The organism is Photobacterium frigidiphilum, from assembly GCF_003025615.1.
GTDB lineage: Bacteria > Pseudomonadota > Gammaproteobacteria > Enterobacterales > Vibrionaceae > Photobacterium > Photobacterium frigidiphilum.
Genome location: NZ_PYMJ01000019.1, coordinates 57,672 through 107,122 on the forward strand (window position 1 = coordinate 57,672; position 49,451 = coordinate 107,122).

Consider the following 49,451-nt stretch of genomic DNA (forward strand, 5'->3'; position numbering starts at 1 on the left):
TGGAATACGGTAAGTCATTCCTGTAATTCAGGTTAATGATTACGCATTTTGCTATTTCACTGATTAAGAGGCTATTTATACTTGCCCCTTAGTGAAATAGCAGCTATTAGTAATGACAGAAAACGCGACTTAGTGTTTATAAAAACGAAATAAGGACACAACTATGGCTACTCCACATATTAATGCTGAAATGGGTGATTTTGCTGACGTAGTACTGATGCCGGGTGATCCATTACGCGCGAAGTACATTGCAGAAACTTTTCTACAAGACGTAAAAGAAGTATGTAACGTACGTAGTATGTTTGGTTATACCGGTACTTATAAAGGTCGTAAGATCTCTGTTATGGGTCATGGTATGGGTATCCCTTCTTGTTCTATCTACGCGACAGAGTTAATTAAAGACTTTGGCGTTAAGAAAATTATCCGTGTGGGTAGCTGTGGTGCAGTACGTGATGACGTGAAACTACGTGATGTAGTTATCGGCATGGGCGCATCAACAGACTCTAAAGTAAACCGTATCCGTTTTGGCGGCCACGATTTTGCTGCGATTGCTGATTTCGGTATGGTACAAAATGCCGTTGATGCAGCAAAAGCAAAAGGTATCCCTGTTAAAGTGGGTAACATTTTCTCTGCTGATCTGTTCTACAATCCTGACTTTGAATTTTTCAAAACAATGGATAAGTACGGTATCGTAGGCGTAGAAATGGAAGCGGCTGGTATCTACGGTGTTGCTGCTGAGTTTGGTGCTAAAGCACTGACTATCTGTACTGTTTCAGACCACATTCTACGTGGTGAAGCGACAACATCTGAAGAGCGTCAACTAACGTTCAATGAGATGATGGAAATCGCACTTGAATCTGTATTGCTAGGTGATGCAGACGAAGCATAATTTATCGATGATTCGATAACATTAAGCCAGATATAAAAAAGACGACCACAAGGTCGTCTTTTTTTATGGCTGTAAACCGATTACTTGATCATCAATCTTTAGCATTGGCTGTCAGTAAGAATGGGAAGTGCCAGATGTCTTTACGACGCCCGAAGGTGTAAGCCAGCAAGAAGCCGATAAGTAATGCGGCGATAATGAGCCCTCGAACAATGCTGGTCATTTCTTCTATCTGGTTATTGGCATTCTCGAGTAGCTTACCGTGTTCCAGTGTAATGCGCATAAAACCAATAATGTTATCGCCAGAAAAAATGGGTTCCACAATTTGTTGGCGTCCAAAGCTTGCTATTGCTAAGGGTGTCGATAGCCCAGTGACTTGTTCAAGTGGCATAGCCTCTTCAGTTTTCGCAAGGGTAACGCCCTCTAAATCATAGATACTGGCATCTAAAATTAAGGCTTCTTGCGAGACTTGCTGAACAAGGGCTTTTAATTTGTCTTGGTTATTATCGACAACATCTTTTGAAGCACTCTCGGCGGCTTGACGAACAACTAGGCGAGACAATGACTGTGTTTGTTCACTGAGCACCTCGTAGTTACGTATATTCACATCAGAGCCATACTCCAGCATGGCAACTAAACCGCCCAGACTGAAAACTAAGACAAATAATTGCCATACTCGCTGTAATCGTGTTTTCTTTATTTTCATAATAACCAACGTAATTCAGTTATAAGCTTGGTAGAGTAGATGCATATTGTCTTATTCTACACTGCAAAATCAAACGATTGCCATATTGGGGCTTGCCCAAACAAATTGCAATAGGGTACTTTGATAGTAACAGCAAAGAGTAACTTGGGCGTGAAAGTGCCATCAATGGCTATAATAGAATGTAATTGCGCATAGCGTGTCATTATAAATAGCTTGGATTATGAATAAATAACAATCACGCCCAAGCTGTTTTTGAATTAAATGGATAGAAACAAACATGGATGAGCAACAACTACTTAAAATCAAAAAGCACACTTCGCTTAACAAGCGTTTCCCTCAAATATTAGCGGTACCTAATTCAACCAAGCAGAAAGCATCATGGTTATTGTACGGTCGGCATATTACTGAGCTTGATGTCTATAAGATCGGAGACAGTGCAAGACAAGAGCTGGATATTGTCGCAGCATGGAAAGTGGGCTCATACGATGCATTGTTGATTGGGAATGAATTAACCGATGAATATGCAGCGGCTGTTATTAGCCAAAAGCTGGATTTTTCTCGTACCTCTGATTTGCCCGATTTGCTTGAACCTGGGCTGATAGTGATGGATATGGATTCCACCGCGATTCAAATCGAATGTATTGATGAAATTGCTGTTCTAGCAGGGGTTGGCGAGCAAGTTGCAGAAGTAACAGAACGTGCAATGCAGGGCGAATTAGATTTTGAGCAAAGCCTTCGTCAGCGTGTTGGGGCTTTAAAAGGTTCAGATGAATCGATTCTTGAAACCGTTCGTTCAACATTACCCATGATGCCTGAGCTGCGAGAGTTGGTGGCGACATTGCATGGATATGGTTGGAAAGTTGCCATTGCATCGGGTGGATTTACCTATTTCTCTGATTACCTAAAAGATGAGTTGCACTTAGTTCATGCTCAGTCGAATACGCTAGAAATTGTGGATGGCAAGCTAACGGGTAAAGTGTTAGGTGATGTTGTTGATGCGCAAGCAAAAGCCGATATTCTGTATGAGCTTGCTGATGAATATGATATTGAACCGCATAATACGGTTGCTGTTGGTGATGGCGCGAATGATTTGGTGATGATGGCGGCTGCAGGTTTAGGGATTGCCTATCATGCGAAACCAAAAGTCGAAGCCGATGCGTCTGTTGCTATTCGTCATGCGGATTTAGGTGGGGTACTGTGTATTTTATCCGCATCGTTAATGCCACAAAATGTGAGTTGGTAGCTATACCCATCTAGACAAACATCTGACCATTTACTTATTCTTATATGGCCATTACCGCTATCTTTGCGTATTACGGCATTAACTATTAAGTACGAGTAATAAAAAAGGACCATGATATGTCAACTCATGGTCCTATTTTATGCTCTATATAATACGGCTAAAGGCTTAATTAATTTCGAGTCTAACCAGCACTTCATCCGTAACATCGAACATTTCACCACTGCCAATTAATGACGTAAACTCGACTTCTAATGCGCGTGCACGGTGCATTGTTAAGCGTGCCAACTGCCCTAACTCTTCACCAATTAATGCCGTCATTGGATTCAGAACAGGTACCGCAGTGATACGAATTGCAATGAACTCACCTTGTTGGCGGGCTTTTTTGACAAAGTTGATTCGTTGCTCTAAATCATCAAACTCATCTAACAATTTACTCTCAATATGCTGGACAGAGTCACCTTGACGTTGCACCCAAAGGTAAAGTTCATGCACGAATGGTTGACGAATTTCAACCGGACGCATGGTTTCAGCCAGCATTCGTTGTACCCGATTTTTAAAAATAGGCTGTAACGAAAATCCCTTGCCGTCTGCTAACTGATTAAACAACTTCGCGAGGGCGGGTAATGGGAAATTACAGCCAATCGCTTTTACGGTGACTTTGTGATTAATCTTTTCAGCAAAATAAGGCACACAATTAAGGCGTGTTAGTAACATTTGGTGCATGGCTAATAATAGCGGGCCTTTGGGGAAAGTCTCTTTAGATAAAAGCAGTTTTTCTTCATTATGATTGATTAATCGTCGTAAGAATTGCTCGCCTTTTAGAGCGTCTTCACCACTGCCAGACGTTAATTGAATGTTAAGGCAGTCTGGACTGATTCTAATGATGCGGTAAGGCATTTTATCTAATGATGAATTTGTATCTAACTTGTGTAACTGGGTAAATTTAACAATGACACTGTCGTCTTTCTTCGCGGCTAGTGGCAGGGCAAGACTGAGGTTTAACCCGCGAGTGGAGAAGTCGATAGAGGCTCCGAGTACATTACCGAGTTCTGGGTGTTGGATCTCTACTGGGGTTTTAAATTTAAAACGATCTTCACTTCGCTGTGGTTTGGGATCGAAAAATACGCCTTTTGCTTGGCAAATTGGATCGCGCTGGTGTCTAAACACATGCAAGGCTTTTGACGGTAATTGCGATTTAATGCTTAATCTGTAATCTTGCTGTGCTTGGTCATTGGTTAGGTTTTGCATGACCCCGATATGCGTTAAATGCTGGAATTGTTCCACCATTTCAGGTGCAACATCTTGCAGACGTTCTAGATCATTCGATCCGATTGGGTATACCGTTATACGTGTGACTCGCCAGCTTTTACGCGTTGCCCCTATTTGCCAAAAGAGCTGTCGTTGTTCTTGGTTCATCTCTGGCAGTGCTGCAGAGTAGAAAAATTTCTTATGATTATGCTCGTGGTAAAAGCTGTAAATCAGAGTACTACATTGCTTCAACCCTGCTTTGCCAAGGGTTGCCATCCGTGCTTCTGACAGAAGGTGGTTGATAACGGGCTGGTTTCGTTCGTCGTGCCAATCTTCCCAAATATTTTGATTATGCTCGGTTAACAGGCTGTATTTTAGTTCCGCGCCAGAGAAAAATAATGGCAAGCTGGCGGTATGTTTTAAGAAGCAATGCTCATAGCCTTTGGTTCGGGCTTGAATCACTTTGTCTTCATGATTATTTCGAGAGCGGCTCGTGTTCAGATTTTGATTCAGCTTGATGGTGTCTTTCATTACTTGGTTATCACTCAGTAGCGTTAAGCGTAACCATTTGAAGCTGTCGTTATCTTTATTATCATCAATGCCAAGAATGCGGTATTCAATGTCTTTCGCAAGGCGAGCATCATGACATTTTTCTGCCAACACTGGAAAACTGGCTTTCACCGTTTGACCAAGATTATATTTAAAGGCCGATGGCACTTTAAATTTAGCCCCTGAATAGGAGAGGTCAGACGTCACCCCATGCACGGCTTGACCAAAAGGAAGACGCAGATTCACTTGCGTCGATATTTGTAAACGGTTTTCTTCACGTGTTAAATAATGACCAAAACGAATCAGATTTGCATCAAATTGAGTATCTTGTTTTGTTTTTTCGATGGTTTGTGGTTTGAGTTTTTCTTGATGATGCAGCACGCGAAAGTTATTACGAGTATTGATTAAAGCTTCATATAATCCGACCCGAAATTTGCCACCGTATATTTTTATACGTTTGTGATAAGTATTGATCGCGACATCATCTAACCAATGGGTGAGACCGTGAAGATCATACGGGCGGCATTCTCCTTTTACTCGACCGCGAAGATCAACGATTTGCTGGCAAGGTGCCATTATACGCTTTATTTCGAGTTTGAGCTGAAGGCGGGTTGGGCCTGTTTCCTCATACGTTAGCATTAAAAAGACATCGTCGAAGTCTTCACTATCGTAAACGGGGATGAGTTGCTCGATTAGTCCTTTATATTCGTCCAGTAACATCTTATTTTCTGATACATTACTTGTGCTTCTATTATCTGCATTTTGCAGCAAATCTTAAGTGTGTAGTGAGATTAATCGATTAAAAACGTCTTTTAGCCGTAATTTCGATAAATATTGAGTGTTTGATCAATAAATTAGGATACAAAATGGCAAAAGTGAAGCGCGCTTATGTGTGTAGTGACTGTGGGGCTGACTTTCCTCGTTGGCAAGGACAATGCAGCGCATGTGCCGCATGGAATACTATTACAGAGTTTACGGTCCCTAAAACAAAAGCAGCGATAGGCTCTGTGGGTGCTGCAACCAGCTATGCAGGTGCTTCAACCAAAGTACAGAAATTGTCTGAAGTCGAAAACAAAGATTTACCGCGTTTTAGTTCAGGTATTGGTGAGTTTGATCGCGTGTTAGGTGGCGGTATTGTACCGGGGTCAGTATTACTCTTGTGTGGTGATCCGGGGGCAGGTAAATCAACCTTACTATTGCAAAGTATTGGGGCGGTAGCAGCAATAAAATCGGCATTGTATGTGTCTGGTGAAGAATCTATTCATCAGATCTCTCAACGCGCAGAACGATTAAAAACCCAAAACATTGATAAAATTAATGTTGTCGCTGAAACGTCTGTTGAGCAAGTATTGCATTTAGTGACTCAACTGAAAGCTGAATTCGTTATTATTGATTCGATTCAAACCATGACGGTCGCACACAATGATTCAGCGGCTGGTAGCCCAAGCCAAGTCAAAGAATCTGCGGCAGCCTTAACGCGTTTTGCCAAGACGGAAGGCGTCACCTTCTTAATGATTGGCCATATTAATAAAGATTCGAATGTTGCAGGCCCTATGCAGTTAATCCACATTGTGGACGGATTGTTTGCTTTATCTTCGACATCGGATGAAAAGTTTCGCGTATTACGTACTTCTAAAAACCGTTTTGGTGCCGATTCAGAATCGTGTTTCTTTGCAATGACCGAACAAGGCATGAAGCAGGTTAAAAATCCTTCGGCTATTTTTTTGAGTCGTTCTGATAAGAACCATGCAGGTTCAGCCTGTACGACGTTGTGGGAAGGCTCACGGCCATTGTTGGTAGAAATCCAAGCATTGTGTAATAACTCGGTGACAGAGAACCCTCGTCGCTTATCGGTTGGTTATGACTCTAACCGTTTAGCCATGTCGATTGCCGTATTAGCCCGACACGGTGGTGTAATGTTGTCAGACATGGATATCTTCGTGAACTGTGTTGGCGGTATTAAGATTGAAGAAACGTCTGCTGACTTGGCAGTATTGTTGTCTATCTTCTCGAGTTTCAAGAATCAGCCTCTTCCACAGGATGTGCTGGTGTTTGGTGAAATCGGTTTGAATGCTGATATTCGCCCGGCAGCTAATGGCATGGAACGCATTCGGGAAGCGGCTAAGCAGGGCTTTACACGCGCGATTGTACCTAAGGCGAATGCGAGCCGGAAAATTAACGGTATTGAAATTATTGCGGTAGAAGATTTGCAAGAAGCGTTAGAAGCATTTGATCGCGTGTCTTAGGTTATCTGATGCCGCTGCGAGTAATATGGCTTGATAAAGGTTCGTCGATAATGACTTATTGATAATCGATGAGCAAAAAAACGAGAGCAAATGCTCTCGTTTTTTTATCTGTTTTTTTAGGTGGAAGGGCGATTATGATTAACCTGTTTGGCATTACCCTAGAGCTTTCGCTCATCACTTGAAACTGCTTGAGTGCTCGCAGTATCTATCGGGTCTGCGGGCTGGGGTACGTATGTTAGTTGCACTTGCATTGAAACAACGTTGTTAACCATCTCTAACAGTGCTGCCCATTGTACTGTTTTTTCTTTTTCAAACAGATTATCAAAATTATCTGGCGTCCAATCGACAAACGGACGGGGGTTAATGGCTCGCCCTAAGAAACGGATTTCGTAATGTAAATGTGGACCTGTCGACATGCCGGTATTACCCGTCCAGCCAATTAAATCCCCTTTACGGACAAACTGTCCTCGCTTTACATTGAACTTACTCATATGAGAATAAGAACTCGTAAAACCAAGGGAGTGACTCAATTTTAAATGATTGCCGTAGCCTTTGTTACTTGGGCGAACAAGTTCTATTACGGCATCGGCTGGTGCATAAATTGCCGCTCCCGTATTTGCGGCAAAATCTAAGCCGCGGTGACTTTTACGTTTCCCGGTTATTGGGTGAATACGGGTGCCAAAACCGGATGATAGGCGAACATCATCAGTAGGGTTACCGTTAGGTATCAAGCGAAACAGTGTGCCTCTAACGGCAGAGCTAATTGCCGCACTATCAATACGCTGATCGAGTGTAATGTCTTCAGGACTATCGCCTTGTAAGCCTAAAATCGTCTCTACATCATCCACGCGCTGGGTAAGGCGCAATAATTCTGCATTCTTATCTGCAAGCTGTTTGGTGAGGTCGTCATTTGTGGTGTTTTCAGCTGTCAGCGATTCAGACAGTTGTTCTGCTTGCACGTTTAATTGATTAAGTTGGTGATCAGATAACTGTGTCTGCTGATAGAGAAAATAAATACTGTAGCCGCCACCTATCAAAAGAGAGAGAAGTACGGTTGATAGCAATACGACATAACGTTTTTTAAAACGGTTAATACGGTAATGTGAGGTTCCTCGGTGATCGGAAACCGAGATACAAATATTGTCAGACATGATGAATAATTCGTTTCTACTGCTCGTTAATAGATCTTTCTAAGTCGGCAAGTTGTTCTAACTCGCGATGTAATAGTTCATCCGTTCCGATGTTCAATTCGACTAGGCGCTTTAAGTGGCTTGCGCTATCAATATCCATATGATGAATGCGCATGCGTAAATAATCATTACAGTGTCGAACTAATTGGGTGTCCATGACCAATTCGATATCGCATTCATGTAAGCAGAAGCGAACGGTGTAGTGCGTATCGTGATTAGGTTGCCAATCTGTTGGGCGGGTTAATAGTATCCCTTGCAACGAGAGATCACAGACAGCAGCAGTCCATTCATCATTTGCTTGAGAAAGCGTTGCTGATGACTGATAAATAATGCGCATGAAATGACGACGTTCAACCATAATCTTCTTATTTTTTGGATTATCGTCACATAAGTCTAAAGAGAAAAGAGATTTATCTCTAGGAATATGATCACAAATTTATTAAAACCAGTTGCTTATTAAGACAAACGTAAAGAAATTGGCATTATATCTACGATTGAGTGATGAGACGGAGTGTTTTATATCGGATGGTTATGAATGAAAAGCGATATCAAAGGTCTATATTTCGTCGTTAGAAGATTTTCACATAAAAAAAGAGCCGAAATGTCGGCTCTTTTTAGTGTTATTAACGGTGACTACATTACTTAGTCATACGCTTGTATTTAATGCGATGTGGTTCTGCAGCTTTTGCACCCAGTGTCTTCTTCAGCCAATCGGTGTATTCGGTGTAGTTACCTTCATGGAAGTTAACTTTGCCTTCATCACGGTAGTCTAGAATATGGGTCGCGATACGGTCGAGGAACCAACGGTCGTGCGAGATAACCATGGCACAACCTGGGAACTCAAGTAATGCTTCTTCTAGTGCTCGAAGTGTTTCAACATCCAAGTCATTGGTCGGTTCATCGAGTAGTAATACGTTACCACCCGCTTTTAGCAGTTTCGCTAAGTGAACACGGTTGCGCTCACCACCAGAAAGATCGCCAATGCGTTTTTGCTGATCACTGCCACGGAAGTTAAAGCGTGACACATAAGCGCGTGCTGGTACTTCGTAGTTGTTGATACGAATAATTTCAGCACCTTCAGAAATTTCCTGATAAACGGTGTTGCTATCGTTCATGCTATCGCGGAACTGATCAACAGATGCAAGGCTAACCGTTGTACCGAGTTCTACTGTACCTGAATCAGGTTGTTCAGCACCACTTAGCATTTTAAACAATGTTGATTTACCAGCACCATTGGCACCGATAATGCCGACGATGGCACCTTTTGGCATACTGAACGATAGATCATCAATCAATACACGATCACCGTATGATTTCGTTAGGTTGGTTACATCAATAACCTTGTCACCTAAACGCTCACCCGGTGGGATAAACAGTTCATTGGTTTCGTTACGCTTCTGGTGGTCGCTAGTATTAAGCTCTTCAAAGCGCGCCATACGTGCTTTTGACTTTGCTTGACGACCTTTAGGGTTTTGACGAACCCACTCAAGCTCTTTAGCAATCGTTTTTTGACGTGCATTTTCTTGAGATGATTCTTGTTGTAGACGTGCATCTTTCTGCTCAAGCCAAGATGTGTAGTTACCTTCCCATGGAATACCTTCACCACGGTCAAGCTCAAGAATCCAACCTGCTGCATTATCAAGGAAGTAACGGTCGTGGGTAATTGCCACAACAGTACCTGTGTACTCACATAGGAAGTGCTCAAGCCATGCAACCGATTCAGCATCTAAGTGGTTTGTTGGTTCATCAAGTAACAGCATGTCGGGCTTATCAAGCAATAAGCGACAAATTGCCACACGACGGCGTTCACCACCAGACAGTAATTTAATCGGAGCGTCCCATTCAGGAAGGCGCAATGCATCAGCCGCACGCTCTAGAGTATTCTCTAGATTATGACCATCTTTGGTTTCGATAAGGGCTTCAAGTTCACCTTGCTCTTTAGCAAGCACATCGAAATCTGCATCAGGTTCAGCATACGCTGCATAAACCGCATCAAGACGTGTTAAGGCATTTTTTACGTCAGAGACGGCTTCTTCAACAATTTCACGTACTGTTTTTTCTTCATCAAGAACAGGTTCTTGCGGCAGGTAGCCGATCTTCAGCCCTGCTTGTGGGCGTGCTTCACCCTCAATGTCATTATCAATACCAGCCATAATACGGAGCAGGCTTGATTTACCTGAACCATTCAAGCCTAAAACACCAATTTTGGCGCCGTGGAAAAAGCTTAATGAAATATCTTTAAGGATTTGACGCTTTGGTGGAACAATTTTGCCCACGCGCTGCATGGTATAAACGTATTCAGCCATAATCAGTTTATGATCTCTAATCTAAAATGAAGAAGGTATTTTACCCAATCTAGACATAAGATTAACAGCATTGTTCATAATTAGCGTTTACTATGAATAAATATCATCCTAAAACCGAAATGGAGTTTTCTTGTGCTTAGTTTTTCAGTCCATAAGGTAGTAACCGTAACCGTGGTGATATTCGGTTTAAGTTGTGTGCCAGCAAGTCACGCCTCTAAGCTTGAGCAGCAACGTGAGTGGTATGTACAAGCAGGTAAAGCGTTAGATAAGAGAGATGAAGATGGTTATCGTCAATTACGTGAAAAATTAGATGAATACCCTTTAACGCCATACTTAGATTATCATGATTTTTCTAAAGATCTCAGTAAGAAAACACCCAAGGAAGTGACTGGGTTTGTTGCTGATTATAAGGATCTCCCTTTTAATACGACAGTTAAGGGGAATTACTTAAGTTATCTAGCAAAAACACAACGCTGGAATGACTTTTTAACGGTTCAGCCAAATGAGCCGAACGGACAAACACTAAAGTGTTACTACTATTATGCGCAAAGCCAGAAGGGCAATAAGGACCTTGCTTGGCAGGGAGCCAATGCACTTTGGCTAACTGGCACTTCTATCAACGACGAGTGTGACCCTTTATTGTCTGATTGGACGAAAGCGGGTAAACGGACTAATCAGCGGATTCTCGATCGTATGTTATTAGCGTACGAGCAAGGCAACAGTGGCTTACTGAAATACCTCGATAAACAATTATCAGGTACGAGCCAAGCGATAGGTGACGATGTATTAGGCTTATTAGATAAACCACAGAACGTCGCTGATTTTGCCAAACGCAGTAAAGTCACCGAGTTTAATCAACAATTAGCGGAAACCGCTTATAAGCGTTTAGCCCGTAAAGATGTAAAAGAAGCGGTTAAACAATTTCAGCGTACTGTTGATGGGCAACACCTTACTCCATCACGTACCCAGCACATTGCGGATTACACAACGCTAAGGTTGATGTCGACAGATAAGCCCGATCTTATTCAGTGGCGTGACAACAAGCTAAAAACCAGCTCGAGCGTTAATGCGCTAGAACGTCGTATTCGATTAGCGTTACGCGAAGCTGATTATACGGAAGCTGAAAAGTGGGTGAATCGTTTACCACAAGAAGCAAAAGACACCACGCGTTGGACATTCTGGCAAGCCTACTTCCTTGCGCGTAACGGTAAACAATCAGAATCGAATAAGCTGTACAGCTCGATTTTAGGGCAACGTGATTTCTACAGCGCCGCGGCGGCCACCGTGTTAAACAAGCCGATCGTCTATCCAACCCAAACGGTGCCAGAGAGTATTGCGAAGCAAAGTAAGCAGTACACGACAACCTTGGTGCGTATTCAAGAGCTGATTGCGCTGGATAAGTCGCTTGATGCGAATCGTGAATGGTATTACTTATTAAGTGGAAAGACGGTTGAGCAAAAGCGTATGTTGGCCGCTTATGCGGGCAAACATAAATGGCACCATTTAGCGGTACAGGCAACCATTTCTGGCCAGTTGTGGGATCACGTTACATTGCGTTTTCCGATGGCTCATAAGTGGTGGTTTGATTTCTTCAGTAAGCAACGTGACCTGCCAACTCCGACGATGATGGCATTAGCCCGTCAGGAAAGTGCGTGGAACACACAAGCACAATCACCCGTTGGGGCACGAGGTTTGATGCAATTGATGCCAGCCACTGCCAAAGAAACGGCTAAAAAATTGGGGCGTAATTATACTGGGAAAAACAGTTTGTTTGATCCAGGTGTGAATATTCGCCTTGGTAGTGGTTACTTGAAAATGATGCTAGAACGCTACGATGATAACCGTGTCTATTCGTTTGCAGCGTATAACGCAGGTCCTGGTCGAGTGAATCGCTGGAAGGGCCAAAACAGCGGTTCTCGTGATGTTTATACCTTCATTGAAGCGATTCCATTTAATGAAACCCGTGGCTATGTACAGAACGTTTTAATGTTTGAAATTTACTACAGCGACTTGATGGGTAAAAAATCGGTATTACTTAAAAAGAATGAATTAACAACCCGTTACTAAAGGGTGTTTGACGGTGATTCTGCAAGGCTGAAATCTTGCAGAATTTATCAAATTAGTGTGCAACAGGATCAGAACAGGTTAACATTCCTTGAAGATTCAAAACGCCTTAATGAGGTTTACATGTCAACAACTCCGGAAACGGCTGATTTTACCGAGTGGCAACAGGTCGTAGATTTACTTCGTCAGGCAGCATTAGAGCAGAAAGATGACGTGATGCTGAAGCTATTACTTACCCCTGATGAAAGAGAAGCGTTATTGGCTCGCGTGAATATTCTTCATGAGCTAATGAATGGGCAGCGTAGCCAACGAAAAATTAGTGAATTGTTAGGGGTTGGGGTAGCAACGATTACCCGAGGATCTAATGAATTAAAGCATCAGAGTGACGATACAAAAGAATGGCTGGCTTCTTTATTAAAGAAGCAACAGCAATAAGTTCTCCAATAAGCCAGTCGCTCTGAATACATTAAATCCCGTCACGATACTCTTTTTTCAATAATGAGGATCGTAACGGGATTTTTTAATGCCTGACGTTTTACACCGGCGCTAGCTGCTAGGGAACCATTGTTCATTCATAAATGGAATTAATGCCAGAATCAGTGCTTGTTGATAGACCGAACTGCGGCTGAGCGTATGATTGGTTAACATTGCAATGGCCCCACCTTTTTGTTTAACGTTCTGTTGGTTAAACATATCGTCCATCACATCACCAAGTTCAATGCCTTGTTGGATTTTTTCTAGCGCAATAGGGGGCAAAGGCAAAGAAGCCGAGCGTGCTTCACCGCGTTGCTTATGGTTTTCAATCACCATCCACGCGAAGGTAAAATTCCCATCGATTCCCGCTTCCAGTCCGACGTAAAAATCAGCATCAGCCTGCAACTTTCGTGCATTCTTAACACGGTTTCTTGCACCGAGTAAGGTTTCGTCTGCACATAAAGGCTGATCTCTTACTTCGCTGGCGACACTAATGCCTTCGACAGTAAAAGATTGCTCAGGAAAGGCTTGTGAGAATGCTGAAGCAACAGCAGAAATTTTTGCAGGGTTGGCAGAGGCAACAATAATTTTTGACATGATTTACCACTAGCTAAAGAATAATATCGACGGTTTTTTACCCTCGCTATTCTACGTAGTCGTAAAGTGAATACCAACCTAAACAAGTATCAGACCTGTTGAAATAATCGAAGCAGCCTGTTTTGAAACTCTTTCTAGTTAAAATCATAGGTTGGTATATAAATCACATATCTATTACAAGCAGAGCTTAACGATCGTAAGCCCAATCTGATTGAATGATGTAACCGTGAACTTTAAATTCATCATTATTGACAAAGAGGTTAGGGAAATCGGGTTGGGATGTCGAAAAGATGACACCATCAGCCAATTGAGTCATGTGATAAAAATCAGGCTCACTGTTACGTACCGATGCAAATACTGGTTGTTTAGGGCGGTAAGTCGCTTGCTTGGTGGCTAATGCATAGCTGCCAATAGGTGCACATTGCGAAATATTTTCGTTATCAACAAATAAACCCAAGCAATCATTACGTTCAAGGTGTTGTGGTATTACGCGTTTACTGACCACATTTACTGATTCACCGTCGATGAAAGATCCAAAATCTTTACGGTGAATAATGGGGATGTAAGTACAGGTTGAACCTTGTGAAGACTCATGAGTAATGGCTGTCGTTGCTTGAGTGCTTGTATCAATTTGCCCTGTTAAAAGGTAACCGATAGACGTATTTAATGTCTCAGCGATTCTTTCTAGTTCGCGGACTTCAATACCGTATTTACCCGATAACTTACGGCTCATTGTTCCTTGCTGAAGACCCAAAGATTCGCCAAGTTGCTTTTGGCTAATTCCTTGGATTTTAGCTAACTGTTTAATTCTTTCTAAATATCCCATTATAAAGCTTCCCGCTACCGTTATACGAATGCAAAGGGCATTCTTAAAAGTCATACCTAATTCTACTGACATCCTTATCAAAGGAATCTATGAGGTATAAAAAGTGCGATTGATTTCGTTAAAGGAATATAGTTTACAATAAGAATGGGTAAAAAATGGAACAAAATTCACATCGTAAATTAAGTTTTTTATCAAGAACGTGTTTTTAACGAAGGTGATTTATAAAATAAAGAGAAGGTGCAGACCTATAACGGACTTCCTTTTTAACCGTCAGATTAAGGTGAGCTATACATTTTCTGTATGATTGGTGTCGCTATTTATCATTGTTATCATATGATTCTTATGGCGATTATCTGATTTCAGGTTGTTATTACTGTTTTAGTGATGGTTCTGTTGAGGGGCACTGATGTTTCTACTTGAAATTTTGCATGTAAAATAGCGTCTTAATTTACTGGTTTATCAAGAGGCGTCATGGCGAATTCTGCTCGGCGTTTAATGGGTAAAAACAGTGAATACCCCATAGGAATATAAACAGAGGGTTGGTGATACTATCGCGTTATATCTGGATGATGGTAAACCTATACACCTTGTGGGCTGATTCTCGTTAAAATATCTTATTTGTTAGGCTTTTTGTCGCGATTTTCTTTCGTTTTTATACTCATTTTTGGCTCTTCAAAAAGCTTAAATGACGTTATTTATTAGTAACAAATATGTTTGGGCTTGGTACGATTAATTACAGTTTATTGTTGGTTCAATCTATCAATCTAACTATTACATTCCTTTAAATAAACTCTGTGCTGTTCGGCTAACAGGCAGCTTTTGCCCATCAATGATAACTGACATTCTTCCTGCTAGATCTTTCTTCACTTTTTCAATGGTTGCGACATTAACGACGGTTGAACGATGTATTTGCCAAAATGAATCTGGATTGAGCTGTGCAAGCAATTCCTTCAGTGATGTGCGAATAATATATTCTTGAGCGGCGTTATTGGGTAATCGCTTAAACACCGATACATATTTGTCTTCCGCTTTAAAATAGATCACATCGGATATCGCAATTAAATGAATGTCATCACCCGCGCTGGCTTTTATCCAAGTGAGGTATTGTGGCTCAGACTGTGTCGATAACTGTTGAATTTGCTGGATCAATGCTGATATGTCGGGTTGCGATTGTGCATTTGATGGGTGTTTTTGTTCTGATTGCTGCATTGAAAGTTGGTGTTGTAATTTAGTGCAGGCAGTCTGTAAGCGTGATTCGGAAATAGGCTTTAATAAGTAATCAACCGCACTTTGTTCAAACGCTTTTACTGCATATTCATCATACGCGGTAATAAAAACAATCAAGGGTGGGGTAGGCATTTTTTTGAGTTTATTTGCCAGTGCCATACCGTCTAATTCTGGCATGCGAATATCAAGAAATACAACGTCTGGTTGATGCTCATTGATTTTCAACCACGCTTCTTTTCCGTTTTCAGCACTCGCCACTATCTCGAGTTCTGGCCATACTTCGGCTAAAGAACGATTTAAATGATGACGTAAAAGCGGTTCATCGTCGGCAATTATCGCGGTTGAAAATTGTGTCATCTTATCCGTCCTTAGATCGTTTAATTCGCTAATCATGTTTTTATATAGGTAGGGTTAAAGTTGAAATGACGCCAGCAGAACGGTGCTCTTTTATCGATATACTGGCTTTTCCGTCAAATAACATCTCTATGCGCTGGCGAATGTTTTCTAGCCCTAATCCATGCCCTACTGCATGCGGGGTGGGGCTGAAGCCTGCACCGTTATCCGTTACGCTGATCTGCATACTCTCACCAAGGTTGACTATATCGAGTGTGACCTTCCCACCTTTGGCTATTGGTTCAATACCATGTGTTAATGCATTTTCGATTAACGGTTGAATTAATAGCGGTGGTAATACTTGGGTTGATGAGATGCCGTCGATGTTGATGGCATACTCTAATCTATCCCCAAGCCGTATCTGTTGGATCTTCAAATATGCCTCAACCAATGAGACTTCTTGCTCTACCGTAGTTTGTTGGTGCCTCGTGTTATTGAGGGTTGCGCGCAGTAACTCTGTTAGTTTTTCTAGCATCAATTTAGCTTTATCACTGTCAGTTTCGATCAGCACACTGATTGTGGCTAGTGTATTGAATAAAAAATGCGGTTCGATCTGACTTTGCAGTTGCTTTAGTTGGCTGACTAATAGTACTTTTTCTTGCTCTATTTGCTTTCTTTTAAGGGTTTCGAGTTCTTTATCTGCAATGAGTTTTTGCTCTTTTGAATAAAAGTAGTAATAGCAAAAACTAGTAAAAATAAGCCCAAGTAATATAACGGGTTTTAGGTTGCTCCAACCATCTTCACCAAGAAAATCATTCACCCAATATTGCGCATTTAAGGTACCAAAGACCATCGAAAAACTCAGAGTACAGATGATTTCTCGGTGGCGTGAAACTGAAGGGAATACAAGATCGATAAGCTTGGCACTGAAAATAGCGCTATAGCCAAAGCCAAAGCTGATAATGAGGTGTTTAAAAAGCGAACTAGGCCAAACCGATTGAGTGGTTAACGCGATGATAAAACAAAAGATACTGGTGAATAGGAACGTTTTAGCCCATGAGTGATCCATGTCTTTTTTTTCGTCCATCTGTATATTGCTCATTAGAATCGCCCTTTCAGGTTTAGCAAAATCATATGCTTATCTGGCAAGTTAGCATAAGCTGAATTTGATTTTCCAGTCAAAAATCGTGCAGCAAGCTCTAAATCGAGAGATGCACTTCCAGTATCTATCCATTCATAGTTCAGCCACTGTGTCGCGATAATCCCATTATCTTGAGGGGAGTAAAGCAAATCAAAGGTTGGCGTTACGTGTTGAATCCAATTTATTTCTCGACTCCAATCCCATTGTGCCCATGCTGTTGAATTGAGTGACCAATGCAACATCACATTATGCTGAACAATATTGCTAAGCTGAAAACCTTGCGCATACGATGCACTCAATGCTGTGTTTTGCGATGTTCCAGTCTGAGTTGAATTCGTCGATGGTGTTGCTATTTTATTTAGGCTGGTGGCGGTATCGATAGCCTGCTGCCATTGCGATGAAGACCAAGCTCGGCTGTCATACCAGTATTCTAAAATAATACTATTGCCCACTTCATTAGCCCACGTTAACCCCAATAAGGTTTGAAAAGCGTTGCCTTGCTCACTTAAAACGACGGGTTGCTGGTTCGAACTTGGTAGTTCATAACCTAGGCTTTGATGTTGGTAAGTGGCAGAGCCATGAAATTCCCAAGCGAGATCTAATACAGACACCATGCTGCCACCGATTAATCCATGGCGTACATCGTCATAGTAAGCCAGCCATTGGTATTCTTGCTCGCCCTGCATACCATAGTGGCGAATGCCCACACCTTGTTGTTGAGATTGCCGCTCTAGGTCATTCAGTGATTGCGATGTCCATGATGAATCGGTGTAAAGCAGCGTCCATTCACCTGTCGCATCGAAAACAGACAATGCCACTACGCCAGCCCCTTCTTCTGCGACTATTCCAACGGGATTTCTGCGATATGGCTTAATGATATCAAGCGGGCGATATCCGTAACCCACGCCCCAATCTAATCGAATTTTACCCAATGTGACATCAATGTACTGTTCATCGAGAGCTTCATTCGCCAAGGAAAAACCGCCTTGCCAGTACAGCTCTCGAATAATGAATTCAGCGCTTGGATCACTGTTTGGCTCATTGCTTGAGAGAGTATTTTGCCTAGTGCTTGAAGTGCTGCCTTGATTCTCTGAATATAGATCCGTGGTTTTAAGTGAAATCAATCCTAGCCATTGTTTGTATCCCACTTCCACTTCTAATAATCCATCAATGGTTTGACGGCTATCAGGCTGCGGCGGAATAAATGGTGAGTTTCTTGATTGCACGCTTTCAGCACTGATCATCCAATCCCAGTGTAGCGATAAATCACTATTACTGGCGGCTGAACATGGCGTATTCAGTAACATCAGGATCATAAGAATCCCGATGTTATTGAATGCTTTAATCGCCTTATTTTTATTCATGATTATAGCTCTGACACACTATTGCGAGACAAATACGCTGGGTTGTAATATTTATCTTCCAGCGTCTGGCGTGAGATTGCTTGATATTCAATGATCGTCTTTTTATGGGGTTGGATCTTATCAAGTAGAGTCATGGCGACAACGCTGGTTACCCCTTCACGCAAACCTTGAGTAAACCACGCTTGTTTTGCCATTTTGCCCGAACGTAAATACAGATCCGCTTTGATTGGAAAATCATTATTGGCGGCTAACCACAGATCGATGGTTTGATAGCTGGCCCCTTTGGTTTTGGCGGTCAATTTTAATTGGTGGGTTGTTACTTCTGCACCATTAAGTGTTTTGATGATTGTCGATTTTACCCATTCACCTTGATAATCTTCACTCCAAGTGAGTGTTGAAATATCACCAACAGATGCTTCACCCAGTAATTTTTGCATGGGGGTAATACGAATAGGACGACGACTTTTGGGCATCAATAACCAATAGTTATCTTCAATCATCAGCATTTTTTGCCCAGCTTCCACTGCTGATTTAAATACCACCAGTGATTCGCGATCAGGGCGGGAATACACATTGTACAGACGCGTTTTATCTAACGTGTTTGACTCATAAAGCTTCACTAATGAAACCACTTTAGCTGCACCGGGATGAATGCGATAGCTGTCGGCTTTGGTTATCATTGTTGTTACGGCTTGCTGGTTTATGCCTTCAAGTTGATCGATGCTTTCATTGGCAAAAACCAACGACGATATCGGTAATGTAAGTGCCAGTAAAACAGCGCAAACCAGCGTTCGGTTGAATTGAAAACTACGTGCCGTATGAGGGCTAAAATATAAGTTAAACATAAATTAATGCCTCGGTAATGGGTTTGTTTACGCCTTTACGCGCAGAGAAAAATGCAGCCAATAAACAAATAAACATCACGCCGATAGTGGTCAATGTAACGAGCTCAAATGAGAAGTAGATATTCAGCGGATAGCCTTCACTTCTTCCTGGCGGCGGGGGCATTTGAACATCGACAAATAGTAACAACACGCACATTAAGGCGTTAGATACTGCGCCTAGCATGCTACCAATGAGTGCTAATAACCCTGCTTCGCATAAAAATCCTCGAACGATCTCTGATGGGTAACTACCAAGGGCCGACAAGGTGCCGATTTCTCGGGTTCTTTCCGTCACTGTCATGGTCATGGTGTTAAATAGGGAGACGAATACCACCAAGCCCATCACTGTTCCCATAATGCCGAAGATGCGGTCGTATAAATCTTTTACTTTGTTGTAGAAGAACGCGCGATCTTGCCAAGGGGTGATTTCAATCGGCTGAGACAGTTGATCTGATGTATTTGATAATTGCTCAGATGCTTTTGATAATAGGTAAGAAGAGCTGGACAGCTGATGAAGTTGTTTGCCAATACGTTGCTGTACGGCATTGGTTTGTGCGGTTTCAAATAAGAATACCGATAGAGTGCTGACTTTATCGCTCGCTAATAACTCTTGTGCACTTGTTATATGAATGTATAGCTGACGTTTATCGAGTTCTGGAACGCCAGTTGAATAGATGCCACGTACATTGAAATCGAATGCGTTAAGTGCCCCGTCGCTAGTGGTTGCGAGTAATGTTACCCAATCCCCTACATCGACTTTTAGGTTACGGGCTAAATCGACACCTAACATTACTTGTGGTTCGGCAGGGTCATAACGGCTAGAGGTTACATCAGATAGGCTTTGACCTGCTCTGATATCGAGGAACGGTCCTTTCATATCAAATTCACGCTCGTTGACACCAGTGCCCATGAATATGGTCGACTTACTGCCATTAGAGATTAAACCACTGAAGTATATACGAGGTTGAATACCGCGTATGGCATCATCGGTGATGATCTGTTTGATCAATGCTTGGCTATTATCTAAACCATTGCTGAGCGGCATGTCTTCATCTTGGGTGAAGTAACCGGGTTGGCTTAATGTTAGGTGTCCGGTATCTCTTGCGGTCGATTCTTTCAGCGATTCATAGGTGTATAAGCCAAAGCCACCAGCGCTGGTGAGGGCGAATACCGCGATGGCGATAATTAAAATCGACAACAAGCTGCGTCGCCCATTGCGCAATAGGTTCAACCAAGCAAACCGAAGTGATACCGGAAAATGCGGTAACCGTGCTGCTAACTTGCCCATGACATGCCCCTTATATCGCTAGCGTGATTAACAAGCCTTCCATCAAATAGCGCGATGCTTCTATCGCAACGGGTCGCCATGCGAGGATCATGAGTCGCGACGATAAATGTGGTGCCCATTTCATGCCCCAGCTGCTTCATTATATCGATCACTACGTTAGCGCTTTGGCTGTCTAGGCTCGCGGTCGGTTCGTCAGCAATAACCAAGGCTGGCTTATGAACCAATGCCCGAGCAATCGCGACACGCTGTTGTTGACCGCCAGAAAGGTTATCGGGTCGTTGTTGAGTAAAATCGGCCAATCCCACTTTTTCTAGCATCTGTAGCGCGAGCTCGTCTTGTTGCTGTTTACTGAATCCATTGAGGTGCAGCGGGTAAGAAACATTTTCTAATGCCGTCATGACTGGCACTAAGTTGAACCGTTGGAATACAAACCCAAGCTTCTGGCGACGCACTTTGGCAGCGGCTAATCGCTCTGTTGGGTAAGCTTTTCCATCAAGCGTGATCTCGCCTTGGTAATCCATGTCCAGTAATCCAAGAATATTCAGTAGGGTGCTTTTGCCTGAACCTGAAGGCCCACATAGAGCAATCATGTCACCTTTTTGAATATGCCCGTCGATACCTTGCAAAGCAGGCACTGATTGATTGCCTAGTTGGTAAGTTTTTTGTATTTGATTAAATCGGATCATCGTTTTCCCCTTTTCCTTAAGCTTCGCTGACCATGTTTATTACGAGTCATCTCTGGCACTAGATGCTAGGTGCTAGATACTAGGTATTACTGATTAATGCTTTTGCGGCGATGGTATCGGCATGTTGAGGATCTTTACTCTCCATGATCTGTAACCATTGTTTAGCTTGTTCAAGATCGTTAGCACGAAGAGAAGCTTGAATGGCGTAGTGATAAATCCACGCTGTTGCCGCAAAGTGCTGCTGTTCAAATTGAGGCTCAGACAGCAAACCGATAAACAGATCGTATCCACGTTCGAAGTGATTAAAGAGATCGGGCAGTTTAGAATAAGTCACCGCTGCCATAGCTTGGGTTAAGTAAGCCTCAGGTAAGCCTTGAACGATATCTTGTTGCTCGAGAGGCGTATTAAGATTGCCCAATAAGTTCAACGCTTTATCAATCGTTGCCAACCCTTTTTCGGTGAGCTTCATTTTGTTCCATGGCAGAAAAGCATCCCTTCCTTGCAACGCTTGTGTACTGCCGAGATAAACCAAGTTAAGTGGTGTGGCCCCTTGTTGATTTAAGTTGTCATTAAGCTGTTTATATACTTCATCAACTTTACTTTCGTCGCCCGAAGCGGCTTGGTTATACAGTGCCAATGTCTCTACGGAAGGGGTTGCCAGCACAGGGTTTATGGTTGTAATAACAATACTGCTTAATACGATGCCAACAATGGCCAGTGAATAGCGGGTTGTTTTACTGATGTAATAAAGAGCTGAATGCTGCGCTTGAATTATCATGGTTGCTGTCCTTTTCATATGTTGATGCTGAAAGGTTACTGACAAACATGCTTCTATTCTTATCAATGTGATGAACGGGCGGTATTGCAGATAAACGGTAAGTGGGGTAGATAGCAGGTAAAGTTGCATCTTGAATGTGATTTTACTGTCAAGATTGCCAATAACGAGTGCTGGTGTCTATAGCGAAATTTGAATTTAGGCTAGTCTTTACTCACGATAATAAAAGAGGGTGAGCAATGAAAAAAGCAGTAATCGTAGGTCTTGTGAGTGCGGCTTTGGCTGGTTGTGGTGGTTCAGACTCGTCAGATAGCAATGGTACAGGTACTTTTTCGTTAGCCTTTTCTGATGCACCTGTTGATGGTTTAGAGCAAGTCTGTGTTGCCTTTGATCAGATTTCAGTTCATCACGTTGATGGTGGCGAATCGAGCTGGGGCACAACATCTTTTGCTGCTGATCAAAGCTCGCCCGAATGTGTAGCAGGTATGAAAATACCTTCTGATAGCAACGGCAACCCTGATTTCATGGTGATTAACTTGATGGCATATCAAGGTAATGATTCGCTACAAGTATTAAGCGATGAACTGATGGAATCGGGTAAATACACTCAAATGCGATTATCAGTACTAGAAGATGGCAGTTATAGCGATGGCACACCGTATTCCCATGTAATAGAAACCGATACCCATAGTGTGGAAGGTATTCGAGTACCCAGTGGTGAGCTAAAATTAGACGGTTTCGATGTTGTTGCGGATGCAACACAAGCTTATACGCTCGAATTCGATTTACGTAAAAGTATGGTACAAAATGCCAATGGCTATCAGCTAAAACCACGTGGTGTACGCTTAGTTAATAATGAAAATGTCGCTGCTATCGATGGCACTGTGAGCAGTAGCGCCTGTAATGATTATATAAACAATATCGATGATGCCTTCGTTTACGTTTACCCAGCTTCAACACTAGCTCACGGCGACCTAGGATCTGAATTTGAACCGTATACTTCTGTTGCTGTTAATGTGAATCCGTCAACTCAGAATGGCACGTTTGATGTTGGTTATGTTCCATTCGGCACTTATGATCTGGCACTGGTGTGTAATGGCAGCGAAGATCATCCTGAAGACGGCGGTGATCTATTAAAGATTGCAGAGCCTATCAAACAAGATTTGGCACTGTCTACAACAGGCTTAACGGTTAGCTTTTAAGCCTGCAATTGAAAGCGAGAGAATATCACTCTCTCGCTGTTTATCTTGCCTTTGATGTGTAAGTTAATGACTTATAATAATTTTATATACAGTTGGCGGTCATCTTCAGATGGCTTAAAGCCCACCGTTTCAAGATAGGAACGATGTTCTACATTACTTGTACGCACATGAAGCGTGTTAATACCTCGGCTTTTTATAACTTCAGGATTCGTCTCGAAATAATAAGTCCCAATTTTAAAGTCTCGATACTCTTCAGTGACATAATCTAATAAAACGTTTAGCACACCATTTTCATCTTTAGAACCCACTAACACCCCCGCAATATTATTATTACGCAGCATATAAAAAGCCGTATTCGATAATCTCAGTTCTTCACTCGATACTTGCAGTTCGATGTCTTTTTTATTCATTTCTATAAAATGTAAAAAGTACTCTGAATCTGTAGAGGCTGTAATTAACTTAAAGCGTTCTTTAACACTGTAAATTTTATATAGGAAGTAAACATTAATCCCCGCGATACCAAGATTCATTAACATGGTAGGAAGAGAATCGATAAAGTACGCAAAAGCAGCGAAAAGTAAGCAGCCTGTAAAGTTGATAACTCTTAGCTTTACGATAGAGGTCATCGTTAAAGACACTAACACGACCAGTGACGCGAGATAGCCGAACCATTCCACCCAATCAAATTCCATTTTGATCTCCTTATGTTTTTATTATTCGTTAAAGATAGCATAAGAAAAAGAGGTTTTTCTGTAGTGGTGCCAATCAGTATGACATCTATCAAAATGAGTTAGGTTAATACCAATGTCGGGATCATAACCTGAGATATTTACAAAAATTCCTTTAGCTGCTGGTCAACTGGTCGCTTTGACTGATAGGAATCTTTAATTATGTATAACAATGAAAGATCAACTCATTATATCAATATCTAATATCCATGGTTCGCGGCACTTTCAACTGGGTAAATTTTTCAAACGTAATTTGGTTGCAGCCTCAATCTTTGTTGCAGTCTCCGTTATTGTTACCGCAATCGTTATCAATTACCTTGTTGGCGAGGTCGATCAATCCCGGCAGAGCCAGCAACAATTAAATGTTCATTCAGAGCAGTTAACATCAGAAATCGAACAGCTAGAAAGGTTCCGCTATACATTAGAGCAAGATTTAGCAGAACGAAACGATGAACTTGAACAGGTCACCGGGCGGATGGGGGAACTTGAACACGTACTTGGTATAGAGTCGGAAATTGAATTATCGCTCAATAATCGGTTAGATACTGCCGCGGTTAACTCAGCCGTGCGCTTGTCCATGTTACAGCTTATTCCAAATGGCAGCCCGATTGAGTACCGACGAATGTCCTCTGGCTTTGGTAATCGCATCCATCCGATAAAAGGTAAGAAACGTCGCCACCTTGGAATCGATCTCGTCGCTAAAACAGGCACACTGGTACGCGCTCCGGCTGATGGTGTCGTTGAATTGGTTCGCCCAAGTAAAAAAGGCTATGGTAATTTGCTTAAAATAAACCATGCCTATGGTTTTATGACCTTGTACGCACATTTGCACTCATTTAATGTCAAAAACGGTGATTTTATCCGTAAAGGCGACATTATTGCCCAAACTGGCAATAGTGGCATATCCACTGGACCTCATTTGCATTATGAAGTTCGTTTTCTTGGCCGAGCCTTAAATCCAAAGTCGTTTTTGGACTGGAACTCGACCAATTTTGAAATACTATTTGACCATGAAAGGAGTATCAGATGGGACTCTTTAGTAAAAATCCTGCAAGCTCAAGCCAGCAGGCATCTTCAACTATCATTGCACAAGGTTGTTCCATCAGAGGAAATATCGAACTGACGTGTAATATTCAAATTGATGGCTATGTTGAAGGTAAAATTCGTACCGACCAAACGCTCGTGATCAGTAATAAAGGACGGGTGAAAGGTGAAATCATCGCCAATCATATCGTGATTAACGGTATGCATGATGGCACGTGTTACGCGAATAGCATCGAAATACTGCAAGACGGTAAGGCGAGCGGTACGATTCATTGTGATGATTTAAGTATCGAGCGTGGGGGAAGCTTCCTTGGTGAGACGCAGCCAACCAGTGAAGAAACAGTCACTGTGATTAACAGCCAACAAAAAGAAGACAAGGCTGTTAATAAAAACGAAAAGCCCAAAAAAGTCGCCAACGTAGCTAAATAGTACAAATACGAATTAATTGTGTAAGTGCAGTAAACAGTAAAACCCGATCATAGGTCGGGTTTTTTATTGGTATTAGATTAATGCCTTTATTTATTTGGTATTTTAACTCTCGCCGAATGACCACAGATATATGAGAATAAGTATTACTTATGCAAACAGCCGATGAATTCATTCAACTATTAGAACTGGAACAGCATATTGAAGGGGGATACTATCGCTCCTCTTATAGCTCACAGAGCAATTTCGATCAGACTCGTTCACTATGGAGCAGCATCTATTTTCTGCTTCGTACTGGTGAGGTTTCACATTTCCACCGCTTAACCGCCGACGAAATGTGGTACTTCCATGCGGGAGAATCGCTAACCATCTATATGATCTCTGAACAAGGTGAGTTGACGACGGCGCAACTGGGTCTCAATATTGCGGCAGGTGAACGACCGCAATTTCTGGTGCCTAAAGGATGTATTTTTGGTTCCGCAATGAATCAACCTGGGTTCTCTTTAGTGGGGTGCATGGTGTCACCTGGGTTTACCTTTAATGATTTTGAGCTGTTTAACCAAGAAACATTAATGGCAATGTATCCACAACATGAAGATATTATTCGTCGCCTGAGTCGTAATGAAGGGTAAGAAACAAACTTTACATTTATTGCATTACTCCAGCCCATTTTAGTGGAGGGTTATAATGTCCATTTATGATCGTGAACGTGCTTTTTCAACTAAGTTAAATTGATGTGTGGCTTTTTTCATTGCATTACGTGCGGCGCTTTGCTTTCTCTTTTTTTGCCATTTTTCTGAAAAATCGAGGTACTGATTAGCACTTGCTAAGCGCAAGGTAATGAGTGATGAAAAATCAGCGGGTAACTCTTTGGCGATTTCATCTACCTGCTTGAGTAACTTGTCTAACTTCGATTCGCTGTTCACGCGTTTAAGCTGGTGGTTAAATTTATCAAATTTATTTGCATATAAAAGTTCTGCAGATTCATATGGGAAGGGGGCGGGTTTATCGCCTTCTCTAGCGGCTTTGAACTGATCCAGTTGAAGAGTGGCTTTGTGTAGAATTTTTGTATGCTGTAATTGAGCGATATGTTCATCTGTTGTTGAGAAGAAAGTTTCTCCCACCTGAATTAAGGTTGCTAATGTTTCAGTATCTTGCTGGTTAGCAGCTTTTTTATACTGGGTTGCATAGGTCTTTTCAGCCAATGACGTCGGTTTAAATTGAATATCATGACGTAAATTTTTAAGGTTAGTTAATAGCTCATAGATATTACTATCGGCAGATATTTGATAATGCGCCTTTTCTAGAGCGGTATTGAGCTGATTGGATAAAATATCGATAGTTGATTGCCAGCTGGTTGAAATGTCGGTGCTCAGTACATTGATAGCATGTGAGTCAGGGTATAGTTGACTCACTTCGGCTAATTCAGCTTCTATTGCGTAATAATTTGGGTAATAGTTCTCTCGTGTATTAAAGATAAGGTCAATATTGTGTTCGTATAATGCAATAACGTCACGTTGCTTACTTTTGAGTAGACCGCTGGCAATAATGGGGGCATTAATTGATAATTCAGGGAGCTGTTTAATTATTTCACGTGCACTGAGATTTGCGAGTTTTGCTCTTTCTTCAATGTGTTGGTGCAAATTTCGATTGTCGGTTGCTAGCTCTAAGATGGCTTCTTTTTGTTGATACAATACATACCCGACCACAGAGTTTAAGCTCAAAATAGCCGTGATCATTATGGCTGTTGATTTGTATTGGCGATGTAATTGGGAGCTGATTAAAGCAGCATCACCGATACGCTCTTTCGCGGATAATGATAGCCCTTGTTGAATAATACGCCATTTAGATGAATTTAAATGCTTAGGTTTTATTGGTTGAATTTTTTCCTTTTGGGCTACATCAGCAGGCTTGCGATTAAAAGGATGCTTACTTGAACAGAGCTCATAACTAATGCAGCTAAACGCAAAAATATCATCCTTAATTTCAGGGTCGTTGCCCTCTAACAGATTGATTGAGGCGTAATTAGGCGTATAACCACCGAGTTCGGCTTTGTTGAAGCGCTCAGATAACATCCAATTATTCCATTAACACTGAGTTCAGTTATCATAACCAGCCCTTCATTCCGGTTAGCTGTTTAACACATGCCTTACAAACACAATGACAGAAAACGCCAATTACGGATATCGAGCACGTAAGTGCCGACAAAATGTATGATACCAATGTGGTGTACCAGACATTAGAGGACCATTTCCCGGATGCTGAGATTGTTATCCCGCCGAAAGACAATACGTTTGCCGATGAGGTTCATCACCCAAAGCGGATGAGCAACCTGATAGGTTGCTTCGCCCTAGGCATTATCGGTTGGCAGAGCGTGCGGCAATATGGAAAAAGGAATATCTCAGAAACTGCCATGCAACGTTACAAGAAGATAATAGGTAACACATTACACAGCAGAGAGTTTGAAAACCAGTCAACGGAAATGTTACTCGGTTGTTCTATTTTAAATCGCTTTACTCACATCGGGATGCCCAAGAGCTACCGAGTCGCTTAACCGTATCAAAAAACCACATAGCTTTAGTGTTGCAACAAAGCCATTTATGATGGTACTTCAAAAGAGCCGAAGCATTTGATGTTACATATTTTATAGATGGTAAAAAGAAATCGGTCACACTATTAAACCAAGCTGGGGGTTAAAACAATTGAAAACTATTGACGAAATATACATGGGGATTGCTGAACATCTAATCAGTCAGTTAAATGAAAACTGGAAAGAATGCAAAATCGAAGTGGAATTTCTTGAAGATGCAGCCGAATTCGATGTGACATATATTAATACGAAGGGGCAACTACTTGATCTAAATGGTGGTTATAGCTTATTTAAACTATTTAAAGAACTTCATTCTACCACTACTGAAAATTCAGAAAATAAATGGAATAGAGCCAAATTCACACTGGAACCTACAGGTAAATTCAATATGGAATTTGAGTGGGATCAGGAATTATTCGATGAGATAGAACGTTTAAATAACGAGTAAACAAAAATCAACGATAAGCTGAGCCATATCACCTGAGCGCACCGTGGCACAGCACGATCATATTAACGGGCAACTCAGCGTGTAGCACTGATTCCAACAACAACTAGTAACAAATACTACGTATTGGAGTTAAGTTACAACAGTGTTGGGCGACTAACAACACAGCAACGACATTACACTTGAACAATTGTTTGATGTGCACTCACGCTTAATCAGCCAGACATGGCAAGGAGATAGCGGTCTCAACCTAGGTCTCTCAATAATACTCACCAAATCATCCATAACCAATTTATCTGATGGGCGGCAGTTAAGCTACGATAAGTTGAATCAGCTGCAAGAGCATCACCAAAACAACACAACGACAAATTACCAGTTTGACAGCTTTGGTAACCCGAGCCTTGGTACGACAAAACGTGGAAGCCTGGATGCATTGAACTGATCAAATATTCTAGCCAATCCAATTTATTTTAAAGCCCCGTATCTACTGTAAAAAGTCCATGATATGGGGCTTTTTTGTACCTTACTCATGAGCTCACACGCACTATTTGCTACCTATGAAGACGAAGCGTTTATCTGCGGTATTACTTTCATTGACGATCTTGAAGTCGTTACCATAGCACTAGGTGCCGAGGTTGTTCCCAATATCAATTGGCCTATTGGCTATAGTCGCTCAGTGGGGGAGTCGATTACTGACGATGAAGTCACTTTAAATGAAACACGAAAACTATCTTTGGGGCTTTACACTGCGCTGGGGTATGAGATGCCGCAATCTCTTTAAATGAGCTAGGCATACGGTAGAGGTTTTGGCTTTAGTGTTGCCAATGTTGCCGAGTTTCATAGCATATTATACTAATACCATAGTTAATGAATAATTATGGTCTGTGATGTTGTGGCAAACGGACAAACAACAGGCCAGTATTTCATGAAATTCCTGATCGAATGTTGATTATGTATACATAGTTATACGCAAAGCGTATCGATGGTATCGATAGAGAACAGTATATGGGATTATTAAAAGAATTAAGCAAGACGAATGGAAAGCGTTATGACACCGACAAGTTGCTCTTATTCAAAAGAAAAAAAACATAATGTCTTTGCGATGTTTTTGAAACATCTACGCCAAAGTAACGAATTATCTCAAGAACAGCTTTGTTTGTATTTACGCCAACATAGTAGCCTATTCTACAATCTCGATACCATAACCGTGAGCCGCTGGGAGCGAAGCATTAATATTCCATCATTGGCAAAACAAGCTGAAATTGTTGAGCTGTATGATAATGAACTGACCAGTATTTATCGCCATGATCCTCAATTTTTGGAGGAGTGCAGTACATTAGTTTCAATTCCGAATCAGAGTCGGTTCAAATCCTCTCATCCCTATTACACCAATGATAATTACGATATCCAAGTCATTGATATTAATGACGACAGCTTCTACATAATGCTGAAAATGATTCTGCGTTATGAAAATAATCCAAGCCTTGTCCTTAAGTTACCTCTAGCAGAGTTTGATGGGCTTAAAGATCTAAAAATCCATGTCGCCAATGCATTCAATGATCAGATCGTTGGGCACGCTCTCTATATCGAAACGTCTTCTCAATATGTATTGGAATTGGTGAACATCAAGAGTGATTTAAACGAGATCGTTACTCGAAGCTCTAAAAAACTGCCCGATACCATGTTAGTACTGTCGTCAGCAGGTGCAACGAAAGAGGTAGAGAACAGCATTATGTCTACCTATATTAATCGTTTCGTTAACCAAAAAAACTTACGTTATCTTTGTTTCAGTGTGTGTGATGAAGGGTTCATCAAGAAGCTTAATGCAGCAAAATTAGATGCCTTTAAGGTGCGAACCATACAGCTAGAAGACAAAACGGTTGCTGTACACTCTTTCTTGCTGAGTCGCTCAGAATTGATGGCGAACCGTTTTCTACTGAAACTTGCCGTAATATCGCCAAAACAACTAGTAGACTTTCTCAATATCAAAGGTAAGGGATAACCACATTGAAAATATTGATTGTTGACGACCAAACTTTTATTAGGGAAGCAATTAAAAGTGAATTGGTAGGTGTGGATCCGTTACAAAGTTTTATCTTTTTTGAGGCAGATTGCGGTAATTCAGCCATCGCGTTACTTGAACAATCGACATTAAATACTGAACCTGAATTTGATCTTATCATCACCGATCTTAAAATGGAAAATGGTGATGGCCTTGCGATCATCAATTATATGGCAACAACCAAAAGTAAAAATATTCCTTTGGTTATCGTTAGCTCGTCTGATCAACGTACCTTAGATCTGATCGGTAATATCACGAACAGCTTTAACCTTAACCTTGTTGGCGTATTTCAAAAGCCGTTAAATGTTAATGAAGTACTCACTTTAGTGAATACTAAACAGTTTTTAGCCCATGAGGTGCCGGAATCTAAAGCGGAGCAGACTAACTGTAACAGCGCCAATATTGCTTCTTTGCTCAATGAAGATAATTTATTTCTCTGTTATCAACCTAAGGTCGATATTAAATCTAACAAGCTCATCGGTTTTGAAGTGCTATCGCGGTTAACGATTCAAGGCGATGGCTTTATCTATCCTGATAAATTCATCCCTCTGATCGAGCAAGCTGGACTTAATTGTCAATTTACTAAATTGGTGCTTGATCAGGCTATTTCTCATTGGCAACTATTTCCGGCTTTAAAACAGTATGGTCTGTCTATTAATATCAGCGCTAGCGATCTTTTGTCAGAAGAACTCATTAATCACTTGATTGCTAAACATTTAGCCGCAAGTGATATTCAGCTTATGTTGGAGCTAACAGAGTCACAACACACCATTAATCAAGAGCGTTCTTTGCAGGCGATTGCTAAATTGATCATTAATGATATTCCGATCTCGCTTGATGATTTTGGTAAAAGCTACTCCACTTTCGATAGGCTTGATAGCATTCCGTTTGAAGAAATCAAAATAGACAAAGACTTTGTTTCAGATCTCGACTCCAATCTTCAGCACCAAGCTATTGTTGAATCGACCATTGCTTTAGCGAAAAAACTCAACGTTAAAGTGGTTGCAGAAGGGGTAGAAACGTTAGGTGTACTGAATCGATTACAGCTATTAGGTTGCCATACTGCGCAAGGATATTACTTTAGTCCGCCAATAGAAGGGCGTTATTTAATGACATGGGTAAATGACTATAACCATCAAGGTGAGGTTAAAAATGCTAACCACTAGCCAATGTACCCATACAAAAGTAATGTCGTTCTTTAATGATTACTCTGAAGAGAACAAACGACGCCTGTATAACGTGTTAACAGAAGAGATTGATATGCTGTTAACTCAAGCTATGGCATTAGATAGTACTCAACGTGATGAGGTTGCGGCTCTGCAGCACAAATTCAAAGGGATTTGTCGTTATTTGAACATTGAAAGTGACATGATTAAGTTAGCAAAAGAGACCAAGAGTGAATTGGTTGCTAATACCCTTACTTTACAACAACTATTAAATGACATTGAAAGTGAGATTTAGTCGTGTTGCTTGCATTGTGCTGTTAATAGGCTTAGTCGTTACGACGCTGATTAATACCGCATTATGGAATTATGCCCAGAATGAGCTTAATAAACAGTATCAATATAAGTCTGATCTTGTATTGGACTCTTCAAGAGAGATGTTGATACAGCACCGTATTATGACCGATGCATTACGCGCATTCTTTAACGCCTCTAACGAAGTCACTGAAGTGGAGTTTGCGTTATTTGCCCAAAATTTATTAAAGATCAAATCGGCGGTGGCTTTCACGCTGAGTCCGGTTTTAACGCCAGTACTTATATCTGATCCCGTATTTAAATCTGCGATAGAAAAAGGCAAAGCGGAAACAGATGAGAAGGGTAATATTACCTACCTAATCGATAACTTTTCATCAATAGTGATTAAAATTGATGAACCGAAGATGCCCTATATCGTTTATGCGATATCCCATCAAAAGATCCAACAGCGTATCGATCAGCATAGCGATGTATGTGCCCGCCTTACATTTGGTGGTATTACGCTATTTAACCGTGGTTGCGACAAAGAACAAGACTGGACTGCGATGTTTGGTTTTCATTCCGAGCAATTTGTTGATTTGCCTGAATATGGTACGAGCTTTAACTTGGCCGTTGATTATGTACCGACGAAAAAAGAGTTATTAGGTATAAGCTTGCTCATTTTAGCGATTACATTGCTTGGCGTTGGCTTGTCGGTCTTATTTTTTATTCTTGTGCAACATCGGATCAATATAAATAAACAGCGCATTGAAACAAATTTAAAATTTGCCTTACTGTCTACCCTCAATCATGAGATCAGAACACCCATTAATGCCGTATTGGGTTATGCCAACATGCTCAACAATATGGCTTGCGATGATGCGCAAAGGCAAAATACGGTAGAGAAAATTATCTGGTCGGCGAACCTGCTGAATAGTGTCGCGCAAAATACCCTCACTTATACCAAAGCGTCTTCAGGTAGCTTGACGCTCTATTATGAGAAGGTCGATTTGATTGAGTACTTGTATAAAATTGATGATTATTACCGAGCATTCGGTAGCACTCATAAAAAACAGCTGATGCTAAACCTTAGGGATGCGACGCCACCCCACATTTTGTTAGACACAACCAAGTTTTTTCAATTGACCACCAACCTTGTTAACAACGCCTTTAAATACAGTAGCGGTGATACTGTTATTTTAGATATTAAAGTTAAGGCGATTAAAGACATTGCTAATCGGCGTAATGCCGTGTTGTGCACGCAAGTGGATGGCTTCATTCGGGTTGCAGTAAGAGACTTTGGTAAGGGAATGTCAGCGGCATCTCAGCAAGCGTTAAGTAAGCCATTTACCACTGACGATAGTTCGCCAACAGCGTTAAAATCAGGCGTTGGCATCGGTTTATATACGTGTAAAACAGTGATCGAAAGTGTGGGTGGCGCAATCAAAATCCGCAGCCGAAAAGGAAAGGGCACCTTAGTGATATTTCATTTTCCATACCGCGTTTGTTCGGAAACCGAAGAGCGCGTTCTTGTGCCGCAAGATAATGTGGCACCCGCGCGGCAACATGGTAGGCCGTTACAAGTACATACTGCTCAGTTTATTGAGCAACAAAGCACTGTAACTAAACGGCAAGGGCGCGTGTTGCTGGTGGATGATAATCGCTTTAACTTAGAAGTGTGTAAGGCGATGCTTGAAGACGAAGGCTTTGATGTTACCACAGCAGAAAACGAACGTGAGGTTTTCTCTGCAATGGCTGCACTGAGTGACAGTAGCGTCGCGTATAATGACGTTACGCATAATGACGGTGCGGTATACAATGAGCTAATCATCTTAATGGACTACATGCTAGCAGAAACCGATGGCTTCACGCTGATTGAATCGATGAAAGCTAAGGGCTACCGCCAACAGCATTATTTTATTTTATCAGCCCATACTGAAGATGAAATCCAGAAGGTTAAAACATTTACGGATATAGCATTTCTACAAAAGCCGCTAGACATTACATTGCTTAAGCAAAAATTACCTACAGGCACAATGGTTTAAATAGAAATCATACGTCATCCCATTTATGATGAAATCAGTTTAATTAATAAGTCTTCCTCATGTCAGCGACTACCTCTTTTTACGACCAAAATACGACAATGCTCTGTGAGCAATACAACTCTCTAGCATTTGAAACGGTACACCAAAGCTGGAAGGCATTCTGGCCGCATAAAGGCGACAGAGTTCTCGATGTTGGTGCTGGCAGTGGGCGTGATACTAAGTGGATGGCTGAGCAAGGCTGTGAAATCATTGCGCTTGAACCTTGTGACTCTTTTCGTCAGGTTGGTAGTGCGTATACAGGGGCCGCTGTCACTTGGTTAGACGACGCACTGCCCGCATTAAGCAAAACTGAAAATCTTGGAATGCGTTTTGATCTTATATTGGTTAGTGCCGTTTGGATGCATCTTGCCCCTAGTCACAGAGAACGCGCCTTTCGTAAACTCTCTAATTTGTTAGCCTCGAATGGCAGACTCGTTATCACTCTCCGTCATGGTGAATTTAAAGATTCGCGCCAAAATTATGGTGTGTCTGTCGAAGAATTAGAGCAGTTCGCTAAAAACAGCGCTTTGTTGGTTAGGCATATCAGTAGTAGTGATGACTCACTTAACCGCGATGATGTGCATTGGCAAACCGTTGTCATGAGTTTACCCGATGACGGATCTGGTGATCTTAAACGAGTACGGCACATTATTGTGAACGACAACAAAGTCGCAACGTACAAATTGGCGTTACTTAGAACCTTATTACGTGTGGCCGATGCCCATGCTGGTGCTGTTATTGATCGTAGCGATGGCAAAATTACGATTTCTGCCGGCTTGGTTGCCCTTTATTGGATACGTCAGTTTAAGCGTTTGATTGATATTAATATTGATGGTGTTGAAGGTATTCAGCAAAGTGCAAATAGCAGCAAAGGGCTGGGATTTGTCAAAGACGATGGTTGGAATCAACTAAAGCATTTAGCGGCAGATGATTTAACCATAGGTGCGATGTTTTTGGGGAAAGAAGCAAAAGCACTACAAAAAACGTTTACTCATACCCTGACGACGATTAAGAGCGGCCCAGTTACCTTCATATATCAAGGTGACAAAAACAATCGATTGTTTGAGATTATTCCTCCCACGGTAAAGCGTAAGTCTTTAGATTCGTTAGTTATCGATGGTGATTTTTTAAGTAGTTTTGGCAGTTTTGTATTAGATGAAAGTTTGTGGGAGTGCTTCCGCCTATATAACTCATGGATCGAGCCACTGGTTGTGAACCAATGGATACTGGAGATGCAGCGATTTGAGTTAAATCGTCGGCGTAATATTACGCTGCAAACCTACCATGATTGCTTAGTGTGGATAGATAAAGACCACGACACGAGAGATATACGTAAGCGGGTTGAACAATTACGCCAGCAAAGTGTAGATATACATAGTGTATGGAGCGGGCGTAAGCTCAAAGATGAATATCACGTTGATCATTGCCTCCCTTTTGCTTACTGGCCCAACAATGATAAATGGAATTTGCTACCAACAACAGCTAGCGAGAACCTAAAAAAGAGCGACAAACTGCCCACAGCTTATCGCCTACAAGCCTCAAAAAACCGAATTCTGGATTGGTGGAATCTCGCTTGGGGGCAAGAAGAATCACTACAAACACGTTTCTTTTCAGAAGCCGCTTTAACCTTGCCAAATATCCCACCGCAATGCCAAGACTTTGAACTTGTTTTTGAAGCAATGGGGTTACAGGTGCGAGGAGTCAAAAGCAGGTTATTAGTCAGCGAGTGGTAAGGTTTTGGTCGATGTATAGGAAGTAGGAGCCTAAGATAATTTCATTATGCTATAAATACAAAAAAGGACACCCGAGTGTTGAAAATTCTATAGGTGAGAACAGTTGGTGCGAACACATAGTTGTAGACCGTCACCGTCAGAGAGAACGTAATCTTTCTCTTTGGGTTTGGCGTGTTCGATTTGCTTTTGGTTTAGACGTACTGCTTTAGTGCCCATGCTAACTAGCCTCCAAGCCTATTAGTATTCCAAAATATTACTCCAATTTGTATGGAATACCACTTGGAATACCAAAAGTTGCGGCTACTAGCAAACGCTAATGGATGCTGCCGATACAAAAAAGCCCGATAACTCATTGAGTTATCGGGCTTTCCAAACGTTTGGTGGAGCTGGCGGGATTTGAACCCGCGTCCAAGAGCAATCCAACCATAGGCGCTACATGCTTAGTCTATCTTTATTCTCGTAAGTACACTGCGAACAGACACGCCATGTAAATACATACCAGAATTCTATTTCGCGGTTCACCTCTCTAGTCAAAGGTTCCCTCGCTATCTCGTTTGGGTTTGAACTTCTATGAATCCCCGTCTTACAAGCGGAAGCTAGGGTAGAAGTGCGCTAGCAGGTTATTAAGCTGCTAGTGCGAAGTTTTCGTCGTTTGCGACTATTTTTTTGCGGCTTTTTACGTGGCCAACCGCCCCACGGCATGCTCCACAAGCTTTCTTGATCCTGTCGAATCCTGAATCAGCCCCAGAGGTGTAACAAGATGGATAGTAGCATATAAATCTTTCACGTCAACGAAATTACGATTAACGTGGTGGATGTGTATGAAAATCCATCAGTTTACGTTTTTATTACTATCGTGTGCTGTGTTTCATGATTCGCTGCTTATCACGATCCCAGTCACGACTCTTAGAATCTGCGCGCTTATCATGCAGCTTTTTACCACGTGCTGTACCTATCTTTAGTTTAACCCAAGATGCCTTCCAGTACATAGATAATGCAACGATAGTTTGACCTTCACGGTTTACCGCACCCATTAGCTTATCGATTTCTTTGCGATTCAATAATAGCTTACGAGTACGCGTTGGATCGGCAACAACGTGGGTTGATGCGGCATTCAGTGGTGTGATTGTTACACCTGAAATAAACGCTTCGCCATCACGCAGAAACACATAGCTTTCGGCAATGTTTACTTTACCGTTACGAATTGCTTTTACTTCCCAGCCTTGTAGTTGAAGCCCGGCTTCATAATCATCTTGGATGGCAAATTCGTGTCTGGCGGTACGGTTTTTGGCAATGGTGTTATCTGACTTGTTCGGTTTCTTAGCCATGGGGTATCCATTTCTTTATGTTGCTATTCCCAAAACAGATGTTCATCAGTTTGGTCGAGTAGAGTGTAATACAGGTTTCTACGTTGTTATGTTGTTGAAAGTTTAACTGTATTCGCTCTGATTTTGGCTGTTTACCGACTAATGGTATCATTGAGCCACTTCTTCTCATAGATTTTGATTTTATTGCTTTAAAATCTATGTGTAAGGGGTTTGTGAAGCTTAAGGAGAATCTATGCCTCAGATCAGTCGCTCTGCACTTGTACCGTTTAGTGCCCAGCAAATGTTTGAACTTGTTAATGATGTTGAATCTTACCCTGCATTTTTACCGGGATGTTCAGGAACTAAAATTATTGAACGCTCTGATGCGCATATGATGGCTTCTGTCGATGTGTCTAAAGGCGGTATTCGTAAAACCTTTGTGACTCGTAATCAGCTGATTGATTTTAATACCATCGACATGCAGCTGGTTGATGGCCCGTTTCAGAAGTTAGTGGGCGGTTGGAAATTCATAGAGCTTGATGCAACTGCGTGTAAAATTGAGCTGAATTTGGATTTTGAATTTACCAACGGATTGGTGGATGCGGCATTTGGTAAAGTGTTCCGCGATTTGACGAGCAATATGGTAAGTGCCTTTACCAAGCGAGCAAAAGAAATTTATGAGTTCTAATGATAAGTTGATTCATGTAGAGGTTGTATATGCTCTGCCTAATAATCAGCGAGTGATCAAACTGGCGATTAACTTCGAGACTGATGTTCAAGAGATCATTGAGCAGTCCGGTATATTGGCAATGTTCCCTGAGATCGATTTGAAGAAAAATAAGATCGGTGTGTACAGTCGTAATGTAAAACTCAATGCGACGGTACGTGATGGCGATAGGATAGAGATTTATCGACCTTTACTTGCCGATCCGAAAGAGATCCGTCGAAAGCGTGCTGAACAAGCAAAGAAAGAAGCATTAAAAGCAAAATCTGAGGCGAAATAATACGGTAGCCACGTGGTTTGTTAGTCGCTCTTGACGTTATAAAGCAGATAAAGAAAAAGCTCGCCAATGCGAGCTTTTTCATTAATTGATGGCAGTTAAGAAGTTTGGTCCAGGCTGATAATCACCTTTCATTCCAGTTAACTTGTTCTGAGCATCAAACGCCAAAATTAAATTCTTTTGTACGCTGTCTTCATGACCTGGTTGTTGGTAATACACGTAGTACCAAGTGTCAGGGTAGCTTGGTTCTACAAGCATTGGTGAACCAAGTACATAACGTACTTGTTCTTTGTTCATGCCCATTCGAAGCGTATCAATATCAGATTGCTCAAGGTAGTTACCTTGGTTGATATCAATACGGTAAACCAATTTCTCAATTACTGAGCAACCACTAAGTAAGCTTAACGCTAGTGTTAGTGCGGCGATATTTTTCCAACTCATAGCATCCTGGCTTTTTAGCTTTAACTGCTGCGATGATAAACAAGGTCAACGCAGAAGTAAAAAAAGTGGTAAAGAAAAAACTCTAATTGAGACTGCTGTCAGCCCCTATAGTTGCATTTCTACTTCAGTTTATTTCATCTTAGCCAAAATGATTAGCGATATGTCTCATTAATCAGAACATAATGCTAATTTATATCAATATTTATGCGGCAATCAGTAATTCTTTCGCATTCGCTAGCGTACGGTCGGTAATCTCACTTCCGCCGAGTAATCTTGCTAACTCGGCAACACGTGCGTCGTCATTTAAAGGGCACATGCTTGTTTCTGTTTGTCCTTTGGTACTCTTCTTGGCAACAAACATTTGCTGGTGCCCACAACCTGCCACTTGCGGTAAGTGCGTTACACACATGACTTGGGTTGAATTGCCTAAAGTACGCAGCATTTTTCCGACAATTGCGGCTGTTGGTCCACTAATACCGACATCGACTTCATCGAATATAAGGCTGGGTGTTTCTATTTTTTGGGCTGTTATCACTTGAATGGCTAACGATATACGCGATAACTCACCGCCAGATGCGACTTTACCTAAGGGTTGCAGTGGCTGACCTGGGTTGGTCGATACCAAGAAGGTGATGGTATCGAAGCCTAGTGGGCTTAACATTCCTTCTGCATCATTTTGTACGTCAATTTTAAAGATGCCATGTTCCATGCTGAGTTCATGCATGCTGCAAGAGATCTTTTTATCAAGCTCTTTGGCATAACGGTGGCGACTTTTACTGAGTTTTTCTGCTGTTGCTAAGAATACTTGTCGTTTATTTTCAACAAGCTCTGCAAGTTCTTCCAGTCGCTCATCACTACAATCAAGTTGTTCTAACTCTTTGAGTAGATCTTGGTGTTTCTGGAACAGTTCGTTAGGCATAACGTAATGCTTACGGGCTAACGATAAAATCTTAGCAATGCGTTCTTCTAGGTAGACTAAACGTTGAGGGTCCATATCCAGATTATCTAAGTAACCCCGTAGCTCTTGGCTCGCTTCTTGAACTTGGATAATGGCATCTTCCAGCATTTGTGGAATACCACTCAAGCTATTATCGAATTCACCCAAGGATACGACTTGCTGGCTTGCCATTTGAAGCAGCTGTAAGGCATTGCCATCATCGTTGTCATATAAAATTGATAGGGCGGTTTGGCTCGAAAGTGCAAGTTCACCGCTATTTGATAAGCGTCTATGTTCTTCTTCTATCTCGCTGTATTCGTCTTCGCCAAGTGCTAAATCATGCAGTTCTTTTACTTGGTATTGAATAAGCTGCTTTTGTGCTTCATTTTTCTCACGATTTTGAGTTAAGCGCTTTAATTCATTATTTGTCTGGCGCCAGTTTTGATAAGCCTGACGTGTTTTATCCATTAAAAGGTGATGACCAGCATATTGATCCAACATTTGCTGTTGATAATCAGGGCGCATTAGCTGTTGATGGGCGTGTTGACCATGAATATTGATCAATAATTGCCCTAGTGACTTCTGCTGAGAAGCAGGAACAGGGCTACCGTTGATAAACCCACGTGAACGACCTTCTTTTGTTATCACTCGGCGAAGAATACATTCTTCACCATCGACCAATTCATTGTCTTCGAGCCAGCGGCGTGCTGCTTGGTTATTTTTTAATGAGAATGTGGCAGAAAGTTCTGCTTTATCTTCGTTAGGACGAACCATAGACGCTTCAGCGCGATCACCCAGGCAGAGGCCAAGCGCATCAATCGCGATAGATTTACCTGCACCGGTTTCGCCAGTAATGGTGGTCATTCCTGACTTGAGTTCAAATTCTAGGCTTTTGACAATAGCAAAATTGGAGATAGTCATATGAGAAAGCATGTGTTCACCTGTTTAAATCAACACCTGTGTTTTTACACAGTATATACTGTATCTACGTACAGTAAAGTACTGTGGTGAAATATTTGATGAAAAAATCAAATGGGGTAAGTCGATGAATTTCAGGTAATAAAAAGCCAGCAATAAGATGCTGGCTTTATGCTTTCAGAAAAAGCGTTGTGATTAAAACAGTTTACTTGACCAATTCAGTTTGGCGCGGAGTACACCGTAGTAGTTATAATTCTTAGGGTGAATAAGCTGTAATTGCTCAGGGCTTTGATAGATATGCACTTCATCCCCAGGGCTAACAGGCAGTGAAACCTGCCCATCACAGCTCACTTCTAATGTACTGCCGTTGTCTGGCGACACCAATAATTTGATACAACTGTTACCATCGACCACTAAAGGACGACTTGATAGTGTATGTGGAAACATCGGCACTAAGGCAATCGCATTTAAACTTGGTGACAGAATAGGGCCACCACCAGACAGTGAATAAGCCGTTGAGCCTGTCGGGGTTGCAATGATCAAACCATCAGAACGTTGAGAGAAGGCGAAGTTATCATCGATATACACTTCAAATTCGATCATGTGAGCGATCTTATCTGGGTGTAATACAGCTTCGTTTAATGCGGCGTTCCGGCTTTTTATTTGTCCGTGACGATGTACTTCTGCTTCTAATAAAAAGCGACGTTCTGTTACAAACTCACCCTCTAACACTCGGGTTAATTCTTCTTTGAAGCTTTCTGGAGCAAGATCTGTCAGAAAACCTAAATTACCACGGTTAACACCAATCACAGCGATGTCGAAACGCGATAGCACGCGCGCCGCGCCTAACATGTTGCCATCGCCACCGACGACAATCGCGAGGTTCGCTTTATCACCAATAGTAAGCAAATCGCACAAACAGTCTTGAGGCACATCAAGGTCGTTCGCTAATCGATGATCGACTAAAACGTCGTAACCTTTGCCTGTTAACCAGTCAAAGAGGGTTTTGTGAGTTTGCAGAGCATCTGGGTTTCTTGGCTTACCAATTAACGCGATTGTTTGAAAAATGCGCTTCATGTCCTTGATCCGACAAATGATAGTGAAGCCAGTATAGCCTTAGGTTTAGAGACTTGTCGCGCTTTGTTAACGAACTCTGCTTGAATCATTGAAGTTCATCCCCATAATAGGCACATGAATGTTTTTTTTGAGTAGATAATACTGGTTTATCGACTCAAATTTGTGAACAATTGTATTTAAAATACATCAGTATCTTGGCGGAGAAGTAAAAGCATGAACAATGAAGACAAAAAACTACAGGATGAACAGCTGCAGAAAGAGACTGTAGAAGCGGCTGAGACTGTTTCTGCTGAGGAAGAATTTGTAGAAATTACTGCTGAAGAAATGCAACTCGCACGTATTGCTGAATTAGAAGCAGCGCTACTTACGAGTGATGCAAAAGTAAAAGAAGCGCAAGATAACGTGCTTCGTGCTCGCGCTGAAGGTGAAAATGTTCGTCGACGTTCAGAAGTAGAAATCGATAAAGCACGTAAATTTGCCTTGAATAAATTTACCGAAGAGTTATTGCCTGTTATCGATAACCTTGAGCGTGCTATCGAAATGGCAGATAAGAATGACGAAGCATTAAAGTCAATGATTGAAGGTGTTGAACTAACACTTAAGACAATGACTGCAACGGTTGAGAAATTCGGCCTGAAGCAACACAACCCTGTGGGAGAAGTATTTAATCCTGAATTCCATCAAGCAATGTCTATTCAGGAAAGTGCAGAGCATGCGCCAAATACTGTCATGCTTGTTATGCAGAAAGGTTATGAGCTTAACGGCCGTATTATTCGTCCTGCAATGGTAATGGTATCTAAAGCTGCTGCTGGCAGTGTAGATATGCAAGCATAATTGTATAAATGCTTTTAAAAGACCCACTACGGTGGGTTTTTTATTTTATTTTGATATTTTTTAGGTGTTGCCCTTGAAAAGGGGATGATTGACCTTATTTAGTAATCATACGACATCGTAAACTTATTTTGTCTGGGTATAACCCATATAGCGACGTTCATTTCGGACGCGCTTGTAAAATTGAATGAATTTCGGAGAAAAGCCTGATGGGTAGAATTATTGGTATTGACTTGGGTACAACTAACTCTTGTGTAGCAGTACTTGATGGCGACAAACCGCGCGTAATTGAAAATGCGGAAGGTGAGCGTACTACGGCATCTGTTGTTGCTTACACCCAAGATGGTGAAACGCTAGTGGGTCAACCAGCTAAGCGTCAAGCGATAACAAACCCAGAAAACACATTATACGCAATTAAGCGTCTAATCGGTCGTCGCTTTGAAGATGAAGAAGTTCAGCGTGACCTTAAAATCATGCCTTTCAAAATCGTTAAAGCGGATAACGGCGATGCATGGGTAGAAGCGAAAGGCCAAAAAATGGCTGCTCCTCAAGTATCGGCTGAAATTCTTAAGAAAATGAAGAAAACAGCTGAAGACTTCCTAGGCGAAGAAGTAACAGCGGCAGTTATTACTGTTCCTGCATACTTTAACGATGCTCAGCGTCAAGCAACGAAAGATGCTGGTCGTATCGCTGGCTTAGAAGTTAAGCGTATTATCAACGAACCAACAGCAGCAGCACTTGCTTATGGTCTTGATAAGAAAGGCGGCGATCGCACTATCGCAGTTTACGACCTTGGTGGTGGTACATTCGATATCTCTATCATCGAAATCGATGAAGTAGAAGGCGAGAAGACTTTCGAAGTTCTTTCAACTAACGGTGATACACACCTTGGTGGTGAAGATTTCGATAACCGCTTGATCAACTATTTAGTTGAAGAATTCAAAAAAGAACAAGGCATGGATCTTCGCAATGATCCTCTTGCAATGCAGCGTCTAAAAGAAGCTGCTGAGAAAGCGAAAATTGAGCTTTCTTCTGCACAACAAACTGATGTAAACCTTCCTTACATCACTGCAGATGCGACTGGTCCTAAGCACATGAACATCAAGGTGACTCGTGCGAAGCTTGAGTCTCTAGTTGAAGATCTTGTACAGCGTTCACTTGAGCCTCTAAAAGTTGCTCTTTCTGATGCTGGTCTATCTGTAAGCGAAATCACTGACATCATCGTTGTTGGTGGTCAAACTCGTATGCCTATGGTTCAAGCAAAAGTTGCTGAGTTCTTTGGTAAAGAGCCACGTAAAGACGTAAACCCTGATGAAGCTGTTGCTGTAGGCGCGGCTGTTCAAGGTGGTGTTCTTGCGGGTGACGTGAAAGATGTACTTCTTCTTGACGTAACGCCACTATCTCTTGGTATCGAAACCATGGGTGGTGTTATGACTAAACTGATCGAGAAGAACACAACTATCCCAACGAAAGCGAACCAAGTTTTCTCTACTGCAGAAGACAACCAGAGCGCGGTAACTATCCACGTTCTTCAGGGTGAGCGTAAGCAATCTAGCTACAACAAATCACTAGGTCAGTTTAACCTTGAAGGTATTCAAGCTGCTTCTCGTGGTATGCCACAAATCGAAGTAACATTCGACCTAGATGCTGATGGTATCTTGCACGTATCTGCTAAAGATAAGAGCACAGGTAAAGAGCAGAAGATCACTATTCAATCTTCAAGCGGCCTAAGCGACGAAGATATCGAGAAAATGGTTCAAGAAGCTGAAGCTAACAAAGAATCGGACAAGAAGTTCGAAGAGTTAGTAACTGCTCGTAACCAAGCTGATCAGCTAATTCACGGTACTCGTAAGCAAATTGAAGAAGCTGGCGAAGCACTACCAGCTGAAGACAAAGAGAAAATCGAAGCTGCTGTTTCTGAATTAGAAGAAGCACGTAAAGCTGAAGATAAAGAAGCAATCGACGCGAAAGTTCAAGCGCTAGTTGCTGCTTCTCAGAAGCTTATGGAAATCGCTCAACAGCAAGCTCAAGCTCAGCAAGCACCAAGCGGTGAAGGCGAGCAAGAAGCAAAGCAAGACGACAATGTTGTTGACGCTGAGTTCGAAGAAGTAAAAGACGAAAAAAAATAAGATAGTTAATTCATAATCTTATTTTCGAACGGGCGTTAGAGTTTACTCTATCGCCCGTAGCTGTATTTAAAGCAGGTGACAGTTAAGTATGTCAAAACGCGATTTTTATGAAGTTCTAGGTGTTGGTCGAGATGCCGGAGAACGTGACATTAAAAAGGCTTATAAACGCCTTGCAATGAAATTTCACCCTGATCGTAATCAGGAAGCAGATGCGGCTGAAAAATTTAAAGAAGTCAAAACTGCCTATGAAATTCTGACCGACCCTCAGAAGAAAGCGGCATACGATCAGTACGGCCATGCAGCCTTTGAACAAGGTGGCGGTGGTGGCGGCTACGGTGGTGGCGGCGGCGCTGATTTCGGAGACATCTTCGGTGATGTATTTGGCGATATCTTTGGTGGCGGCGGCGGTGGTCGACGTCAACAGTCGCGTGCTCAACGTGGCTCCGATCTTCGTTACAACATGGAACTGACATTAGAAGAAGCTGTTCGCGGCTGTTCTAAAGAAATCCGTGTACCAACATTGGTTGGTTGTGATTCGTGTGACGGTTCTGGTGCCAAGAAAGGTTCATCAGCAACAACGTGTGGCACTTGTCATGGTCAAGGCCAAGTACAAATGCGTCAAGGTTTCTTTGCTGTACAGCAAGCTTGTCCACATTGTCACGGTCGCGGGAAGATCATCAAAGACCCATGTAATTCATGTCATGGTCAAGGTCGAGTTGAAAAAACGAAAACCTTGTCAGTTAAGATCCCTGCGGGTGTCGACACTGGTGACCGTATTCGTCTTTCTAGCGAAGGTGAAGCGGGCGAGTTTGGTGCACCGGCAGGTGATTTGTACGTACAGGTACATGTTGCAGAGCATTCAATTTTTGAACGCGATGGCAACAACCTATATTGCGAAGTACCTGTTAGCTTTACGATGGCCGCCGTTGGTGGTGAAGTCGAAGTACCTACTTTGAATGGTCGCGTAAACCTAAAAGTACCATCAGAAACACAAACCGGACGTATGTTCCGTATGCGTGGTAAAGGCGTTAAGTCTGTACGCGGCGGTGCTGTTGGCGATTTGATTTGTAAGCTCGTTGTTGAAACACCAGTTAATTTAAGTACTCATCAAAAAGAGCTACTTAAAGAGCTAGAAGAAAGCTTTGGTGGAAATGCAGCAAGTAAGCATAAGCCAAAGTCTGAAGGTTTCTTCAATGGTGTAAAGAAATTTTTTGATGATTTAACTGGTTGATAATTGATTGATCAGTTAAACGAAAAAAGCCGACGAAAGTCGGCTTTTTGTTACCTATAAATCAGCAGATTACCAACAACCTCCCCCTATTTTTTCGGCAGTTCCAACACCCGCAGCATTGAGATAAAGTATGCCACATTCATCTTTAGTTTGGCCTTTATCAGTTTGTGGTGTGGCCACGACTTTGTATTTATCCATTCCTGAACCTTTTTTAATAGTTAGGTGATATCGTGTTGTATCTGTTTCGCAGAAAGCACAAGTATCTGCAGCTACTATCGAAAAGTCATAAGAACCGCTTTGTGTATATTTTTCTTCGAGCGTAAGTTGAATCTTCATTAAATCAGCCATTGCCTGTGATCGATGGCCTTTAAAAACATGTGATTCATAAGAAGGGTAAGCAATAACGGTTAATATGCCAATAATAGCAACTGCGACAAGTAACTCGATCAGTGTCACGCCTTTTTGTTCATTCATTGACTACCCCTTCCTCTAATATTCGAATTCACTCGATAATTATCTCTTTATAATCAGGGGTATTTTGCTCTGGTGATACGATATGAATCAAGTTGAACTTACGCTATCGACATGTTTATAAAGGGAACTGGGTAATGGCTCGCGAAATGGTTCAATCATTACACCATATACATTTTAATAGCTGGAAGGCTCTTGGCTTTACGCTGTTAGAGCTGATTATGACCCTCGCAATCGTCGCTATTTTAGTTTCTGCCGCCGCCCCTTCGTTTAGTTCTTTAATCGAGAGTAATAAGGTTAAACGCTTAGCAACCGAAATTGAGTGGTTGTTGGTTCAAGCGAAGTCTGAAGCGGTGATGCGTAATGAAGAGCTGAAAGTGCATTTTGTTCGGGATGACTCCGGTGAATTAGCATATCAGGATGATGGTGATTGGGTACTTGCAGTGACGCGAAAAATTGCTGTGATTACAGATCGAGCTTCTGCAAAAAATGCAGCCATTGCACTCATTGATGGCCAAGAGTTCAAGAGAATATCGATAAAAGCATCAACTAATTTTGTTAGCTATACGATTGACCCTGTTCGAGCAACATCGAGCAATTCAGGTAGTTACTGGCTATATATCGATTCGAGTCAAGACGTTAAAGTTATGATTAATCAGTTAACTGGTCGCGTAAGAACGTGTGGTAAAACAGGGGAGTACTATGGCTATAAATCGTGTGATTAATCTTGTTCGCGTTCAACGAGGTATGTCGCTGATTGAATTGTTGGTTGCTTCGAGTCTAGGCCTCATTATTTTAGCTTCAGTAGGTAGCGTTTTTCTAAGCGGGCATAATATGGCAGCCGAACGAACAAAGCAGCTAATGCTAGCCCAAGATGTGAATGATGCAATAAGGATCATGAAAAACGACATACAGCGAGCAGGTTATAACTCGGATAATTCAGGAACTTTGATCTTATCAGGCGCCTCTTCGACTATTGTTGCCGGTTCCGCTAATGATTCAATTAGTTATGTGTATGAAGACGAAAATGCTGAGTGGCGAATTGTGAAGTTTCGCTTTAAATCGGGATCACCGAGTGTGGTTCAAATGTGCGTTAATACGGTGCCAAAGTCAGTAGGTGGTGTAGCGCTGAGCGATGCAAGCTGCGTTGGTAGTGTTTCTTCATTGATGGATCAAGCTTATATAAACGTTACTGAATTTAAGGTGGTGCCAACTCCTCTATCGACATCATCGGCAACGTCTTCAATTATAAATATTAGCTTGTCAGCGACATTAAAAAATACGAGTTATACAAAAACGGTATCAACAGACATTAAAACAAGGAATTGGAATTAATGAATAGTCAAAAAGGAATGGCGACTTTATTAATAACGACCATGTTATTAGTGGTGTCGTTATTGTTTTCATTTGCATCTTATAAAAATATATTTTATCAAATAAAGCGAACTCAGAATGAGGTGTTGGCAAGGCAAGCACATTGGCTGGCGGAGGGGGGGCTGGAGTGTGCTTTTTCAGAAATGAATGCATCAAGTAATCTGCCAAATGATCCAGCCTATATGAATACTTGTAGTAATAATCTTGCGGATACGGATATACGCTTTTCATTCCCGTCAAGCAATCAGATTAAAATTGTGTCAGAAGCCTCATCTGGTATCGTGGCAAAATCAATTGTCACAAAGACTGCTAAGTTTGGCGGAGGGATAAATAGCACGATTAAGATGAATGCTTCCGTTCTAGAACTTACAGGTTCTCAGCACTTTGTCCCCAATCCGACAGAAACGTTTATTAGCGCTGACAATTTCGCTTGTCAGTCAGTTGTGACGAGTGGGGTTGTTAGTTATATAAGTAGCGCAAGTGGTACAGATGAACACTTTTTAACAACGGATAGCACAGTTAGTCACCATGGTGGAGGGCCGGGAGGAGCAATCTCATTTACTTGTGATAGTCGTTATCGTTCTAATCTGTTTGATACAACAAATATACCTACTGGATTTGTTGTGAGTGATCTAGTCAAGGGGTTGGATATTATCGAAAACACCACTGTAGATGTATTTCAAGATATTTTTGGCGTTGACCATGCCGAATGGAAAACAGTTAGAAGTGAGATTGCTCAAGATTCAAAGGGAGATATTATTAGCCCAAGTGTAGTCAATGGAAAAGGTGGGGATGCAGTTACAGCGCAAGGATGGATTACAGAATGTTCGAAATTAGTTGAAGCTTCCTTTTTAGCTGGAAATAAAAAGATCTGGGTCGATGGGTCATGTGCATTAGGTGCTAATATTTTTGGTGGTGTGGTTTCTGATAAGTCAATTATGTTAGTGATTCATGATGGTTTTGTGGAGTTTAATGCTTCGGGTGCATTTAATGGGCTGTTATATCAATATGCATCAATAGCACTCAATGCAAAGTCAATATGGGAAGACCGAGTTGATAATATTACGTTTCCTGTCAGAGCGTTTAATAAATCGGATATAGATCCTAATTTTTTAAATGTAAGCTTTTTTGTCAATGGCTCAACTTATATTGATGGAGCTATTGGTATTGATGCTCCTGAGCGAACCGTTAGAATTAATGGTTCTATCATTCCTTCATATAATGCAGATAAATCAGGTGAGTTTATTAATGGTAAATTAACTTGGCTTGAGGGATCTTGGCATGATATCTAAATCTAAAGGTTTTAGTCTTATTGAGGTGCTGATTTCCTTTGTTGTTCTTACTGTCGGTGTACTCGGCCTCGTAAAGCTTCAAACCTATATGGAAGTGAAATCTGAAAATGCGCTTCACAGTATTGATGCTTTATACCTAGCAGAAGAAAAACTAGAGCGATTTCGGACTCGCTCACAAAGTGCAGGAACTGGCACTATGTTATATAGCGACATAAAGGGTAGTACTGAATCGCTATCAATGGTTGGAACAACAGTTAGTCGAGTTGTTGTCGTAACCAATGCTCCGGTACCAGATGCTAAACAGATTAAAGTATCGATAATTTGGCGTGATCGGTGGAATACAACTCAATCAGTGGCACTAGGCACTATTATTACCAAGTACAGCGAATTCGATTAATCTCCAAAATCACGCCTTGAGAGTAATAAACAGCCCACGAAAACCAATCATGTTCAAATTTTGAACGGTTGGTTTTTTTTGTTTAAAAAAGAGTTGTCACTCGCAAAAATCTCCCTATAATGCGACCTCACTGACACGGAGCACGGCGCTTAGCCAGCAACCTAGTCAGTATGTTCTTTAACAATTTGACCATGCAATCTGTGTGGGCACTCGTGAAATTTTAAGTCGAAAGATTTATCAA

The 49,451-nt window shown here is 41.7% G+C and carries 49 protein-coding genes and 1 other RNA gene (1 of these 50 only partly in view); 27 read left to right on the forward strand and 23 right to left on the reverse strand.

All coding sequences use genetic code 11. The features are described 5' to 3' along the window. Together C9J12_RS17470 and deoD are read left to right on the forward strand one after the other, a co-directional pair. On the forward strand, positions 1 to 26 hold the final stretch of the coding sequence (locus tag C9J12_RS17470) for a phosphopentomutase (RefSeq protein WP_107243881.1). It extends 1,195 nt beyond the left edge of the window; the window shows 26 of its 1,221 coding nt (coding positions 1,196–1,221); the start codon falls outside the window, past its left edge; it ends in the stop codon at positions 24 to 26. A gap of 137 nt (positions 27 to 163) precedes the next feature. Continuing rightward, positions 164 to 889 (forward strand): purine-nucleoside phosphorylase, encoded by a 726-nt coding sequence (gene deoD / locus C9J12_RS17475; protein WP_006230712.1) that lies wholly within the window; start codon positions 164 to 166, stop codon positions 887 to 889. A 91-nt stretch (positions 890 to 980) separates the two neighbouring features. Here the strand turns inward: deoD and C9J12_RS17480 are convergent, their stop codons facing one another. Further along, entirely contained in the window at positions 981 to 1,592 is a 612-nt protein-coding gene (locus tag C9J12_RS17480; RefSeq protein WP_193944683.1) for a YtjB family periplasmic protein, read from the reverse strand. 277 nt (positions 1,593 to 1,869) lie between these two features. Here C9J12_RS17480 and serB point away from each other — a divergent pair, with 277 nt between their 5' ends. Then, on the forward strand, positions 1,870 to 2,835 hold the full coding sequence (serB, locus tag C9J12_RS17485; RefSeq protein ID WP_107243882.1) for a phosphoserine phosphatase: 966 nt from the start codon (positions 1,870 to 1,872) through the stop codon (positions 2,833 to 2,835). A 165-nt stretch (positions 2,836 to 3,000) separates the two neighbouring features. On the opposite strand, the gene C9J12_RS17490 is transcribed toward serB, so the two are convergent. Next, complete coding sequence (locus C9J12_RS17490) at positions 3,001 to 5,352, reverse strand: PilZ domain-containing protein (RefSeq protein ID WP_107243883.1); 2,352 nt, start codon at positions 5,350 to 5,352, stop codon at positions 3,001 to 3,003. Between the two features lie 146 nt (positions 5,353 to 5,498). Between C9J12_RS17490 and radA the strand changes: the two genes are divergently transcribed. Beyond that, a complete protein-coding gene (gene radA, locus C9J12_RS17495; RefSeq protein ID WP_107243884.1) occupies positions 5,499 to 6,878 on the forward strand; it encodes a DNA repair protein RadA in 1,380 nt (459 codons plus the stop codon). 158 nt (positions 6,879 to 7,036) lie between these two features. Here radA and C9J12_RS17500 read toward each other — a convergent pair whose 3' ends face one another. The 3 genes from C9J12_RS17500 to ettA all read right to left on the reverse strand — a co-directional run bounded on the left by C9J12_RS17500 (position 7,037) and on the right by ettA (position 10,374). Further along, on the reverse strand, positions 7,037 to 8,029 hold the full coding sequence (locus C9J12_RS17500) for a M23 family metallopeptidase (protein WP_107243885.1): 993 nt from the start codon (positions 8,027 to 8,029) through the stop codon (positions 7,037 to 7,039). A gap of 16 nt (positions 8,030 to 8,045) precedes the next feature. Continuing rightward, positions 8,046 to 8,426 (reverse strand): PilZ domain-containing protein, encoded by a 381-nt coding sequence (locus C9J12_RS17505; protein WP_107243886.1) that lies wholly within the window; start codon positions 8,424 to 8,426, stop codon positions 8,046 to 8,048. 280 nt (positions 8,427 to 8,706) lie between these two features. After that, positions 8,707 to 10,374, reverse strand: coding sequence for an energy-dependent translational throttle protein EttA (ettA, locus tag C9J12_RS17510; RefSeq protein ID WP_107243887.1), 1,668 nt, complete (start codon positions 10,372 to 10,374; stop codon positions 8,707 to 8,709). Positions 10,375 to 10,506: 132 nt separating this feature from the next. Here ettA and sltY point away from each other — a divergent pair, with 132 nt between their 5' ends. After that, positions 10,507 to 12,441, forward strand: a complete 1,935-nt coding sequence (gene sltY / locus C9J12_RS17515) for a murein transglycosylase (protein ID WP_107243888.1) — start codon at positions 10,507 to 10,509, stop codon at positions 12,439 to 12,441. Between the two features lie 120 nt (positions 12,442 to 12,561). Further along, positions 12,562 to 12,873 carry a trp operon repressor gene (trpR, locus tag C9J12_RS17520; RefSeq protein WP_011217411.1) on the forward strand — a complete coding sequence of 104 codons (312 nt, stop codon included), beginning with the start codon at positions 12,562 to 12,564 and terminating at the stop codon, positions 12,871 to 12,873. Between the two features lie 111 nt (positions 12,874 to 12,984). Here trpR and yjjX read toward each other — a convergent pair whose 3' ends face one another. The 9 genes from yjjX to C9J12_RS17565 all read right to left on the reverse strand — a co-directional run bounded on the left by yjjX (position 12,985) and on the right by C9J12_RS17565 (position 22,036). Then, a complete protein-coding gene (gene yjjX, locus C9J12_RS17525) occupies positions 12,985 to 13,509 on the reverse strand; it encodes an inosine/xanthosine triphosphatase (protein ID WP_107243889.1) in 525 nt (174 codons plus the stop codon). Between the two features lie 187 nt (positions 13,510 to 13,696). Beyond that, on the reverse strand, positions 13,697 to 14,335 hold the full coding sequence (locus C9J12_RS17530; protein WP_107243890.1) for a helix-turn-helix domain-containing protein: 639 nt from the start codon (positions 14,333 to 14,335) through the stop codon (positions 13,697 to 13,699). 771 nt (positions 14,336 to 15,106) lie between these two features. After that, positions 15,107 to 15,919 carry a LytR/AlgR family response regulator transcription factor gene (locus tag C9J12_RS17535; RefSeq protein WP_107243891.1) on the reverse strand — a complete coding sequence of 271 codons (813 nt, stop codon included), beginning with the start codon at positions 15,917 to 15,919 and terminating at the stop codon, positions 15,107 to 15,109. Between the two features lie 40 nt (positions 15,920 to 15,959). After that, positions 15,960 to 16,982 carry a sensor histidine kinase gene (locus C9J12_RS17540; protein WP_407675690.1) on the reverse strand — a complete coding sequence of 341 codons (1,023 nt, stop codon included), beginning with the start codon at positions 16,980 to 16,982 and terminating at the stop codon, positions 15,960 to 15,962. Between the two features lie 14 nt (positions 16,983 to 16,996). Then, on the reverse strand, positions 16,997 to 18,400 hold the full coding sequence (locus tag C9J12_RS17545) for a hypothetical protein (RefSeq protein WP_107243893.1): 1,404 nt from the start codon (positions 18,398 to 18,400) through the stop codon (positions 16,997 to 16,999). A gap of 2 nt (positions 18,401 to 18,402) precedes the next feature. Beyond that, entirely contained in the window at positions 18,403 to 19,245 is an 843-nt protein-coding gene (locus tag C9J12_RS17550; protein WP_107243894.1) for an outer membrane lipoprotein-sorting protein, read from the reverse strand. Next, positions 19,238 to 20,572 carry an ABC transporter permease gene (locus C9J12_RS17555; protein ID WP_107243895.1) on the reverse strand — a complete coding sequence of 445 codons (1,335 nt, stop codon included), beginning with the start codon at positions 20,570 to 20,572 and terminating at the stop codon, positions 19,238 to 19,240. The genes C9J12_RS17550 and C9J12_RS17555 overlap by 8 nt, the downstream gene beginning before the upstream one ends. Continuing rightward, positions 20,560 to 21,258, reverse strand: a complete 699-nt coding sequence (locus tag C9J12_RS17560) for an ABC transporter ATP-binding protein (RefSeq protein ID WP_107243896.1) — start codon at positions 21,256 to 21,258, stop codon at positions 20,560 to 20,562. The genes C9J12_RS17555 and C9J12_RS17560 overlap by 13 nt, the downstream gene beginning before the upstream one ends. A 79-nt stretch (positions 21,259 to 21,337) precedes the next feature. After that, a complete protein-coding gene (locus tag C9J12_RS17565) occupies positions 21,338 to 22,036 on the reverse strand; it encodes a hypothetical protein (protein ID WP_107243897.1) in 699 nt (232 codons plus the stop codon). Between the two features lie 236 nt (positions 22,037 to 22,272). Between C9J12_RS17565 and C9J12_RS17570 the strand changes: the two genes are divergently transcribed. Continuing rightward, on the forward strand, positions 22,273 to 23,235 hold the full coding sequence (locus C9J12_RS17570; RefSeq protein ID WP_107243898.1) for a DUF4382 domain-containing protein: 963 nt from the start codon (positions 22,273 to 22,275) through the stop codon (positions 23,233 to 23,235). 71 nt (positions 23,236 to 23,306) lie between these two features. On the opposite strand, the gene C9J12_RS17575 is transcribed toward C9J12_RS17570, so the two are convergent. Further along, positions 23,307 to 23,927 carry a GNAT family protein gene (locus C9J12_RS17575; RefSeq protein WP_107243899.1) on the reverse strand — a complete coding sequence of 207 codons (621 nt, stop codon included), beginning with the start codon at positions 23,925 to 23,927 and terminating at the stop codon, positions 23,307 to 23,309. Positions 23,928 to 24,135: 208 nt separating this feature from the next. Between C9J12_RS17575 and C9J12_RS17580 the strand changes: the two genes are divergently transcribed. The 3 genes from C9J12_RS17580 (at position 24,136) to C9J12_RS17590 (ending at position 26,065) form a co-directional block, all read left to right on the forward strand. Then, complete coding sequence (locus tag C9J12_RS17580; protein ID WP_107243900.1) at positions 24,136 to 25,086, forward strand: M23 family metallopeptidase; 951 nt, start codon at positions 24,136 to 24,138, stop codon at positions 25,084 to 25,086. Further along, positions 24,990 to 25,436, forward strand: a complete 447-nt coding sequence (locus tag C9J12_RS17585; RefSeq protein ID WP_107243901.1) for a bactofilin family protein — start codon at positions 24,990 to 24,992, stop codon at positions 25,434 to 25,436. Before C9J12_RS17580 ends, C9J12_RS17585 begins: the two co-directional genes overlap by 97 nt. 149 nt (positions 25,437 to 25,585) lie before the next feature. After that, on the forward strand, positions 25,586 to 26,065 hold the full coding sequence (locus C9J12_RS17590) for a cupin domain-containing protein (protein ID WP_011217425.1): 480 nt from the start codon (positions 25,586 to 25,588) through the stop codon (positions 26,063 to 26,065). 63 nt (positions 26,066 to 26,128) lie between these two features. On the opposite strand, the gene C9J12_RS17595 is transcribed toward C9J12_RS17590, so the two are convergent. After that, positions 26,129 to 27,508: a protein kinase family protein gene (locus C9J12_RS17595; protein WP_107243902.1), complete on the reverse strand. Its 1,380-nt coding sequence runs from the start codon at positions 27,506 to 27,508 to the stop codon at positions 26,129 to 26,131. 134 nt (positions 27,509 to 27,642) lie between these two features. Here C9J12_RS17595 and C9J12_RS31150 point away from each other — a divergent pair, with 134 nt between their 5' ends. From C9J12_RS31150 to C9J12_RS17635, 8 genes are all read left to right on the forward strand, one after another. Then, on the forward strand, positions 27,643 to 27,987 hold the full coding sequence (locus C9J12_RS31150; RefSeq protein WP_227876389.1) for a hypothetical protein: 345 nt from the start codon (positions 27,643 to 27,645) through the stop codon (positions 27,985 to 27,987). A 148-nt stretch (positions 27,988 to 28,135) separates the two neighbouring features. Next, complete coding sequence (locus tag C9J12_RS17605) at positions 28,136 to 28,471, forward strand: immunity protein YezG family protein (protein ID WP_146150093.1); 336 nt, start codon at positions 28,136 to 28,138, stop codon at positions 28,469 to 28,471. A gap of 526 nt (positions 28,472 to 28,997) precedes the next feature. Continuing rightward, positions 28,998 to 29,249, forward strand: a complete 252-nt coding sequence (locus C9J12_RS17610) for a hypothetical protein (RefSeq protein ID WP_193944684.1) — start codon at positions 28,998 to 29,000, stop codon at positions 29,247 to 29,249. Positions 29,250 to 29,516: 267 nt separating this feature from the next. Next, on the forward strand, positions 29,517 to 30,470 hold the full coding sequence (locus tag C9J12_RS17615) for a helix-turn-helix domain-containing protein (protein ID WP_227876390.1): 954 nt from the start codon (positions 29,517 to 29,519) through the stop codon (positions 30,468 to 30,470). 5 nt (positions 30,471 to 30,475) lie between these two features. Then, positions 30,476 to 31,696, forward strand: coding sequence for an EAL domain-containing response regulator (locus C9J12_RS17620; protein ID WP_107243905.1), 1,221 nt, complete (start codon positions 30,476 to 30,478; stop codon positions 31,694 to 31,696). Next, a complete protein-coding gene (locus C9J12_RS17625) occupies positions 31,683 to 31,991 on the forward strand; it encodes a hypothetical protein (protein ID WP_107243906.1) in 309 nt (102 codons plus the stop codon). Before C9J12_RS17620 ends, C9J12_RS17625 begins: the two co-directional genes overlap by 14 nt. Continuing rightward, positions 31,981 to 34,032, forward strand: coding sequence for an ATP-binding protein (locus C9J12_RS17630; protein WP_107243923.1), 2,052 nt, complete (start codon positions 31,981 to 31,983; stop codon positions 34,030 to 34,032). Before C9J12_RS17625 ends, C9J12_RS17630 begins: the two co-directional genes overlap by 11 nt. Positions 34,033 to 34,091: 59 nt before the next feature. Then, positions 34,092 to 35,804, forward strand: coding sequence for a class I SAM-dependent methyltransferase (locus C9J12_RS17635; protein WP_107243907.1), 1,713 nt, complete (start codon positions 34,092 to 34,094; stop codon positions 35,802 to 35,804). Between the two features lie 87 nt (positions 35,805 to 35,891). Here the strand turns inward: C9J12_RS17635 and C9J12_RS31430 are convergent, their stop codons facing one another. From C9J12_RS31430 to smpB, 3 genes are all read right to left on the reverse strand, one after another. Beyond that, positions 35,892 to 36,020: a hypothetical protein gene (locus C9J12_RS31430; RefSeq protein ID WP_265416153.1), complete on the reverse strand. Its 129-nt coding sequence runs from the start codon at positions 36,018 to 36,020 to the stop codon at positions 35,892 to 35,894. Between the two features lie 162 nt (positions 36,021 to 36,182). After that, positions 36,183 to 36,550: a transfer-messenger RNA gene (gene ssrA / locus C9J12_RS17645) on the reverse strand. A gap of 105 nt (positions 36,551 to 36,655) precedes the next feature. Further along, on the reverse strand, positions 36,656 to 37,132 hold the full coding sequence (gene smpB, locus C9J12_RS17650; RefSeq protein WP_107243908.1) for an SsrA-binding protein SmpB: 477 nt from the start codon (positions 37,130 to 37,132) through the stop codon (positions 36,656 to 36,658). Between the two features lie 232 nt (positions 37,133 to 37,364). Between smpB and C9J12_RS17655 the strand changes: the two genes are divergently transcribed. Together C9J12_RS17655 and C9J12_RS17660 are read left to right on the forward strand one after the other, a co-directional pair. Further along, positions 37,365 to 37,799, forward strand: coding sequence for an SRPBCC family protein (locus C9J12_RS17655; protein WP_107243909.1), 435 nt, complete (start codon positions 37,365 to 37,367; stop codon positions 37,797 to 37,799). Next, a complete protein-coding gene (locus C9J12_RS17660; protein WP_011217460.1) occupies positions 37,789 to 38,115 on the forward strand; it encodes an RnfH family protein in 327 nt (108 codons plus the stop codon). The genes C9J12_RS17655 and C9J12_RS17660 overlap by 11 nt, the downstream gene beginning before the upstream one ends. Positions 38,116 to 38,196: 81 nt before the next feature. Here the strand turns inward: C9J12_RS17660 and bamE are convergent, their stop codons facing one another. The 3 genes from bamE to nadK form a co-directional block, all read right to left on the reverse strand. Further along, entirely contained in the window at positions 38,197 to 38,553 is a 357-nt protein-coding gene (bamE, locus tag C9J12_RS17665) for an outer membrane protein assembly factor BamE (protein ID WP_107243910.1), read from the reverse strand. A gap of 202 nt (positions 38,554 to 38,755) precedes the next feature. Further along, a complete protein-coding gene (gene recN, locus C9J12_RS17670; protein WP_107243911.1) occupies positions 38,756 to 40,423 on the reverse strand; it encodes a DNA repair protein RecN in 1,668 nt (555 codons plus the stop codon). Between the two features lie 180 nt (positions 40,424 to 40,603). Next, positions 40,604 to 41,485, reverse strand: coding sequence for an NAD(+) kinase (nadK, locus tag C9J12_RS17675; protein ID WP_107243912.1), 882 nt, complete (start codon positions 41,483 to 41,485; stop codon positions 40,604 to 40,606). A 213-nt stretch (positions 41,486 to 41,698) separates the two neighbouring features. Between nadK and grpE the strand changes: the two genes are divergently transcribed. The 3 genes from grpE (at position 41,699) to dnaJ (ending at position 45,676) form a co-directional block, all read left to right on the forward strand. After that, positions 41,699 to 42,319, forward strand: a complete 621-nt coding sequence (gene grpE / locus C9J12_RS17680; RefSeq protein WP_107243913.1) for a nucleotide exchange factor GrpE — start codon at positions 41,699 to 41,701, stop codon at positions 42,317 to 42,319. A 206-nt stretch (positions 42,320 to 42,525) separates the two neighbouring features. After that, positions 42,526 to 44,445 carry a molecular chaperone DnaK gene (gene dnaK, locus C9J12_RS17685; RefSeq protein WP_107243914.1) on the forward strand — a complete coding sequence of 640 codons (1,920 nt, stop codon included), beginning with the start codon at positions 42,526 to 42,528 and terminating at the stop codon, positions 44,443 to 44,445. Positions 44,446 to 44,533: 88 nt separating this feature from the next. Further along, positions 44,534 to 45,676, forward strand: coding sequence for a molecular chaperone DnaJ (dnaJ, locus tag C9J12_RS17690; RefSeq protein WP_107243915.1), 1,143 nt, complete (start codon positions 44,534 to 44,536; stop codon positions 45,674 to 45,676). 69 nt (positions 45,677 to 45,745) lie between these two features. On the opposite strand, the gene C9J12_RS17695 is transcribed toward dnaJ, so the two are convergent. Next, a complete protein-coding gene (locus C9J12_RS17695; RefSeq protein WP_107243916.1) occupies positions 45,746 to 46,150 on the reverse strand; it encodes a type IV pilin protein in 405 nt (134 codons plus the stop codon). 134 nt (positions 46,151 to 46,284) lie between these two features. Between C9J12_RS17695 and C9J12_RS17700 the strand changes: the two genes are divergently transcribed. Genes C9J12_RS17700 through C9J12_RS17715 form a run of 4 tightly spaced genes read left to right on the forward strand, consistent with a single transcriptional unit; the run spans position 46,285 to position 49,210 of the window. Further along, on the forward strand, positions 46,285 to 46,872 hold the full coding sequence (locus C9J12_RS17700) for a GspH/FimT family pseudopilin (protein ID WP_107243917.1): 588 nt from the start codon (positions 46,285 to 46,287) through the stop codon (positions 46,870 to 46,872). Then, entirely contained in the window at positions 46,850 to 47,482 is a 633-nt protein-coding gene (locus tag C9J12_RS17705; protein WP_107243918.1) for a PilW family protein, read from the forward strand. Before C9J12_RS17700 ends, C9J12_RS17705 begins: the two co-directional genes overlap by 23 nt. Further along, complete coding sequence (locus C9J12_RS17710; protein WP_107243919.1) at positions 47,482 to 48,813, forward strand: hypothetical protein; 1,332 nt, start codon at positions 47,482 to 47,484, stop codon at positions 48,811 to 48,813. The genes C9J12_RS17705 and C9J12_RS17710 overlap by 1 nt, the downstream gene beginning before the upstream one ends. Then, positions 48,803 to 49,210: a type IV pilus modification PilV family protein gene (locus C9J12_RS17715; RefSeq protein ID WP_107243920.1), complete on the forward strand. Its 408-nt coding sequence runs from the start codon at positions 48,803 to 48,805 to the stop codon at positions 49,208 to 49,210. Before C9J12_RS17710 ends, C9J12_RS17715 begins: the two co-directional genes overlap by 11 nt. Positions 49,211 to 49,451: the final 241 nt, after the last annotated feature.

Coding starts and splice junctions, on each gene's coding strand:
- deoD (WP_006230712.1), top strand. CDS start 164: ATGGCTACTCCACATATTAATGCTGAAATGGGTGATTTTGCTGACGTA.
- C9J12_RS17480 (WP_193944683.1), bottom strand. CDS start 1,592: ATGAAAATAAAGAAAACACGATTACAGCGAGTATGGCAATTATTTGTC.
- serB (WP_107243882.1), top strand. CDS start 1,870: ATGGATGAGCAACAACTACTTAAAATCAAAAAGCACACTTCGCTTAAC.
- C9J12_RS17490 (WP_107243883.1), bottom strand. CDS start 5,352: ATGTTACTGGACGAATATAAAGGACTAATCGAGCAACTCATCCCCGTT.
- radA (WP_107243884.1), top strand. CDS start 5,499: ATGGCAAAAGTGAAGCGCGCTTATGTGTGTAGTGACTGTGGGGCTGAC.
- C9J12_RS17500 (WP_107243885.1), bottom strand. CDS start 8,029: ATGTCTGACAATATTTGTATCTCGGTTTCCGATCACCGAGGAACCTCA.
- C9J12_RS17505 (WP_107243886.1), bottom strand. CDS start 8,426: ATGGTTGAACGTCGTCATTTCATGCGCATTATTTATCAGTCATCAGCA.
- ettA (WP_107243887.1), bottom strand. CDS start 10,374: ATGGCTGAATACGTTTATACCATGCAGCGCGTGGGCAAAATTGTTCCA.
- trpR (WP_011217411.1), top strand. CDS start 12,562: ATGTCAACAACTCCGGAAACGGCTGATTTTACCGAGTGGCAACAGGTC.
- yjjX (WP_107243889.1), bottom strand. CDS start 13,509: ATGTCAAAAATTATTGTTGCCTCTGCCAACCCTGCAAAAATTTCTGCT.
- C9J12_RS17530 (WP_107243890.1), bottom strand. CDS start 14,335: ATGGGATATTTAGAAAGAATTAAACAGTTAGCTAAAATCCAAGGAATT.
- C9J12_RS17535 (WP_107243891.1), bottom strand. CDS start 15,919: ATGACACAATTTTCAACCGCGATAATTGCCGACGATGAACCGCTTTTA.
- C9J12_RS17540 (WP_407675690.1), bottom strand. CDS start 16,982: ATGGACGAAAAAAAAGACATGGATCACTCATGGGCTAAAACGTTCCTA.
- C9J12_RS17545 (WP_107243893.1), bottom strand. CDS start 18,400: ATGAATAAAAATAAGGCGATTAAAGCATTCAATAACATCGGGATTCTT.
- C9J12_RS17550 (WP_107243894.1), bottom strand. CDS start 19,245: ATGTTTAACTTATATTTTAGCCCTCATACGGCACGTAGTTTTCAATTC.
- C9J12_RS17555 (WP_107243895.1), bottom strand. CDS start 20,572: ATGGGCAAGTTAGCAGCACGGTTACCGCATTTTCCGGTATCACTTCGG.
- C9J12_RS17560 (WP_107243896.1), bottom strand. CDS start 21,258: ATGATCCGATTTAATCAAATACAAAAAACTTACCAACTAGGCAATCAA.
- C9J12_RS17565 (WP_107243897.1), bottom strand. CDS start 22,036: ATGATAATTCAAGCGCAGCATTCAGCTCTTTATTACATCAGTAAAACA.
- C9J12_RS17570 (WP_107243898.1), top strand. CDS start 22,273: ATGAAAAAAGCAGTAATCGTAGGTCTTGTGAGTGCGGCTTTGGCTGGT.
- C9J12_RS17575 (WP_107243899.1), bottom strand. CDS start 23,927: ATGGAATTTGATTGGGTGGAATGGTTCGGCTATCTCGCGTCACTGGTC.
- C9J12_RS17580 (WP_107243900.1), top strand. CDS start 24,136: ATGAAAGATCAACTCATTATATCAATATCTAATATCCATGGTTCGCGG.
- C9J12_RS17585 (WP_107243901.1), top strand. CDS start 24,990: ATGGGACTCTTTAGTAAAAATCCTGCAAGCTCAAGCCAGCAGGCATCT.
- C9J12_RS17590 (WP_011217425.1), top strand. CDS start 25,586: ATGCAAACAGCCGATGAATTCATTCAACTATTAGAACTGGAACAGCAT.
- C9J12_RS17595 (WP_107243902.1), bottom strand. CDS start 27,508: ATGTTATCTGAGCGCTTCAACAAAGCCGAACTCGGTGGTTATACGCCT.
- C9J12_RS31150 (WP_227876389.1), top strand. CDS start 27,643: ATGTATGATACCAATGTGGTGTACCAGACATTAGAGGACCATTTCCCG.
- C9J12_RS17610 (WP_193944684.1), top strand. CDS start 28,998: ATGAGCTCACACGCACTATTTGCTACCTATGAAGACGAAGCGTTTATC.
- C9J12_RS17615 (WP_227876390.1), top strand. CDS start 29,517: ATGACACCGACAAGTTGCTCTTATTCAAAAGAAAAAAAACATAATGTC.
- C9J12_RS17625 (WP_107243906.1), top strand. CDS start 31,683: ATGCTAACCACTAGCCAATGTACCCATACAAAAGTAATGTCGTTCTTT.
- C9J12_RS17635 (WP_107243907.1), top strand. CDS start 34,092: ATGTCAGCGACTACCTCTTTTTACGACCAAAATACGACAATGCTCTGT.
- C9J12_RS31430 (WP_265416153.1), bottom strand. CDS start 36,020: ATGGGCACTAAAGCAGTACGTCTAAACCAAAAGCAAATCGAACACGCC.
- smpB (WP_107243908.1), bottom strand. CDS start 37,132: ATGGCTAAGAAACCGAACAAGTCAGATAACACCATTGCCAAAAACCGT.
- C9J12_RS17655 (WP_107243909.1), top strand. CDS start 37,365: ATGCCTCAGATCAGTCGCTCTGCACTTGTACCGTTTAGTGCCCAGCAA.
- C9J12_RS17660 (WP_011217460.1), top strand. CDS start 37,789: ATGAGTTCTAATGATAAGTTGATTCATGTAGAGGTTGTATATGCTCTG.
- bamE (WP_107243910.1), bottom strand. CDS start 38,553: ATGAGTTGGAAAAATATCGCCGCACTAACACTAGCGTTAAGCTTACTT.
- recN (WP_107243911.1), bottom strand. CDS start 40,423: ATGCTTTCTCATATGACTATCTCCAATTTTGCTATTGTCAAAAGCCTA.
- nadK (WP_107243912.1), bottom strand. CDS start 41,485: ATGAAGCGCATTTTTCAAACAATCGCGTTAATTGGTAAGCCAAGAAAC.
- grpE (WP_107243913.1), top strand. CDS start 41,699: ATGAACAATGAAGACAAAAAACTACAGGATGAACAGCTGCAGAAAGAG.
- dnaK (WP_107243914.1), top strand. CDS start 42,526: ATGGGTAGAATTATTGGTATTGACTTGGGTACAACTAACTCTTGTGTA.
- dnaJ (WP_107243915.1), top strand. CDS start 44,534: ATGTCAAAACGCGATTTTTATGAAGTTCTAGGTGTTGGTCGAGATGCC.
- C9J12_RS17695 (WP_107243916.1), bottom strand. CDS start 46,150: ATGAATGAACAAAAAGGCGTGACACTGATCGAGTTACTTGTCGCAGTT.
- C9J12_RS17700 (WP_107243917.1), top strand. CDS start 46,285: ATGGCTCGCGAAATGGTTCAATCATTACACCATATACATTTTAATAGC.
- C9J12_RS17705 (WP_107243918.1), top strand. CDS start 46,850: ATGGCTATAAATCGTGTGATTAATCTTGTTCGCGTTCAACGAGGTATG.
- C9J12_RS17710 (WP_107243919.1), top strand. CDS start 47,482: ATGAATAGTCAAAAAGGAATGGCGACTTTATTAATAACGACCATGTTA.
- C9J12_RS17715 (WP_107243920.1), top strand. CDS start 48,803: ATGATATCTAAATCTAAAGGTTTTAGTCTTATTGAGGTGCTGATTTCC.